Annotated in this window: 52 protein-coding genes (1 of these 52 running past the window's edge); 26 read left to right on the forward strand and 26 right to left on the reverse strand. The window is 62.4% G+C overall.

Going from position 1 to position 57671, the window contains the following annotated elements:
* Positions 1 to 719 precede the first annotated feature (719 nt).
* On the forward strand, positions 720 to 2555 hold the full coding sequence (recQ, locus tag BAUR9175_RS10755) for a DNA helicase RecQ (protein WP_101583707.1): 1836 nt from the start codon (positions 720 to 722) through the stop codon (positions 2553 to 2555).
* Here recQ and BAUR9175_RS10760 read toward each other — a convergent pair.
* Together BAUR9175_RS10760 and BAUR9175_RS10765 are read right to left on the reverse strand one after the other, a co-directional pair.
* Positions 2510 to 2890 carry a VOC family protein gene (locus tag BAUR9175_RS10760; protein ID WP_035279362.1) on the reverse strand — a complete coding sequence of 127 codons (381 nt, stop codon included), beginning with the start codon at positions 2888 to 2890 and terminating at the stop codon, positions 2510 to 2512. The two genes, recQ and BAUR9175_RS10760, sit on opposite strands and share 46 nt — an antisense overlap.
* An 86-nt stretch (positions 2891 to 2976) precedes the next feature.
* The gene (locus BAUR9175_RS10765; RefSeq protein ID WP_009884520.1) at positions 2977 to 3558 is read right to left on the reverse strand and encodes an OsmC family protein; all 582 of its coding nucleotides are present in this window, start codon (positions 3556 to 3558) and stop codon (positions 2977 to 2979) included.
* A gap of 261 nt (positions 3559 to 3819) precedes the next feature.
* Between BAUR9175_RS10765 and BAUR9175_RS10770 the strand changes: the two genes are divergently transcribed.
* Complete coding sequence (locus tag BAUR9175_RS10770; RefSeq protein WP_101583708.1) at positions 3820 to 4524, forward strand: CPBP family intramembrane glutamic endopeptidase; 705 nt, start codon at positions 3820 to 3822, stop codon at positions 4522 to 4524.
* Between the two features lie 57 nt (positions 4525 to 4581).
* On the opposite strand, the gene BAUR9175_RS10775 is transcribed toward BAUR9175_RS10770, so the two are convergent.
* Positions 4582 to 5064 carry an Lrp/AsnC family transcriptional regulator gene (locus BAUR9175_RS10775; protein ID WP_233430327.1) on the reverse strand — a complete coding sequence of 161 codons (483 nt, stop codon included), beginning with the start codon at positions 5062 to 5064 and terminating at the stop codon, positions 4582 to 4584.
* A 110-nt stretch (positions 5065 to 5174) separates the two neighbouring features.
* Here BAUR9175_RS10775 and kynU point away from each other — a divergent pair, with 110 nt between their 5' ends.
* On the forward strand, positions 5175 to 6440 hold the full coding sequence (kynU, locus tag BAUR9175_RS10780; protein WP_009884517.1) for a kynureninase: 1266 nt from the start codon (positions 5175 to 5177) through the stop codon (positions 6438 to 6440).
* A gap of 37 nt (positions 6441 to 6477) precedes the next feature.
* On the opposite strand, the gene BAUR9175_RS10785 is transcribed toward kynU, so the two are convergent.
* Both BAUR9175_RS10785 and BAUR9175_RS19685 read right to left on the reverse strand, forming a co-directional pair.
* On the reverse strand, positions 6478 to 7752 hold the full coding sequence (locus BAUR9175_RS10785) for an MFS transporter (RefSeq protein ID WP_096178305.1): 1275 nt from the start codon (positions 7750 to 7752) through the stop codon (positions 6478 to 6480).
* A complete protein-coding gene (locus BAUR9175_RS19685) occupies positions 7749 to 7883 on the reverse strand; it encodes a hypothetical protein (RefSeq protein WP_257944315.1) in 135 nt (44 codons plus the stop codon). The genes BAUR9175_RS10785 and BAUR9175_RS19685 overlap by 4 nt, the downstream gene beginning before the upstream one ends.
* 22 nt (positions 7884 to 7905) lie before the next feature.
* Between BAUR9175_RS19685 and BAUR9175_RS10790 the strand changes: the two genes are divergently transcribed.
* Positions 7906 to 8490, forward strand: coding sequence for a cysteine hydrolase family protein (locus BAUR9175_RS10790; protein WP_180959229.1), 585 nt, complete (start codon positions 7906 to 7908; stop codon positions 8488 to 8490).
* 19 nt (positions 8491 to 8509) lie between these two features.
* The gene (locus BAUR9175_RS10795; protein ID WP_069601111.1) at positions 8510 to 8932 is read left to right on the forward strand and encodes an OsmC family protein; all 423 of its coding nucleotides are present in this window, start codon (positions 8510 to 8512) and stop codon (positions 8930 to 8932) included.
* Between the two features lie 19 nt (positions 8933 to 8951).
* Here the strand turns inward: BAUR9175_RS10795 and BAUR9175_RS10800 are convergent, their stop codons facing one another.
* The 3 genes from BAUR9175_RS10800 to BAUR9175_RS10810 form a co-directional block, all read right to left on the reverse strand.
* On the reverse strand, positions 8952 to 9815 hold the full coding sequence (locus tag BAUR9175_RS10800; RefSeq protein ID WP_009884512.1) for a PPK2 family polyphosphate kinase: 864 nt from the start codon (positions 9813 to 9815) through the stop codon (positions 8952 to 8954).
* Between the two features lie 89 nt (positions 9816 to 9904).
* Positions 9905 to 10588 (reverse strand): trimeric intracellular cation channel family protein, encoded by a 684-nt coding sequence (locus tag BAUR9175_RS10805; RefSeq protein WP_101583711.1) that lies wholly within the window; start codon positions 10586 to 10588, stop codon positions 9905 to 9907.
* A gap of 143 nt (positions 10589 to 10731) precedes the next feature.
* Entirely contained in the window at positions 10732 to 11232 is a 501-nt protein-coding gene (locus tag BAUR9175_RS10810) for an OsmC family protein (protein ID WP_096162734.1), read from the reverse strand.
* Positions 11233 to 11357: 125 nt separating this feature from the next.
* Between BAUR9175_RS10810 and BAUR9175_RS10815 the strand changes: the two genes are divergently transcribed.
* The 4 genes from BAUR9175_RS10815 to BAUR9175_RS10830 all read left to right on the forward strand — a co-directional run bounded on the left by BAUR9175_RS10815 (position 11358) and on the right by BAUR9175_RS10830 (position 15384).
* On the forward strand, positions 11358 to 12905 hold the full coding sequence (locus BAUR9175_RS10815; RefSeq protein WP_101583713.1) for a molybdopterin-dependent oxidoreductase: 1548 nt from the start codon (positions 11358 to 11360) through the stop codon (positions 12903 to 12905).
* A 142-nt stretch (positions 12906 to 13047) separates the two neighbouring features.
* Positions 13048 to 13725 (forward strand): fasciclin domain-containing protein, encoded by a 678-nt coding sequence (locus BAUR9175_RS10820; protein ID WP_096162729.1) that lies wholly within the window; start codon positions 13048 to 13050, stop codon positions 13723 to 13725.
* Positions 13726 to 13855: 130 nt separating this feature from the next.
* Positions 13856 to 14485, forward strand: coding sequence for a sigma-70 family RNA polymerase sigma factor (locus tag BAUR9175_RS10825; protein WP_096162727.1), 630 nt, complete (start codon positions 13856 to 13858; stop codon positions 14483 to 14485).
* Positions 14482 to 15384, forward strand: coding sequence for an anti-sigma factor (locus BAUR9175_RS10830; RefSeq protein ID WP_096162725.1), 903 nt, complete (start codon positions 14482 to 14484; stop codon positions 15382 to 15384). The genes BAUR9175_RS10825 and BAUR9175_RS10830 overlap by 4 nt, the downstream gene beginning before the upstream one ends.
* 69 nt (positions 15385 to 15453) lie before the next feature.
* On the opposite strand, the gene BAUR9175_RS10835 is transcribed toward BAUR9175_RS10830, so the two are convergent.
* From BAUR9175_RS10835 to BAUR9175_RS10865, 7 genes are all read right to left on the reverse strand, one after another.
* Entirely contained in the window at positions 15454 to 16845 is a 1392-nt protein-coding gene (locus BAUR9175_RS10835) for an amidase (protein WP_101583714.1), read from the reverse strand.
* A gap of 32 nt (positions 16846 to 16877) precedes the next feature.
* Positions 16878 to 17531, reverse strand: coding sequence for an SRPBCC family protein (locus tag BAUR9175_RS10840; protein ID WP_096162722.1), 654 nt, complete (start codon positions 17529 to 17531; stop codon positions 16878 to 16880).
* Positions 17532 to 17543: 12 nt separating this feature from the next.
* Positions 17544 to 19988, reverse strand: coding sequence for an aerobic carbon-monoxide dehydrogenase large subunit (gene cutA, locus BAUR9175_RS10845; protein WP_101583716.1), 2445 nt, complete (start codon positions 19986 to 19988; stop codon positions 17544 to 17546).
* Positions 19985 to 20539 (reverse strand): (2Fe-2S)-binding protein, encoded by a 555-nt coding sequence (locus tag BAUR9175_RS10850; RefSeq protein WP_096162718.1) that lies wholly within the window; start codon positions 20537 to 20539, stop codon positions 19985 to 19987. The genes cutA and BAUR9175_RS10850 overlap by 4 nt, the downstream gene beginning before the upstream one ends.
* Complete coding sequence (locus BAUR9175_RS10855; protein WP_096162717.1) at positions 20536 to 21531, reverse strand: FAD binding domain-containing protein; 996 nt, start codon at positions 21529 to 21531, stop codon at positions 20536 to 20538. Before BAUR9175_RS10855 ends, BAUR9175_RS10850 begins: the two co-directional genes overlap by 4 nt.
* 8 nt (positions 21532 to 21539) lie before the next feature.
* A complete protein-coding gene (locus BAUR9175_RS10860) occupies positions 21540 to 23003 on the reverse strand; it encodes a uracil-xanthine permease family protein (protein WP_205677149.1) in 1464 nt (487 codons plus the stop codon).
* A gap of 170 nt (positions 23004 to 23173) precedes the next feature.
* A complete protein-coding gene (locus BAUR9175_RS10865) occupies positions 23174 to 24892 on the reverse strand; it encodes a PucR family transcriptional regulator (RefSeq protein WP_101583717.1) in 1719 nt (572 codons plus the stop codon).
* A gap of 146 nt (positions 24893 to 25038) precedes the next feature.
* Between BAUR9175_RS10865 and BAUR9175_RS10870 the strand changes: the two genes are divergently transcribed.
* Together BAUR9175_RS10870 and BAUR9175_RS10875 are read left to right on the forward strand one after the other, a co-directional pair.
* Positions 25039 to 25899 (forward strand): oxamate carbamoyltransferase subunit AllH family protein, encoded by an 861-nt coding sequence (locus BAUR9175_RS10870; RefSeq protein ID WP_164514420.1) that lies wholly within the window; start codon positions 25039 to 25041, stop codon positions 25897 to 25899.
* Positions 25883 to 28924, forward strand: coding sequence for a bifunctional FdrA/YlbE family protein (locus BAUR9175_RS10875; protein ID WP_096178271.1), 3042 nt, complete (start codon positions 25883 to 25885; stop codon positions 28922 to 28924). Before BAUR9175_RS10870 ends, BAUR9175_RS10875 begins: the two co-directional genes overlap by 17 nt.
* A 51-nt stretch (positions 28925 to 28975) precedes the next feature.
* Here BAUR9175_RS10875 and BAUR9175_RS10880 read toward each other — a convergent pair whose 3' ends face one another.
* From BAUR9175_RS10880 to BAUR9175_RS10915, 8 genes are all read right to left on the reverse strand, one after another.
* On the reverse strand, positions 28976 to 30190 hold the full coding sequence (locus BAUR9175_RS10880; protein WP_096162709.1) for an XdhC family protein: 1215 nt from the start codon (positions 30188 to 30190) through the stop codon (positions 28976 to 28978).
* Complete coding sequence (locus BAUR9175_RS10885; protein WP_096178268.1) at positions 30183 to 31373, reverse strand: VWA domain-containing protein; 1191 nt, start codon at positions 31371 to 31373, stop codon at positions 30183 to 30185. Before BAUR9175_RS10885 ends, BAUR9175_RS10880 begins: the two co-directional genes overlap by 8 nt.
* Positions 31370 to 32284, reverse strand: a complete 915-nt coding sequence (locus BAUR9175_RS10890) for an AAA family ATPase (protein WP_101583719.1) — start codon at positions 32282 to 32284, stop codon at positions 31370 to 31372. The genes BAUR9175_RS10885 and BAUR9175_RS10890 overlap by 4 nt, the downstream gene beginning before the upstream one ends.
* The gene (locus BAUR9175_RS10895; RefSeq protein WP_101583721.1) at positions 32277 to 32957 is read right to left on the reverse strand and encodes a nucleotidyltransferase family protein; all 681 of its coding nucleotides are present in this window, start codon (positions 32955 to 32957) and stop codon (positions 32277 to 32279) included. Before BAUR9175_RS10895 ends, BAUR9175_RS10890 begins: the two co-directional genes overlap by 8 nt.
* An 11-nt stretch (positions 32958 to 32968) precedes the next feature.
* Positions 32969 to 33952: a carbamate kinase gene (locus tag BAUR9175_RS10900; RefSeq protein ID WP_101583723.1), complete on the reverse strand. Its 984-nt coding sequence runs from the start codon at positions 33950 to 33952 to the stop codon at positions 32969 to 32971.
* Positions 33949 to 35988 (reverse strand): hydantoinase B/oxoprolinase family protein, encoded by a 2040-nt coding sequence (locus tag BAUR9175_RS10905; RefSeq protein WP_240518487.1) that lies wholly within the window; start codon positions 35986 to 35988, stop codon positions 33949 to 33951. Before BAUR9175_RS10905 ends, BAUR9175_RS10900 begins: the two co-directional genes overlap by 4 nt.
* Positions 35985 to 38129: a hydantoinase/oxoprolinase family protein gene (locus BAUR9175_RS10910; protein ID WP_096178259.1), complete on the reverse strand. Its 2145-nt coding sequence runs from the start codon at positions 38127 to 38129 to the stop codon at positions 35985 to 35987. Before BAUR9175_RS10910 ends, BAUR9175_RS10905 begins: the two co-directional genes overlap by 4 nt.
* A gap of 101 nt (positions 38130 to 38230) precedes the next feature.
* A complete protein-coding gene (locus BAUR9175_RS10915) occupies positions 38231 to 39109 on the reverse strand; it encodes an SDR family oxidoreductase (protein ID WP_101583725.1) in 879 nt (292 codons plus the stop codon).
* Between the two features lie 197 nt (positions 39110 to 39306).
* On the opposite strand from BAUR9175_RS10915, the gene BAUR9175_RS10920 reads away from it, so the two are divergent.
* The 10 genes from BAUR9175_RS10920 (at position 39307) to BAUR9175_RS10960 (ending at position 48392) form a co-directional block, all read left to right on the forward strand.
* Positions 39307 to 40656, forward strand: coding sequence for a sensor histidine kinase (locus BAUR9175_RS10920; protein WP_101583727.1), 1350 nt, complete (start codon positions 39307 to 39309; stop codon positions 40654 to 40656).
* Complete coding sequence (locus tag BAUR9175_RS10925; RefSeq protein WP_096146112.1) at positions 40653 to 41303, forward strand: response regulator; 651 nt, start codon at positions 40653 to 40655, stop codon at positions 41301 to 41303. Before BAUR9175_RS10920 ends, BAUR9175_RS10925 begins: the two co-directional genes overlap by 4 nt.
* A gap of 123 nt (positions 41304 to 41426) precedes the next feature.
* On the forward strand, positions 41427 to 42314 hold the full coding sequence (locus BAUR9175_RS10930) for an ABC transporter ATP-binding protein (protein WP_101583729.1): 888 nt from the start codon (positions 41427 to 41429) through the stop codon (positions 42312 to 42314).
* A complete protein-coding gene (locus BAUR9175_RS10935; RefSeq protein WP_101583731.1) occupies positions 42311 to 43480 on the forward strand; it encodes an ABC transporter permease in 1170 nt (389 codons plus the stop codon). Before BAUR9175_RS10930 ends, BAUR9175_RS10935 begins: the two co-directional genes overlap by 4 nt.
* A 284-nt stretch (positions 43481 to 43764) precedes the next feature.
* The gene (locus BAUR9175_RS10940; protein ID WP_180959231.1) at positions 43765 to 44409 is read left to right on the forward strand and encodes a signal peptidase I; all 645 of its coding nucleotides are present in this window, start codon (positions 43765 to 43767) and stop codon (positions 44407 to 44409) included.
* A gap of 146 nt (positions 44410 to 44555) precedes the next feature.
* Entirely contained in the window at positions 44556 to 45143 is a 588-nt protein-coding gene (locus BAUR9175_RS10945) for an alternate-type signal peptide domain-containing protein (protein ID WP_180959232.1), read from the forward strand.
* A gap of 91 nt (positions 45144 to 45234) precedes the next feature.
* Complete coding sequence (locus BAUR9175_RS10950) at positions 45235 to 45885, forward strand: SipW-dependent-type signal peptide-containing protein (protein WP_101583736.1); 651 nt, start codon at positions 45235 to 45237, stop codon at positions 45883 to 45885.
* Positions 45882 to 46859: a hypothetical protein gene (locus BAUR9175_RS19175; RefSeq protein ID WP_141322679.1), complete on the forward strand. Its 978-nt coding sequence runs from the start codon at positions 45882 to 45884 to the stop codon at positions 46857 to 46859. The genes BAUR9175_RS10950 and BAUR9175_RS19175 overlap by 4 nt, the downstream gene beginning before the upstream one ends.
* Positions 46856 to 47764 carry a hypothetical protein gene (locus BAUR9175_RS10955; protein WP_101583738.1) on the forward strand — a complete coding sequence of 303 codons (909 nt, stop codon included), beginning with the start codon at positions 46856 to 46858 and terminating at the stop codon, positions 47762 to 47764. The genes BAUR9175_RS19175 and BAUR9175_RS10955 overlap by 4 nt, the downstream gene beginning before the upstream one ends.
* Before the next feature lie 46 nt (positions 47765 to 47810).
* The gene (locus BAUR9175_RS10960) at positions 47811 to 48392 is read left to right on the forward strand and encodes a GNAT family N-acetyltransferase (RefSeq protein ID WP_101583740.1); all 582 of its coding nucleotides are present in this window, start codon (positions 47811 to 47813) and stop codon (positions 48390 to 48392) included.
* A gap of 3 nt (positions 48393 to 48395) precedes the next feature.
* Here BAUR9175_RS10960 and BAUR9175_RS10965 read toward each other — a convergent pair whose 3' ends face one another.
* Entirely contained in the window at positions 48396 to 49130 is a 735-nt protein-coding gene (locus tag BAUR9175_RS10965) for an ABC transporter permease (protein WP_069601127.1), read from the reverse strand.
* A complete protein-coding gene (locus tag BAUR9175_RS10970; RefSeq protein ID WP_101583741.1) occupies positions 49127 to 49924 on the reverse strand; it encodes an ABC transporter ATP-binding protein in 798 nt (265 codons plus the stop codon). Before BAUR9175_RS10970 ends, BAUR9175_RS10965 begins: the two co-directional genes overlap by 4 nt.
* Before the next feature lie 174 nt (positions 49925 to 50098).
* Between BAUR9175_RS10970 and BAUR9175_RS10975 the strand changes: the two genes are divergently transcribed.
* The 3 genes from BAUR9175_RS10975 (at position 50099) to BAUR9175_RS10985 (ending at position 53033) form a co-directional block, all read left to right on the forward strand.
* A complete protein-coding gene (locus BAUR9175_RS10975; protein WP_101583743.1) occupies positions 50099 to 51367 on the forward strand; it encodes a pyridoxal phosphate-dependent aminotransferase in 1269 nt (422 codons plus the stop codon).
* Between the two features lie 215 nt (positions 51368 to 51582).
* The gene (locus BAUR9175_RS10980) at positions 51583 to 52491 is read left to right on the forward strand and encodes a sulfite exporter TauE/SafE family protein (RefSeq protein ID WP_101583744.1); all 909 of its coding nucleotides are present in this window, start codon (positions 51583 to 51585) and stop codon (positions 52489 to 52491) included.
* A gap of 83 nt (positions 52492 to 52574) precedes the next feature.
* The gene (locus BAUR9175_RS10985; RefSeq protein ID WP_069601130.1) at positions 52575 to 53033 is read left to right on the forward strand and encodes an RrF2 family transcriptional regulator; all 459 of its coding nucleotides are present in this window, start codon (positions 52575 to 52577) and stop codon (positions 53031 to 53033) included.
* A gap of 41 nt (positions 53034 to 53074) precedes the next feature.
* On the opposite strand, the gene BAUR9175_RS10990 is transcribed toward BAUR9175_RS10985, so the two are convergent.
* Positions 53075 to 54094, reverse strand: a complete 1020-nt coding sequence (locus BAUR9175_RS10990) for a LysR family transcriptional regulator (RefSeq protein WP_101583746.1) — start codon at positions 54092 to 54094, stop codon at positions 53075 to 53077.
* Between the two features lie 91 nt (positions 54095 to 54185).
* On the opposite strand from BAUR9175_RS10990, the gene BAUR9175_RS10995 reads away from it, so the two are divergent.
* Together BAUR9175_RS10995 and BAUR9175_RS11000 are read left to right on the forward strand one after the other, a co-directional pair.
* Positions 54186 to 55733 carry an aminotransferase class I/II-fold pyridoxal phosphate-dependent enzyme gene (locus tag BAUR9175_RS10995; RefSeq protein ID WP_226829854.1) on the forward strand — a complete coding sequence of 516 codons (1548 nt, stop codon included), beginning with the start codon at positions 54186 to 54188 and terminating at the stop codon, positions 55731 to 55733.
* A gap of 238 nt (positions 55734 to 55971) precedes the next feature.
* Positions 55972 to 57671: the 5' portion of an RNA polymerase sigma factor gene (locus BAUR9175_RS11000; protein ID WP_101583747.1), read on the forward strand. It continues 145 nt past the right edge of the window; 1700 of the gene's 1845 nt are visible here — the first part of the coding sequence; the start codon lies at positions 55972 to 55974; the stop codon falls past the right edge of the window.

Here is a 57671-nt window from a genome sequence, read left to right on the forward strand (position 1 = left end):
CAAGACAGCCAACCAACGATCACGGGGTGACCGAGGCTGACCAATTAATCATGTCCACACATGCTGGCGTGACCACCCGGCGAGGGGAGGCCACAAATGTGTGAACATGTGATTGTCTTACCAGAAATACTTAATGTTTCTGGCATCACTATTTGTTCAAACAAACACGCTATTGGATTCTCAAACCACAAACACTCACCCATCACCACAACCCAATTATTGGGGCGTGTTCACTGGGGGTGTCAGTTTCAATTGTTGGCTGCCACCAGCTTTTCCGTGTGGACCAGAACCAAACTGTGTTTGTGCTGGTCACACCCGGTGAAAACTGTTCTCGAAGAGTTCGTTTTCTGCGGGGCAACGAGATACAACTCTAGACCAGGCCAGCCTCTGCGTGCAACTCGAAACCGGAAATCTGATCGTGACGCCCACCACACCCCTTGGATTGGCCGAAATTCCCCCGCCCGGACCCCTCTATTCCGCAGGGCTCCGGCCCTTGGATCCGCAGGCCGGTCTCGTTGCTAGACGTTGAACCCTCCGAGCCATAGGAGTTGCCCAGTATCCGGTGGCTCTGCCGGTGCGACCCTCTCGTTGTGGGACTGCCTCAGTGTGCCGCTGCGTCCCTCTTATTGCAGACCTCTCTGCACCGGCTCATGGCGCAACACTGTGCACTGGGCTAGGTAGGTTCGGCCAAGTCAGGGCCGTCCACTAGCCTTGGTCTCATGACTTCGGCTCCCACAACCTCTCCGCTCGACGTCCTCCATGATGTCTTCGGCTATGACGAATTCCGGGGCCAGCAGCAAGCGGTCGTCGATCAGATCGTCGGTGGTGGAGACGCGGTCGTCCTCATGCCCACCGGTGGAGGAAAGTCCCTCTGCTATCAGATTCCAAGTCTCGTCAGGCCCGGGACAGGCGTCGTCATCTCACCACTCATCGCGCTCATGGCCGATCAGGTCGCCGCACTGGAGAATCTGGGTGTCAGGGCGGCATACCTCAACTCGACACTCGACTTCGAGGAGGCGCAGAACGTCGAACGCGCACTCCTGGCCGGCGAGCTGGATCTGCTCTACCTGGCACCGGAGCGCCTAGTCCTGCCGCGCACAATGTCTCTGCTCGAACGAGCCCAGGTCGCACTGTTCGCGATCGATGAGGCTCACTGCGTATCTCAGTGGGGCCATGATTTCCGCAGCGACTACCTCGGCCTGGGAGTGCTGGCCGAACGCTTCCCCGATGTGCCGCGCATTGCGTTGACTGCCACGGCCACACCTGCCACCCACGCAGAGCTCACTGATCGTCTTCACCTCGGCGAGGCCCAGCATTTCGTCGCCAGCTTCGACCGGCCCAACATCACCTACCGCATCGAACCGAAGCAATCCGGTCGCTCCCAGCTCATCAGCTTCATCACCACAGAACACCCCGGCGACTCCGGCATCGTCTACTGCCTGTCCCGCCGCGGTGTCGAACAGCTCGCCGACGCTCTCGTGGCCCGGGGGATCAACGCTCTGCCCTATCACGCGGGCCTGCCCTCTGAAGTGCGTGCCGAGCACCAGGCACGGTTCCTCCGCGAGGACGGTCTGGTCATGGTCGCGACGATCGCCTTCGGCATGGGCATCGACAAACCCGATGTCCGCTTCGTCGCCCACCTCGACCTGCCGCGCAGTGTGGAGGGCTACTACCAGGAGACCGGCCGTGCCGGACGTGACGGACTGCCCGCTGACGCGTGGATGATCTACGGCCTCGGCGATGTCGTCTCCCAACGTCGCCTCATCGAATCCGGAGACGGCGATCGAACCTACCAACGCCGAGCGATGTCGCACCTTGATTCGATGCTGGCTCTGTGCGAAACCGTCGACTGCCGACGCGTGCAGCTCCTGCGCTACTTCGATGAGGAATCCGAACCCTGCGGCAACTGCGACACCTGCATCACTCCCCCGGTGACCTGGGACGCAACAGTGGCCGTGCAGAAACTGCTGTCGGCAGTCATCCGCCTCGACCGAGAACGCGGCCAGAAATTCGGCTCTGGACAGGTCATCGATGTGCTGCGCGGCAACGACAATGAGCGGTCCCGCTCCGCCGACCATGAGAGCCTCAGTGTTTGGGGCGTCGGCAGCGATCTCAGTGAAACCCAATGGAAGACCGTGGTTCGCCAGGTTCTTGCCCGCGGTCTGCTCGAATCGCATGGCGACTACGGTGTCCTCGTCGTCGGCGAGGCCGCCGGACCCGTCCTGCGCAGCGAGGTCGAGATCTCACTGCGCGTGGATCCCGTGAAGAAATCCGGATCGAAGAAGGCAGCGGCCAAGCGCCGAGGTGGCCCCGAGGTCGAACTCGGCACCGCAGACACAGCCCTGTTCGAGGCTCTGCGTGCTTGGCGTGCCGAGCAGGCGAAGGAACAAGGGGTCCCCGCCTATGTCGTGTTCCCCGATGCCACCTTGTACGGAATCGTCGAGGCCAAACCGAGCACCATCGGCGAGCTGGGCCAGGTCAGTGGCGTGGGTCTGAAGAAGCTCGACCGCTATGGTCCCGGCGTCCTCGAGGTCCTTGAGTCCAGCGCCGCCTGAACTTGACCCACTGATCGTGGGCCCAGTCGCGGCTCTTTGTTCTCCGATCCGCCGGCGTCGAGAATCTTCGCTCGTGTGGCGTCAACGTCATCACGGGAATCCCGACTCAGAGCGGTGAGCACCTGTGCGGTCGAATGCGGATCGGCGATCGGCTTGTCGGTAAACGTCCCCAGGTACTCCCGCGTCAGAATCATGAAGAAGATGCCTTCGTCCCATTTGAGACAGGCGGCGTTCTCATCGGTGAACTCGGGAACAACCTCGGCGCCTAGATTGGCGTAGAACTCTTTTGATCGATTGAGATCGGTGGTCGGGTAGTTGACGAAGATCTGGGTCATGACTGCTCCCTCGCAGCTGGTGTCCAGCAATGGGCTCAATATCCTCGTCTTCGCTCACCGGCATGTCAATAGACCGACGAGACTCATCAGTTCGTCTTCGTCACGGTGACGTCGATGGGCGTCTGATTCGTGAAGATGTCGAAGACCGGGCAGTGAGCATCGACGGTCTTCTGCAGCTCCTGGTAGGCCTCGTCACTGTCTGGGCCCGTGATGTTCACGGTGACACGGACCGCGGAAAGCCCCGGGCGTACCGAATCGTCGGCACCGAAGAGTCCCCGAACGTCGAGGTCGCCCTCTGCGCTGACGTCGAGGTTCTCGATCGTCAGTCCCAGGTTGTGAGCATAGAGACGGTAGACGACGATCTGGCAGGAGATCAGGGCACCGAGCGCGTATTCCACGGGGTTCGGTGCAACATCGTCGCCGGCCAAAGGGGCCGGCTCGTCGACCGTGAAGGTGTGCTTGCCGGCAGTGATGACCGAAGAAACCGAGCCCTGGGCACTGCCCTTGGCAGAGAAGACCAGCTGCGCGTTCTTCACCGAGGCGACGATCCGGTCGTTCCATGCCTGCCCCGCCGAGGAGAGGCGTGCGGCGCGATCCTCGGCACTGATGGCAATGGTCGAACCAGCGTCGGTGGTGGATCCTGTGGTGGTTTCAGCTGTGGCGGTCATGAGCGTCTCCTCGGTGTGGGTGGTAATCGTCTGAGTGATCCCCAGACTAGGAACACAGGCCTCCCACGAGCGGGCTGCTCGTCAGATTCCGACGCGCTCCGTCACACTCACGAAATGCGCCGACGCATACCGACATAACCCAGTTGCCTGCTCGGCGAGGCTGACGCTCGTCAAAAGCTCGTTCCCGTGTCCCATCGGGGGAACCGAATCTCATACTTCTGACGGACAACACGCCTGATCAACGACTCATAGTGTTGAGGCATGAGCGAAGCCCCATCTCGAAGTCGACTCTCGACGACGACCCTTCTCATCGCGGCAGGAGCCGTCCTCGGCATCGCTGCTCTCGTCTTCGGAACTGCCGTCGTCATCGGGCTCACCGTTCCAGGTGTCCGGGCACATTTCGATAGCCTCATCGTCGCTGTGCTGCTCGTGCAGAGCGCAGGGACTCTATGGGCGCTGACGTTCATCCTGCGCCACCGCGGTCACCGACTCTCGGACATCGGCTTCGCCCGCCCCTCTCTGCGCCTCTTCCATCTGCTGTGGCAGATTCCCACAGCGGTGATCGTGGTGATCCTCACGCAGGCCCTCGTCTTCGCAATCACCGGCTCGGACCCTGTCAGCGAGTCGTCGACCGATTCGCTGGCAGGAAACGCCGGCGCTGCCGGTGCGATCGTGATGTTCGCGGCCGTCGCAGTCATCACCCCGTCCTGGGAAGAGCTGTTCTTCCGCGGCCTGATCTTCGGCTACGTTCGTGGCCGCCTAGGCACAACATGCGCGGTTGTCATCAGCGCCGTCATCTTCGCGCTGTGTCATGGCGTGCCGATTCTCCTGCCCTACATGCTTGCGCTCGGCCTCTGCCTAGCACTGCTGCGGGTGTTCCACGGCAATCTGTGGGGTTCACTGGGTCTGCACATCACGATCAATTCGACGGCGTCGCTGGTTCTGCTGCAAGCCGTCTTCGCGTGAGGAAGCTCAGGCGGGCCGTCTTCGCCTGAGTTCCTTTCGGCATGGCCGTCCTCTCACTCACGGGCGGTGATGTCCGAACACCAGACTGGTCTGCGTGTGGGCGATCATCGGATCCGAGAGGTGCTCGTCGATGAAGTCGTTGAGTCCCGTCGGATGGGCGGCGGCGATGTGCACGAGCAGGTCCCGCTCCCCCGACACCTGGAAGACATCAAGGGTCTCAGGTGCCCGGAGCAGCCCCGCGATGACATCGCTCATCTTTGACCTCCCCACCGGTGACATCCGCACGGAGATCATGCCGAACACGTGCAGGCCGAGCGCTTCGAAATCGATGTCGGCATGAAATCCCTTGATGATGCCGCGCGATCTCAGTGCACTGACTCTGCCCGAGCAGGTCGACGGGGCAAGCCCCACCCGACCGGCGAGGTCCTTGTTGGAGATCCGAGCATCGGAACCGAGCTCACGCAGGATCGCCAGGTCCACCTCGGCGAGGTGGACATTGTTCGATTCAGCATGATGATCGACGATCAATTCCGAATTCACCACAGAAATCACTTCCAATTCTCGCCATCTGTTCGGATTGCCTCGATGATATCCGTGATCTGAGTAGTCTGTGAGGTGAACCGGATCAACCGACCCAATGAAGGTGAGTCATGACGACCCTCGAGCGATCAGCCTGCGAACTCCTCGACCGCGACGATCCTCTGCGCAAGCTCAGAGACGAGTTCATCCTCCCCTCCGACACGATCTACCTCGACGGGAACTCGCTGGGTGCCCGAACAAAGGGCGCGGCCGAACGTGCCCAGGAGGTCATCGAGGACGAATGGGGCACCGGCCTCATCCGCTCCTGGAACACTGCCGGTTGGTTCGATCTGCCAGCGAAGCTGGGCGATAAGGTCGCCGGCGTCGTCGGTGGTGGGACCGGCAGCACCGTCGTCACGGACACCACCTCGATCAACCTGTTCAAAGCCGCATCGGCCGCACTGAAGATGCAGGCTGCCGATGCGCCGGGGCGTCGCGTCATCCTCACTCAACGGGAGAATTTCCCTTCCGACATCTACATGCTGCAGGGCCTGGCCGAGCAGCTCGACGACGGCTACGAGGTGCGTCTCGTTGATGACGCCGAAGTGACCGCCGGGTTCCCGAACACGATGACCGACGAGGTGGCCCTCGTCGTCCTCACCCACGTGAACTATCGCACGGGTCGCCTCTTCGACATGGCCACCACCACCTCGGCGATCCATGCTGGTGGAGCGATGGTGATCTGGGATCTGTGCCATTCGGCGGGAGCCCTGGAGATCGACCTGGCCGGATCGGGCGCAGATATGGCGATCGGCTGCACCTACAAATTCCTCAACGGCGGGCCGGGTTCACCCGCATTCATCTGGGTCTCCGAGGCACTGCAGAACCGTTTCACCCAACCGCTCTCGGGCTGGTGGGGGCATGCGAAACCCTTCGAGATGTCACCGGACTACGCTCCGGCCGAGGGCATTCGCCGGTATCTGACCGGCACGCAGGGCGTCATCTCGATGGCGGTGGCCGAATTGGGCCTCGACATCGCCGACAGCGTCAATATGGCAGCCGTGCGACATAAGTCCCTGCAGCTGTCCGACCTCTTCATCGAGCTCGTCGAATCTCGCCTGGCCGATCATCCCGTCCAGGTTGTCACCCCGCGTGAGCACGCTCATCGCGGGTCACAGGTCTCGATCACCCACCCTGAGGGATTTGCGGTGATGAGTGCCCTTATCGAGCGTGGAATCATCGGCGACTATCGGGAGCCGGAAGTTCTGCGCTTCGGCCTGACTCCGCTCTACATCGGCTTCACCGACGTCTGGGACACCGTCGAGGCGCTGCGCGAGATCCTCGACAACCGGCTCTGGGACGCTCCCCAGCACAAGGTCCGCGGCGCCGTCACCTGAACGGTCACACCTGGTCAGGCCGTCACCTGAGGCAAGCTCACCCGACCCGTCGCCCACGTCCTGCCAGCACGTAGGCGCCGATCCCGATCGCGCCGATGGCCAGAACCGAGCCGCCGATCGTCACGGCCTGCGGGATCGTGGCGATGGTGCCGAGGACGCCGACGGTGACTCCGGAGAAGGTCTGCATGCCGGGGCCGAACATCGAGTAGGAACCGATGACTCGGCCACGGATCTCGGTCGGAGCTTCAAGCTGGATAATCGCCATCTCGGTCGATTCCGCGGTGATCTTGCAGACTCCGGCGAGGACGAGCACGATCAGCGCCAGCCACAGATGTGAGGTGAAGGCGAAGACGATCGAGCTCGCTCCGAGTCCGGCGGCGCCGACCGCGGCTGCTGCCGGGGTCGGTCGCACCCAGCCTGTGGCCTCGAGGAAGAACCCGCCGAGCACTCCTCCGGCCCCGAGGGCGAAGAGCAGCAGCCCGTACGTGAAGTCACTGTCGCCACCTGGTCCGGTCAGCAGTCCGCCGAAGACCGGCATCGCTGTCTGCAGCACTGCTCCGATGGTGATCGAGGCGAGCGCGGCCAAGAGCAGCATGCTGATGATCGACCGGTTGTGGCGCACGTCGACGAGCACCCGCAGCGACTGCACCAGGGTCGTGCGCGTCTTGTTCGGACTCCCGCTCCTGGTGTGGCCGGTGAAGGGTGTGCGCATGAGGAAGATCGTCAGCGGCAGATAGAAGATGATGTTGATGAAGATGCCCCAGGTCGGTCCGAACGACAGCAGGAGCACCGAGCCGACGACGGGCCCGAAGAGGATCCCGAGACTGCGGAAGGTCGCGTTGATGCGCACCGCGCTGGGCAGTTCGGAACGTCCGGCGAAGTCGTAGAGCATCATCTGCTCGGCAGGGCCCCACAGGCAGCCGGCCAGTCCGTGGATGACGAGCAGGACGCAGGCCTGCCACAGCTGCAGCAAGTCGGTGAGGAAGAGGATGCCCCAGCACAGGGACACGAACATGAACAGGCCCTGCCCGATCTGGATCAGCCGCCTGCAGTCGAAGCGCTCCGCTAGAGAGCCTGCGTAGACGGAGAGCAGGAGGAACGGAAGCCAGTGGCTGATGAGTTGGAACCCGACGAGGGCCGGGGACTCGAACTTCTGCCACAGCACCCAGTAGGTGATGACGTGTTCGATGTTGTCACCCATCATCGCCAGCCCGGACCCGACCAGGTAAGGCGCGGTCTTCCAGCTGCGCAGCACCCCGAAGCGGCGCGGATGCGCCGAGCTGTCGGCTGAATCGTCTCGGATCTCACTCACTCGGCCCATTCTGGCACCGTCGCAGCCGAGTCGAACCCGATGTACCGAAGCGTGGAACCCGATGTCGCCGAGGTGGCGCTGGCCGTGGCATGGACGTGACCCTTGATCTCGCCCGACAATGGGGTCACCATTGAACTGATCGAGGAGGATCAGATGTCAACGAGCACATCCACGCACCAGCCACCGCTCGCCTCACAGCGAGAGAAGACCGCCCTCATCGTCATCGACGTCCAGAACGGCGTCTTCGCCGAGAGCTGGCATGCAGACGAGGTGATCGGAACGATCTCCGATCTCGTTCAACGCGCCCGCGACACCGGTGCCGAAGTCATCTGGGTCAGACACTCTTCAGGAGAACTGCCACCGGAATCGCCGCAATGGCAGATCGTCGACGCGCTCACGCCCGCCGAAGGCGAGGCCATCGTGGAGAAGACCCACGGCAACACCTTCGAGGACACCGACTTCGAGGAGGTTCTCGCGTCCAAGGACGTCGGCCACCTCGTCGTCACCGGTGCCCAATCCGATGCCTGCGTAAGGTCCACGATCCACGGCGGGTTCGCCCGCGGCTACGATGTCACGCTCGTCTCCGATGCGCACACGACCGAAGATCTCAGCGACTGGGGCGCGCCACCACCGGAGCAGGTGGTCTCCCACACGAATCTCTACTGGGGCTTCGAATCGGGACCTGGTCGAACCGCCCGGGTCCAGGAATCGGCCGAGGTCGACTTCAATGCGCCGTGATTCCTGAGATGATGTGCCCATGAGTGAAGACAAGCGCAGCATCGAACTGACCAGGATCGCTGAGAACCATTACCGCGCCACGGCACCGAGCGGTGCGAGCATCGAATTCGGTCGCGGTGAGGGCCTGATGACACCCGTGGAGCTGCTGCTCGCGGCCGTCGCCGGGTGCTCCTCGATCGATGTCGACACCGTGACCAGCAGGCACACCGAGCCGACGCGCTTCGACGTCTCGGCCCAGGCCGACAAGATCGACGAAGACGGCGCGTCCCGCGTGGACAATGTCCATCTCGACTTCAACCTCGACTTCCCCGATGACGAGGACGGCCGCAAGGCCGATGCCCGCGTCGAGAAGCTCGTCGGCCTCTCCCATGACAAGTACTGCACTGTCTCGCGCACGGTCGAGCACCCGACGAACGTCAACTTCAGCATCCACCGCGCCTGACCCTCTCCGAGGTAGTGGCTCAGCTCTCGGCCAGCCGCTCCCGTTCGACGTCGATGTCGAAATCGGCCGCCGGCCATTGCGGGTCGATGTCCCGCAGCACATTGAGCAGGAGCCGCTGAACCGCGATCCGGGCGTACCATTTGCGGTCGGCGGGGACGACGTACCACGGGGCCACCTCGGTGGAGGTGCGTTCGAACACTGTCTGGTAGGCCCGCATGTAATCGGGCCACATGAGTCGCTCGTCGACGTCACCCGGGTTGTACTTCCAGTACTTGTCGGGGCGATCCAAGCGCTCCATGAGTCGGTCCTTCTGCTCATCGGGGGAGATGTTGAGCATGACCTTGATGATGCGCACACCCGCCTCGGCGAGTCCTGCTTCGAAGTCGTTGATGGCGGTGTAGCGGCGCTCGATCTCTTCGTCATCGGCAAGCTCACGGACCTTGCCGATGAGCACATCCTCGTAGTGGGAGCGATCGAAGACGCCGATCATGCCGGGCCCGGGCACGCGTGGTCGGATGCGCCACAGGAAGTCGTGGGAGAGCTCCTCCTTCGTCGGGGCCTTGAACGCGGCGAGTTCAACTCCCTGGGGGTCGACGGAGCCGACGACGTGGCGCACGATTCCGCCCTTGCCAGCGGTGTCCATCGCTTGGAGGATGAGGAGGACGGCCGGGCCCGACTCCTCGTCATGATGGGCGGCGAAGAGTCGCTCCTGGAGATCATCGAGTTCGGGAATGCAGGCTTTGAGGTCCTTGCGTCCGGATTTCTTGTTGCCCTCGTATCCGGGGGTCGAATGCGGGTCGACTTCGTCGAGCCGAAATCCTTTGCCTGCCCGCAGCAATGGCTGCGGATCGCTGCTCCAACTCTGCGTTGTCTTCTCGCTCATGGCTTCATCTTTGCAGGCAGGAGGGTCAGCGTCTATATCTTTGGTGATCTCCGGCGATTGCCGTGGTGATCTCACCGGGTTCTGCGTGATCAGTCGGGCTTGCGAAACACCGAAGGAAGTCTCTTCATCTTCCGCTCGGTCTCCCGATACGACCACTGCCGCATCGGCTGCGGCACTCTCCACTGCAGCTTCCAGGCAAGCATGCGGAAGACGAATGCGAGGCCGGCGATGATCAGCGACACCATGTTGTTGAGGATTCCCGTCGCGTCGGCGAGGAGCGCGCCACCGGCCCCGAAGAGAGCCGGGAGGAGATAGAGATCGGTGCCGGTGAAGATCGCCGGGTTCTCACTGGCCACTGCATCGCGCATTAGGCCGCCGCCGCAGGCCGTGAGCGCACCCATGAGCAGAGCCGCCGGGTAGGTCGCTCCCGCCCCGAGGGCGATCGTCGTCCCGGTGACACTGAAGATCGCAAGCCCGATCGCGTCAAACGTGACGATCAGACTTCGGGCTCTCGAGACGTGCTTGCCGATGAGGTAGATGAGCAGTGTGGCGATGAGCGGTGGGGCCAGATAGATCGGCTGGCCCAGCGCATTCGGGACTCGGTCGAGGAGGACGTCGCGGATCATGCCTCCGCCGATGCCCGTCATCGTCCCGAGAACCAGGCCTCCGGTGATGTCGAAGCCGCGCCTGGCAGCCAGGAGGACTCCCGAGACGGCGAAGACGAAGGTGCCGGTGAGGTCGAGTGCGAGAAAGACTGCTTCCTGAATGTCCACGCCCTGCTCCCCTTCCGACTCATCAACGGTGCGCCCCACACACCGGTCGGTGCGCGGTCAGCATTGCCGACGCCGGATCTCAGCTCTCGACGCCTGGTCACCACTGTAGTATCCCCTCGCCGAGGCGGCAGTGAGCCGGGAGGTCAGCTGAGCTGGAAGTTGTCCGGGTTCTTGTAGTCCTCGATCTCGACACTCGGGCTGCCCTGTCCCTTGAGCAGCTTCGAGATCGGGCACCTGGCGTGGGCTCGTCCGGCATACTTCTCTGCGTCGGCGGCGGATACGCCGTCGATGGAGATATAGGCCCGGGGCACGAAGTGGAATCCGGCGTTGGACTCTCCGTGCAGGTCGACCTCGACCCTGACTCGGGACAGGGCTTCGACTTGGTTGACCGCGAGCACGACTTTGAGGGTCTCGCCGAGGCAGGTGCTCCATGCCATGGCGAGGAACTGTTCGGGGTTGCTGCCCTGATCGGTATGTGAGGTGGGTGCTGTCGCCAGCGTCATTCCGTCTTCGACTCGAACCTCGCCCGAGGTCCCGCCGAGGTTCTCGACCTTTGCTGTGTAGATGGGTGCACTTGCGCTTCTTGGTTCGTCCGAGTCTCCGCTTGGCGCCTGCGGCTCGGCGTATCCTGGGTTCTCAGTCATTGCACCATGCTACGTCAGCTTGACGGCAAGTTCACTGGTAATTTCGTGAGTGAGATGCGACCCGTGAGCGAATCGTTACTCCCGGCCGACCCATCTGAATCGCGTCGTGCTCCGAATCTTCGTACATGAGAAGACCACTTCATACTGCCCTCGCCGGGGTCGTCGCCACGCTTGTCCTGTTCGGTGCCGCCGACCTCCTCGCCCGGGCCTTCGGTCCGCCGGCCGCACCTCTGCTGGCATTGGGACAGACGATCATTCCGCTTGCTCCGGCCGGCCTCATCAAGCCTGTCATCGACTTACTCGGGCACAACGACAAGCTGTTCCTGATCCTCACCACCGGCCTCGGCGCTCTGGTGCTCGGAGGGCTCATCGGATGGCTCGCGTCTCGACATCTCCGTGCAGCGACTGCGTTGTTGGGGTTGGCGGGCCTCATTCCCATCGTCGTCATCCTCATCCGTCCCGAAGCCGAGGCCCCCGACGTCATCCCGACCGTCATCGGACTCGTGCTGGGTCTGGCAGTCTTCCGTCTTCTCATCAGCCTCGCGACCCGGCCAGACGTGGAGAATGAGCCGGAGTCCGAATCAGAATCCGAATCTGCGGCTCCTTCTCGGCGTCGCTTCTTCGTCATCACCGGTGTCTTCGGTGCTGCGGGAGCCGCCGCCGTAGCCGCCGGGCAGACTGTGGCTTCCTTGGCACTGGATGCCGGGGCTGCGGTGGCGAAGTTGGTGCTGCCGAAACCGGCGAAGACTGCTCCCCCGATTCCCGCCTCGGCGCATCCGGACGTCAAGGGCCTGGCACCCTTCGTCACGGACCCGAAGGACTTCTATCGCATCGATACGGCGTTGGCACCTCCGGTCATCGATCCGGAGGAATGGTCGCTGAGGATCCACGGGATGGTTGAGACCGAAGTCGTCATCACCATGGATGAGCTCCTGCAGCTTCCTCTCAACGAGCACCACATCACGCTCACCTGCGTATCCAATCCCGTCGGCGGTGACCTGGTCGGCAATGCCACCTGGCTGGGCTACCCCGTCCGTGAGCTCTTAGCCCGAGCGAAACCCCTCAAAGACGCAGACATGGTCCTCTCGCATTCCATTGACGGCTTTTCCGCCTCCACCCCGATCGAGGCCCTGCTCGATGACCGCGATTCTCTGCTGGCCGTCGGCATGAACGGCCAGCCGCTGCCGCCCGAGCACGGGTTCCCCGCCAGGTTGGTCGTGCCGGGTCTCTACGGTTTCGTCTCGGCCACCAAGTGGGTCACCGAACTCGAAGTCACCCGTTTCGATGAGAAGACGGCCTACTGGACCGACCGCGGCTGGGACGCCAAGGCACCCATCCTCGTCGCCTCCCGCATCGACGTGCCCAAACCTCTGGAAAAAGTCGCGGCGGGTGACCTCGCCGTAGCGGGCACGGCCTGGGCGCAGCGAAGCGGCGTCAAGAGGGTCGACGTGAAGCTCGACGATGGGGAATGGACGCAGGCCGACCTCGGCGACGAGGTCAACATCGACACCTGGCGTCAATGGAAGACCGGATTCAGCGACGTCAAGGCAGGATCGCACACCGTCACCGTCCGAGCCATCGATCAGGACGGGAATATACAGACCCCCGAACGCAGAAAGTCCATCCCCAATTCCGCGACCGGGCACCACCACATCCAGTTCCGCGTCGAATAATTCTCAAGAAAATCCGATAATCACCCATCCAGAACCTCATGGGCTGCGAATACCAGGTACACAGCGAGCAATGAAGACGACTTCAGAGCTGTGCGCTGATAGGCACCACCGTTGATGCACCACCTTCACAAGGAGAAGAACGATGAAAACACTGCTTCGCAATCGCACCGCAACCGTCCTGGCAGCCGGCGCCATCTCACTCATGGCTTTGAGTGGCTGCTCGAGCATGGGTTCGGACTCCGAATCCGGTGGCGAAGAGACCCAGGCAGAGGAATCGGGTGGGGGCTCACAGGCTCCGGAAGAATCAGCAGACTCCGGCATGGCTGACTCGAACCTCGTCGGCCCGGGCTGCGCTGCCTACGCCGAGGCCAACCCTGATGGCGGCGGATCCGTCGAAGGAATGGCCCAGGACCCGGTCGCCACCGCCGCATCGAACAACCCGATGCTCAAGACGCTGACCAAGGCCGTCTCCGGCAAACTCAACCCCGACGTCGACCTCGTCGACACGCTCAACGGCGACGAGTTCACCGTCATCGCTCCGATCGACGATGCCTTCGCCGACGTTCCCAAGGACGACCTGGATGCGCTGGCCAAGGATTCGGACATGCTGACGAAGGTGCTGACCTACCACGTCATCCCCGGACAGCTGTCTCCCGATGAGATCGCCGGCGAACACGAAACCGTCGAAGGTTCGAAGGTGAAGATCTCCGGTGAAGGCGAGGACATGAAGTTCGACGATGCCGGTCTGGTCTGCGGCGGAGTCCAGACCTCCAACGCAACCGTGTACATGGTGGATGCCGTGATGATGCCCTCGAAGTGACATTCGAGCTTCACAGAGCTGTGGCCAAGGGCCGATTTCGACGTCTCGGATCGGCCCTTGGCCACAATTCTTTTCCCTCAGAACCTGGACAGTGACCGATTATCAGTTCAGGGAATGACATGATTGCGCAATGAGTCCAGACGATCCCACGGCACCAGGCCATGGACCACCGGGTGGCGGCATCCCCGCGCCGGCCGGTGGGACAGCCACAGCAGCCGATCCCAGCGGTGACCTGCTGCTGCGGATCGCCGACGGTGATCGCGCCGCTTTTGAAGAACTCTTCGTCGCCCAGTCCCGCATCCTCATGGCGGTGATCCTGCGGATCGTGAGAAGTCAGTCCCTCGCCGAGGAGGTGCTTCAGGAATGCTTCACCGAAGTCTGGACGCGGTGCGCCGGGTTCGACCCAGCACGCGGAACCGGCAGGGCATGGCTGATCACCTTGTGTCGCAGAAGGGCCATCGACTGCGTCCGCAGCGTCCAGGCCCAGCAGGATCGCGATCTGGCCGACGGACTGCGGTCCTCGGCGGGGATGGGAGAACAGGTCGAGCAGACCGTCATCGACAAATCGGAATCGGATCGCACGGTGACGGCGCTGAAGATACTTCCCGAGGAGCAGGCACAACCCATCGTCATGGCCTTCTATCAGGGCATGACCCACGCTCAGATATCTGAGCGTCTCAAGGTGCCCCTCGGTACCATCAAGTCACGGATCAGAGACGGAATGAAGAAGCTGCGAGAAGAGTTGGAGGCAAGCCGATGAGCACCGATCGTGACTATCTGGCTGCCGGGCTGGCCCTGGGCGGACTCAGCGAAGCAGAACTCGCCGAGGCACAGGCGCTTGCCGACGCTGACGCCGATTTCCGGTCCGAAGTCGCCGCGTATTCCGACACCATGGCGCTCATGGCCGAATCCGATGCGGAGCTGACCGATGATTCGTCAGCTGGGCCCTCTACAGCAGGGTCTTCAACGGGCACTCCCGAACACATCAGTACAGCCACCCGGGACGCAATTCTCGCGATCCCCGGCGCCCACGCGCAGGTCCAGGACACACCCGCTGAGTCACATCAAGTACAGGAGACACCGCACTCGGAGCAGTCCGCAACGGCTGCTCCGACACAGCCCGCTCCAGCACAGTCTGAATCGACACGGTCCGAATCAACACCACCGGCCGATCTGGCCGAGCACCGCCGCAAGCGCCGCCCCTGGGTGGCCTGGACAGCGGCAGCGGCCGCAATCATCGCAGTCGCAGTCCTAGGGGCCAATGCCTGGCAGCTGCAGCAGGAGCAGAGCGAGCTTGAGGAGAAGTTGGCCTCGACTCAACAGCAGCTCGACGACTCCGCTCGTCTCATGGAAGCCGGAGATCTGCGGACGAGCAATGCTGATCTGCCCGAGGGCGGTTCGGTCACTGTGTTCTCATCTGAGAAGGAGCAGCTCATTCGGTTCACCCCTCGTGACGTCGCCGCTGCTCCGGCAGGGAAGTCTATGCAGATGTGGGTGATCGGTGACAAAGGTCCCGAGAGCGTGGGGCTCATGACTGGTCAGCCGGTGACGATTGCCGATGAGCCATTCACCTCGGGCAGTCTGTTCGGCATCACGGTGGAGCCGGAGGGCGGTTCGAAGCAGCCGACGACCGATCCGATCGTCGCCATCGATCTGTAGGCACGTCCGATTCAGATCTCGGGTCAGGCGTCTCCGTAGGTCGAGCAGCGCGGGTCACGCTGCTCGATATCACAGCGGCGGATGGGTCTGAGCGTGATTCGTCACCCTTTCGAAGGCCTGTGCTACCTTGAGCACACGTGCATCGGCACCAACAGGGCCGATGAACTGCAGGCCCACTGGCAGCCCCGTTGCGGAGAAGCCCGCCGGGACACTGATCGCTGGACATCCCGTTGCTGAGATCAGGCTCGTCGCGTGGACCCATGCCATGTAGTCGCTGATCGGCTTGCCGTTGAGAGCGTCTGGATAGTCTAGTTCGGCGTCGAAGGGCTTCACCTGACTCGTAGTCGTCACCAGCACATCGTGACGCGAGAAATAGTCCTGCATGGCTACCCACAGGCGGGCGCGAGCAGCATCAAGTGCGAAGAGATCCTCGGCCCCCAGGTCTAGACCAGCTTGGATGTTTCCACGAAGAGTGCTCTTCATCTGATCGGCGTGGTCGACGATGAGATGCCCATAGTTCTTGGCAAACTCGTAGGCCCTGGCCAAACGAAACACCTCAGCAGCATCATCGAGTGCTGGGGCCTCGTGACTCAGCTGCGCGCCCAATCCGGTCAGTACAGTTTCAGAATTGCCGACAACTTCGGCGACTTCGCCTTCAACTTCAACCTGGCCATTGAGATCCGGAGCGAATCCGATCCTCCACCCCGACAAGTCCGTGGTCGTATCAAGGTCCGAGAACTGCCCCAGGTCCAGCCGTGAGGTCGGCCCCCAGGTGTCCGGACCGCTGCACAAGTCCATCAGCAAGGCGACATCAGCGACATTGCGCGCCATGAATCCCGGTTGGCTCAGCCACTCCCATGGGTTGCCTGGCACCACATGGGGAATCCACCCATTTGATGGACGCAGGCCCACGATATTGTTGAAGGCGGCAGGCAGACGCAATGACCCACCCGTATCCGAGCCGTCTCCCGCTGCCTGCACTCCGCATGCGATCGTTGCGGCGGCTCCCCCTGACGAGCCGGATGCGGATCGAGTGAGATCGTACGGATTTCGTGTCGTTCCGAATACAGGGTTGACGGTGTGAGCTCCCGCCGCAAACTCAGGCACGTTGCTTTTGCCTGTGCTGATCACACCTGCTGACTTCAGCCTGGCCACAATGAGGTCGTCGCGGTTCGGGACGTTATCGGCAAAGATCGGTGAGCCGTATGTCGTCCGCATCCCTGCAGTCTCATGCGTGTCTTTATGAGTCATAGGTATGCCCGACAGAAGTGGGAGGTCCGTGCCACGTGCCCTCAGCTCGTCGACTTTATTCGCCGAGGCGAGCGCACGGTCAGCATCCACCGTGACCACCGCGTTGACAAGGGGATTGATCTCGTCAATGCGGCGCAGGTGAGCCTCGACGAGTTCGCGAGAACTCAGTTGTCCAGTCGCGAGCGCACCGGCAAGTTCTGCAAGTGCCATCCAATGGATGTCCGCTTCTGCACTGATTGACACTAACGGCGCCCGGCCAACAAGCCGACGCAGACACCCAGCAGAGCGGCTCCTGCCCCGACTGCAGCACCAGCAAAGAATTCGCTGCCGCGCACAGATGTTCCGAATCCCGCTCCGGCCGGTTCAGCCGCCGGCAGTGGTGCAGAGCCCGCTACCGCAGGAACTGCAAGCACCTCAGGGACCGAGCCTGCGAGCGCCGCAGCAGGTTCTTCGACCCCTTCGTGGATGGCCCGGTCGATGTCTTTGAAGAATTTTGTGGCGATACGCTTTGCCACGCCGGACAGCATTCGCTGGCCGACCCCACCGATGGCTCCACCCAGAACAGCGTCGGCGTCCCAGGTGACCTCGGTACCTCCGGCTTCACCAGGGGCCAGGGCCACGGTGATATCGGCACCGATGGTTCCCGGTCCGCCAGAACCTTTGGCGGTGAGGACGAACGAGGCCGGGGGCTGCTCTTGTGAAAACGCCACCGAACCTTTGTACGTGCCTTTGATCGCTGCCACTCCCATGGTCAGAACCACGTTATAGGTCTGGTCGTCTACCGGAGTGAAGCCTTCGACTCCCGGAATGGTGGCAGCGAGAATCCGCGGGTCGTGGAACGCCGCATAGGCGGTGTCAGGATCGGCCGTCATCTGAGCTACGGAAGTGATGCGCATGAGTTGCAGTCCTTACTGGTGTCCGGCAATGGATGGGGGTGCAGAAACGGCAGAGTCGAGGCCTCGGGATTTCAGTCCGGGGACTTCACCGGCCTCGTGCTTGTTCCGAAGCTCCCACAGTGTCGAAGGGTCGAGTGGCATGGCACGGATTGGAAAGCCTTCAGCATCTTCGATGGCAGACGCGATAGTCGTAGCCGTCGGAATTGTTCCGGCCTCTCCTGCACCTTTGATGCCCAGGGGGTTGAGTGGGCTAGGGGTCTCCAGATGATCGGTCTCAACGTGGGGAATCTCGGATGCGAAGGGCATGAGGAAGTCCATGAAGGAAGCGTTGAGCAGCTGTCCGTCCGTGTCATAGGCCATCCGTTCGTAGAGCGCCCCTCCCACACCTTGGGCGACACCGCCGTGGACCTGTCCTTCGACGACCATCGGGTTGATCATGGGCCCGCAGTCGTGGACGACGCAGTAGCGACGGATCGTGATGTCGGCAGTCTCCGGATCGGTTTCGACGATCGCGGCATGCATGCCGTTGGCCACGGTGGAGCGCAGCGGCGAGAAGAACTCCTGCTCTTCCAGTCCCGGCTGCTCGCCCGGTTTCACCGAGGGCTCCTCAGCTGTGGACTCCTTGGCGAACTGAGTCGCGGCTTTGGCGCTTTCGTCGAACGCGTAACGCAGGGGATTCGACAGAACAGACACCGCGGCCAAGGGCATGGCGGCACTGGGGTCGCCTTTGACAGAGATGATCCCGTCGACGATCTCAAGGTCCTCAGGGTCGGCCTCGAGGGACTCGCCGACAATCTTCAATGCCTTGGCTTTGACCTTCTGAGCCGTCAGGTGCAGGGCGTTGCCTGCCATCACGGCCCCTCGCGATCCCCAAGTCCCGACCGAGTACGGAAGTTTTCGAGTGTCACCTGTCGCTACATGGACTGTGTCGATGGGGACGCCGAGTGCATCGGCGACGATCTGCGCGAAGACAGTCGCATGAGCCTGCCCGTGGGTCGTCAGCCCAGTCCAGACATTCACCCGGCCAGAGGATTCGACCTCGATATGGCCGCCTTCGTAAGGACCGGCACCGGTGCTCTCCACATAGCATCCGATCCCCAAGCCGACCTTGCGACCTTCGGCTCTGGCCTGGTCCCGACAGGCTTCGAACTCGTCCCAGCCGACGAGGGCTTTGAGCTTGTCGAGTGAGGTCACGAAGTCGCCCGAGTCCAGGCAGCCTTCCGCACCATCCTGCATGGTGACTCCCATGGGATGGGGGAATTCGCGGACGAAGTTGTTCAGACGCACCTGTGTGCGATCCATGCCGAGTTCGTCGGCGATGGCGTCGACAGTGCGTTCCATCATGAACACTGCATGGGCGCGACCGGCGCCTCGATAGGGCGTGACCATGACGGTGTTGGTGTACAGAGACCAGTATTCAACTCGGTAGTTGGCGATGTTGTAGGGACCCATGACATGCGTCGAAGTGTTGAGAGGCACGATGACGCCGTATGGAATGTAGGCGCCGTTGTCGTGCCAGAATTTCACATCCAAACTGAGTATCCGACCGTCATCGTCGAATCCGACCTTCACATTCTGAGTTTGTGCTCTCTCGTGCGCTGAGGAGATGAAGTGCTCGCGCCGGTCTTCGGTCCATTTCACCGTCGTTCCAAGCGCTCTCGCGGCGCAGGCCACGGCCAGTTCCTCTGGCCAGGGGTGGTTGATTTTGACGCCGAAGGCACCACCGACATCGGGAGTAATGACTTCGACCCGGGTCAGCGGGATCTCCAGCCGTGCTGCTAACGCGGCACGCAACCCGGTGCTGGTTTGGGTTGAGGAATGGACCTGGAGGCTTTCATCCTCCCGGTTCCAGGCCGCGATGACGCCTTTGCCTTCCATCGGCATGCAGGCGCTGCGCTCGAACTCCAGGTCGAGGTCGAGCGTATGTGGGGCCCGGTCCAATCCAGCATCAACGTCCCCAACTTCTTGGACGTAATGGGCGGCCACGTTGTCGTCCATTCCGGCGTGGACGACCCGCTGCCCCTCGCGAGATTGTTCGACGCCGACGATCGGGTCAAGAAACTCGTAGTCGATCTCTATCCGTCCGGCCGCGTCCTCGGCGATGTAGCGGTCGCGGGCGATGACCATGACGATCGGCTCACCGACGAAGTTCACGTGGTCTGGGGCCAGAGCGAAACCGGTATGAGGTGCCACGATCGATGGGTGCGGGATCAGCATGGGCAGGCGGTCTGCTGCCTGACCGGGCAGATCTTCGTGGGTCCAGACCGCGATGACACCTTCAACATCGATGGCGCCTGTGACGTCGATATCGACGATGTCAGCGTGGGCGTGAGGGCTCCGCACGAAGGCCGCGGCCACACTGCCGTTGGCCAGATCATCAAGATAGCGACCATTGCCGGTGACGAGACGCGGGTCCTCCCGACGCTTGATCTTTTGGCCGAACATACGTGTGGTCATTGAGACACCTCGGTATCTTCTCTGTCGCAGCAGTTCTGGCCACAGCCGCCCCGCAGTTCGGCAGTGCGTTGAACTGCCTTGACGATGTTCTGGTAGCCGGTGCACCGGCAGAGGTTGCCGGAAATCGCCTCCCGAGCCTCTTCTTCGCTCGGGTGCGGGTTTTCGTTCACGAAGGCGTCGATGGTGGTGATGAACCCCGGAGTGCAGAAGCCGCATTGCAGCCCGTGGGAATCGATGAAGGCCTGCTGCACGTCGGCCGGGTTCTCCGGATCGTCTCCGATTCCTTCAACGGTCGTGACCTCATGACTCTGTGCGCTGGCGGCAAAGATCAGACAGGACCGGATCGGATCGCCGTCGAGCTGTACTGTGCAGGCACCGCAGACCCCGTGTTCGCAGCCGACATGGGTACCCGTCAGCTCCAGATCCTGGCGCAGAACGTCGGAGAGAAGCTTGCGATCCGGCACATCGAGGACATGGTCTTTGCCGTTGACACTCAGCCGGATGGTCGATCTCGGTTCGGCTGCTGCCTCAGCCGCGCTCGTCTGGGTCATCGTGATTCCTTCTCCTTGCATGTTGCTGCTCGCTGTCCACCGCTGAGGGCTGACGCACCACGAGTGCTGTTCTGCCTGCTCAATCGCTTGAGCAGGCGTCCGGCGATGACTCCTGTGAGATGCCGGCGATAGTCGGCGGTGGCGTGGATGTCCCCATCCGGATCAATGAAATCCTTGATCGCCGAGGCGACTGCGTCGACGATCGTGTCCACGCGATCCACTGGGGTGCCGGAGACGATGTGATCGAGTTCGATGATGTCCGGGGTGTCCGTGACTGACACGAATCCCGCCTTCAACCCGGTGATCGTGGCAATCTTGCCCGCAGCCCCGGAGCCAGGCGGGTCAGCAGCGTCAACAGAGGCAGCAGCGTCGGTATTGTCGGTGGACATGATCAGTCCAACCCCGGCCAGCCCGTAGTCGCCGCTGCGGCGCGCCAGTTCGTCGAACCCGGCCCTCTGACCTGGCTGGAGAGCCGGGAAGATCGCCTCGGTGATGAGCTCCTCGGGTTCCAGGCTGGTCTCCAGCGGACCGACATTGAGTTCGTCTGCGGTGAGCGTGCGGGTGCCCTTCAGGCTCCTGACTTTCACGCAGCCGCCAGTCAGCGCGAGTATCATCGGCATCTCACCATTGGGGTCGGCGTGAGCGATGGAGCCGACTGTGGTCCCCCGGTTCCTGATCGCCGGGTGAGCGACGTGTCTGAGTGCTTCACCGAGGATGGGATTCGCAGAGGCGACGTCCGGATCACGCTCGAGTCGTCGGTGGCTCACGAGCGCACCGACTGTAATCTCCTGTCCTTCGACCGTGAGCCCGTCAAGCCCGTCGACAGCTGTGATGTCGATGAGGTTCTCCGGAGCTGCCAGTCGCATATTGAGGACCGGGACCAAACTCTGTCCCCCGGCGATGATCTTTCCATCCGATGCATGCGCCGCGAGCAGTTCCAGGGTGTTCTCAATAGTCTTCGGACGGTGAATCCTCAGGGGAGAAGGCTTCATTGTCTATGTCACTCATCTTTCGTTCTGCGGAGCTTGCGATCCTGTTCGAGGTCTGCGGTGACCCGGGCTCTCTGCCCTTCGCCTCCGATGTTGAGTCCAGCGCCATCGGCCGGATCATCCAGCAGTTCTTTCGGCGCCAGCCAACGCGCAACATGGTACATGACCAGCATCGATATCGTCCCCAGCGCGATTCCGGAGAGGATGAAGTCGTCAGTGAACTTCAAGCTGACGTCACCGATGGCGATGATCAGTCCCGCTGCGACCGGGACGATATTGAGCGGGTTGGCGAAGTTGACCCGATTCTCGATCCAGATCTTCGCGCCCAGCATGCCGATCATTCCGTAGAGGACGACCGTGATGCCACCGAGGACTCCGCCCGGCACCGAAGAGATGAGTGCACCGAACTTCGGTGAGAAGCCGAAGCAGATCGCAACAAGTGCAGCAACCCAGTAGGCCGCGGTGGAGTAGACACGCGTTGCCGCCATCACCCCGATGTTCTCTGCATAGGTTGTCGTCGGTGAGCCTCCGACCGAGGTGGCGACGACAGTGGCGACGCCGTCACCGAGGACCGCGCGGCCCATGTATTTGTCGAGCTTGTCACCGGTCATCTCTTCGACTGCCTTGACGTGTCCGGCATTCTCGGCGACGAGGGCGATGATGCCGGGCAGCATGACGACGATCGCTGCCGCGTTGAAGACTGGAAGGTGAACTCCGACGACACCTGCAGCAGTGTCCGTCATGGGCGGGAATCCGATCCACGCGGCTGACTCGATGGCGGAGAAGTCCACGCGGAAGTGTGTGGTCACTTCTCCGGCAGCGGCACTGAATGAGGTGATCTGACCGAAAATCTTGTCGAAGAGCCAAGAGACTCCGTAGCCGAGGATGAGGCCCAGGAACACTGCGATTCGACCAAGGAACCCTCTCGCCCAGACGGAGAGGAAGACAATGAAGACCATGACGATGACCGCAACCCACTGGTCCTGGGGCCAGTAGGTATTTGCAACGACCGGGGCCAGGTTGAAGCCGATGAGCATGACCACTCCGCCGGTGACGACGGGTGGGAGGACCTTAGTCAGCGCTGACGCTCCGATGTAGTGGATGAACACACCGACGAGAGCGAGGATGACGCCCGAGACCATGATCGCACCGGTCACCTCGGCGGGGGTGCCGCCTTGAGCGGTGACAGCGGTGACACCTCCGACGAATGCGGCCGAGGTGCCGACGTAGCTGGGCACCTTGCCCTTGACGATGAGGAGGAAGATGATGGTGCCGAATCCCGACATCATGACCGCCAGCTGCGGGTTGAGCCCCATGATGACGGGGAACACGAAGGTGGCCCCGAACATGGCTACCACGTGCTGAGCGCCAAGGCCGATCGTTCGGCCCCAGGTCAGACGCTCGCTGGGTTTGACGAACTCACCTGGAGCGACAGTCTTGCCGTCCCCGTGCAACGTCCATGAAAACATCGACATGTGTTTCTCCCCATCGTTGAGAAAGGCCCGGTGCAGACATTTCGACACGTGTGTTCTTGCAGCCGCCGGTCACGAAACATCTCGACTAACACCACGACTCTATTGGGATGCTGAGGTACACATCACGTCAGATCCTGCCAAATATACCCAGTCGTCGTCGGCAGTCTTTGCTAAGGAAGCTTGACGATCTGCAACGCCAAAGACACCGAGAGACGGAGGTTGGGGTCCTCGGTGAACGGCCCAACCATGTGTTCGAGCTTGGTGATCCGATATCTCAGCGTGTTGTAGTGGAAGAACAGCGACCGTGCCGTTTCTGCCACGTTGAGATTGTGATCGAGCAGAGCCTGCAAAGTGGTGCGCAGTCCTGCGTATTCTTCTTTGTCGTCCCCAGCCAGCGGGCCGAGGACCTCGCGGGCAAAACTGCGCAGCTCTTCCTTCTTCGTCACCTGAAGGAGCAACCGGTAAACGCCTAAGGAGTCGTAATGGCTGAGGCCCTGACCACGTTCGAGCTGGCGTCCGACCTCGAGTGCGCGCATCGCCTCCTGATAGGCCGCTGCCAGGCCGGACACGTCTGCTGCTGGCCGTGAGATGCCGACCGAGAACTGCCTCCTGCCGCCCCCTCCATATCCGCGCACATCCGTAATGAAGGACCTGAGTCGTGCCGTGATCTTGTCCGCGCTCTCTGCCGAGAGCAGCAGGATGACCTGATCTCCCGAACCGACGACCGCAGCGGCGGGATCGTCCTGTGACACGACTTTCGTCCAGGCGTCGGCGAAGAGGGACTGCATCGTCCGCTTGTTCTCAGCATCTGTCTGGTCCGCTTCCGAATCCACCTCGGCGACTGCGACGTTGATGGGTCGGGCCAGGTCCCAGCCCAACGAATCTGCGTGGGAGAGCACTCGGTCTGTGGACGCAATATGGCCTCGGAGCACCTCAAGGACGAAGTCTGTGCGGTACTTGCTCTCGACCGCAGTGATCGCCTTCTCCCGGGTGATGACAAGCGCCGCCGCGGCGGCGGCTTGTTCAATGAGTCGGAACTCGGGAGCTGTGAGCCTTCCCTCGCCGAAGGCAACGATGCGGCCCAGAGTCTTGTCTCCGCCTTCGATGGTGCAATTGCCCCACACGTAAGTCCGATCCGCGCGGGTCTGTCCGCTGCGTTCCAGGCCCGCGGGTTCGTCCTCGACACGGAAACGGCCAGACTTGTCGAAGCAGACCAAGCTCGTCAGATCCTCACTGACCCCCGCTTCGGCTTCGGCGACCATCGAATGAGTCCGCAGACAACGCACTCTGCCGTCCAAGGTGGTGACCGCTGCAGCCACACCGATCCGTTCCGCCACCATCTGACAGACGTCTTCGAGGTCACCGTCGTTGATGACGACGTCGACAAGCTCTCGCATCGTCTGTTCCGTCTTCCGGATGAGTTCGGCTCGGCGATCAAGGTTGTTCGAGAGCACTTCGTGCATAATCTCGTCGAAGCCCACTCCGTCGCCGAGGTGAATGATGGGCAGGCCGAGCCGATTGGCTTCCGCGATTGCGGAGGCCGGGATCGTGGGAAGATATCGTCCCAGCTTGATGCAGATGGCGGAGACCCCGCTGGCGTCTAGCGTCGTCAGGAGCTGGGCAATCTCCTCGGGTCGATCGCGCAGCGGATAGGCGGTGGTCAGGAGCAGTTCGCGCGGTTTCACCCAGGGGATGATGTCCGGAACTTCCATCACATTGGTCAGTTCAACTTGGCGATCAAGCCCCTGTGCACCCGCGACGACCGTGCCGTTTCGCATACTCGGCAGATCCATGACGTCACGGACGGACAGACAGGCTGAAATGGCGTCGCCATCATGGGCTAGCAAGTTTTGATGCATATCCACGCTATTCTTGGCATCATTTGACATGCAGTGACGATAGCAGGTCACGATAATCTGTCGAAATGAGGTCCACGTCACGTACTCTGCCGGCAGCGGTTTCCCCGATGCCGTTCCTGGACCCGAACAGCGCTGCCGTCTTAAGACCAAACCTCCCGAACGCAAGCGTTGTGACCGTGAACGCAAAGGTTCTCGGACTCTTTCCAACTGGCTTCTACATTGGTGTCGATGCCTACCCGTGGGGTCAACAGATCCTTCCCGTGTTGGGCCCGGATGCCCTGCAGCTGCCGACGGGAATTCAGGTGCCCCAGCTGACTGCGGCCCACCTCGGCGAGCTTCGTACTGAGATGCCGGCAACCATCACTCTTTCAACTGCAGCTGCCCACCCGAGCGTGGAACGGGTCGAAACCGCGAACCTGTGCTGCGTCATCGTTCGGACATGGCGTCCCAGTCGGGTCGAGCCCCTTGACCTGCTAGGTCCTCAACGATATTCGCGAGATGTGGTCGAATCGATCCGAGAACGCCTGATTCCGGGCCGCAACGATCTGGCTTCTCGGTCATTCAATCTCGTTCGTGCGCTGGAGTCCGGGATCGTTCAGGACGTGGACTCTTGCGTCCACGCTCTCCTCGGCTACGGCCCCGGAAGCACACCCTCCGGCGATGACGCACTGTGTGGGATCGCATTGGCGCTGCGTCGGACATCCCAGTCGGTGTCTCGCTCGCGCCAACAGTCCCTGTTGACACAAAGACTGTCCAACATCGCCTTCGAAGCGCGAACCACGGCCCTGTCTGCCTCACTTCTGCGTGCCGCCGTCGAGGGCTACTGCATCCCGGAGATCGAACATGCCATCACCGACATCGCCTGCCTTGGTGACGGCGAAGATGACTCTCTCAACTGGGTGCTCGCGAACATCAGCCGGATCGGTCATCACTCCGGACACGATCTCCTGACAGGAGCCCTCGCGGTACTCACACCAACAGAAGAACTCACTCTCGTTTCACCACTGGAAGGAACCACCCATGCCGACGACTCTTGATATCAGGTCAGGCCTCTACTACGACTCCGTCGCTCTCATGCAGGTTTCTGCGCAGGTCAAAGCCACCGAAGGCGTAGACACCGCGCTCATCGGCATGGGCACCGAGCTCAATGTCGGTCTCATGCGCGAGGCCGGTTTCGACATTCCCGATTCTGCCGCACCCAATGACCTGATCATCGCAATCAGCGCCAGCGACGATGCTGCGCTCACGTCAGGCCTCGCCGCCGTCGACGAGGCCTTTACCCGCATTGCCGAAACCGCCACACGCTCACTGGGGGCAACCGGAGCGGAGCAGCCCCCGCTGACTGTCGAGTCAGCGGTCGAGCGCACCGGCTCCAACCTGGTCGTGGTCTCCGTTCCCGGCGACTACGCAGGCATCGAAACCATTGCTGCTCTGGATTCGGGGAACTCGGTGCTGCTCTTCAGCGACAACGTCGATGTCGACACAGAGGTCGCCCTCAAACGCAGGGCCACCGAAGCGGACCTCATCGTCATGGGCCCCGACTGTGGGACGGCCATCGTCGCCGGGGCCGGGCTCGGTTTCGCCAACGAGATAAAGCCGGGCCGGATCGGCATCGTCGCCGCTTCGGGCACTGGTGCGCAGCAGGTCTCGACCCTGCTCGATGCTGCAGGGGCGGGTATCTCCCAGTTGATTGGCACTGGCGGACGCGATCTGACACACGATGTCGGTGGACTCAGCGCCAAACAGGCACTCAGGGCTCTTGCTGGCGATGAAGACACCGATCATGTCGTCGTCGTGTCGAAACCCGCCGACGCCGCGGTGGTCGCAGAAATAGAAGTACTGGCAGCTGATCTGGGCATCGGTGTCAGTTGGGCCGTGCTCGGCCCCGACAGCACCGATCTGACAGCAAGCGTCGAAGCTGCTCTGGACAGCTGCGGCTTCGACGTTCCCACATGGCCGACGTGGGGAACGACCGGCACCACGGAAGACCTGAAGCAGGGACCTCTTGTGGGGCTCTTCTGCGGTGGCACCATGGCCGATGAAGCCATGCTCATCGCGGCAGAGACTCTGGGCCCGATCACCTCGAACATCCCCATCGGCGGGGCAGACAAGATCTCTGGTCCCGAACTGCCTATGTCCGCACACACGGTCATCGATTTCGGTGATGATGGAATGACTCAGGGACGTGCCCACCCGATGATCGACCCCAGCCTGCGCCTTGAGGCCATCGCCGAGGCGGGTGGCAGCGCCGGAGTTCTCCTCCTCGATCTGGTCCTCGGTCATGGAGCCCATGCGGCTCCAGCGGAAGGTCTCGCCGAAGCCATCTCCGCAGCTCGCTCGACTGCAACGCAGGCTGGTCGGGAGTTGCCCGTCATCGTCAGTCTCATCGGCACACAGGCTGATCCGCAGGACTTCTCTGCCACGGTGGCCTCGCTCGTCGAGGCCGGCGCCGAAGTCTACGTCTCCAACGCTCAGGCGACTCGACGCGCGGTCTCCTTCATCGCCCCGCTCAACCAGCCACAGCGCGACAGCACTTCCGGAGATGACGCACAGTCGGGGCTGAACAACTCGGGGACAGAAGGACTCCCCGCCCGGCCGGGACCTTCCTCCCACGAGGCAGCGGCTCAAACGGACGTTGCAGCGAACTCTGCGTCAGCGACGAACTCTGCCTCGGCGACGAAACTGCGCGGGCTGCTCTCAGCCGAACCGAAAGTCGTCAGTGTAGGTCTGTCACTCTTCGCCGACGCGCTGCGTGCACAGGCCATTCCTGTCGTCGAAGTACCGTGGCAACCGCCCTTGGGTGACACGAACAGACTGTTCTCCGTGATGAGCGACCCTCGTCGCCTGGCAGCCAACGCCCAAGCATTGGAGGCCATGCTCAATGCCGGCGCCCAGCTCGTCGGCTTGCGACCGGCCCGTGAGTGCCTGGGCCTTGCCGACAACGAGTTCCTGCATTCGGGGCCACCCCTCGAGTTTGAACGTGCCTCGGGTCCTATGCGGGGAGCGTTGGCCGGTGCTGTGGTCTTCGAAGGACTGACCGACACGCTCGAAGATGCTGAAGCCGGGCTCGCCGACGGGCGCTTCCGCATGGCACCATGCCATTCGAAGGATGCTGTCGGGCCCATGGCCGGAGTGATCAGCCCGTCGATGTGGATGTTCGAACTCGTCGACCCCGTGTACGGCAACCGTGCCTACTGCTCCCTCAACGAGGGGTTGGGCAAGGTGCTGCGGTACGGCGCGAACAACGACGAGGTGCTTGACCGCCTCCGTTGGATGCGCGACATCTTGGGCCCCGTGCTCGCACAGGCGGTCGCCGCACACGGACCCATCGACACGAAATACTACGTCTCGCAGATGTTGGCATCCGGCGATGAGGGGCATAACCGCAACCGCACTGCGACGCTGCTGTTCCTCCGAGATCTGATGCCGGATCTGCTGGCTCTGGATTTCGCCTCCGCTGACCTCGCTGAGGTATGTCGATTCCTGGGCGCCAATGACTACTTCGCACTCAACTTGGTGATGCCGACCTGCAAACTGGCCATGGCAGCGGCGAAAGGTATTCCCGGTTCCTCACTGGTCGTGACCATGGCCCGCAACGGCACCGATTTCGGCATCCAACTCTCAGGCACCGGCGACGAATGGTTCACCGGACCGGCCCAGGTCGCTGAGGGACTGTACCTGGGTGACTACGGTCCAGAAGACGCCAATCCCGATATCGGAGACTCTGCAATCACCGAGACCGCCGGTATCGGAGGACTGGCCATGGCCGCGGCTCCGGCAGTGGTGCGCCTCGTCGGCGGCGATGTGGCCTTCGCTGTGGAGACGACACGGAGAATGTACGAGATCACCGCTGGTGAGCACCCGATCCATCAGATTCCGATCCTGGAATTCCGCGGTGTGCCCAGCGGAATCGACCTGGTCAAGGTGCTGCGGACGACCGTGCTTCCGCAGATCAATACGGGCATGGCCGGTCGCATAGCCGGTGTCGGCCAGGTAGGCGCCGGACTGGTCAACCCTCCGATGGACTGCTTCACCAATGGACTCGAGTCGCTGGGACAGTAGCTCCCTCGGCTTCGGCAGCCGGACCCAGCAAGTATTCACTGGGTCCGGCGTCTAAGAGTGAATGGGTCCGGTTGTATTCCGCAGTGAACGACCGCTCCCCCGGGCGAACTCAAGCAGCACCTCGGCGAAGATGGACACTGCAGTGGCCTCCGGTGAACGCGCCCCGAGATCGAGGCCGATGGGACCATGGATCCGGTCGATCTCTGCTGTGCTCGCGCCCGCCTGTGCCATGGCCTCGACGCGCAGTGTGTGGGTGCGGCGACTTCCCAGTGCACCGATGTATCCGGCCTTGGACCTTGCCGCTTCGAGGAGCACCGGAACGTCGAACTTCAGATCGTGGGTGAGCACTGCGATGACCGTGGAACTATCGATTCGCCCCGCCCGAACCTCATCGTCCAGGTATCGATGTGGCCAGGAGACGATGACTTCGTGGGCATCCGGGAACCTCTCCGGCGTAGCAAAGATCGGACGCGCATCGCAGACCGTCACCTGGTAGCCGAGGAATTTCCCGAGCTGAGACAAGGCCGCCGCGTAGTCGATCGCTCCAAAGATGATGAGACGGGAGGGTGGCACCGAGGTGGTGACAAAGATCCGCGTTCCAGCGCCGAGGCGCTTTCCAGTTGAGTCGTATTCGCGCACTCCCGTCCGACCCTGGGCGATCATCGCCCCAGCATCGGTGGTGACATGCTCATCGAGTCGCGGGTGCCCGAGAGTTCCACTCGTGCGCCACTCCGCTTCAGTCCCACCCGTCGCACTGCGTCGGCCAGCAGCCGCGGGCACACCAGCTGCACTTCCTGCGGGTTCGATGAACAATATGCGCCCAGTGGGGTCATCAGTGTCGCCGAGGTCCCCCGCTGAAGTCTCACGGATCACCGGCAGCTCCAGGGCGAGCGCAGCCGGTCGAGATTCCTCAAGCGCACGCAGATATCCAGCCAGCGGCACCGTCGTCGTCTCATCCACGATGGGAATCACCAGCGCCTCGATCTGCCCGCCGCAGGCAAGGCCCACGGCGTATGCCTCATCGTCGCTGGTGCCGTAGTGCGCCAGCCTGGCCTGACCTGTGGCCAGGACCTCAAGAGCGAGTTCATGGACGGCAGATTCGACACATCCACCGGACAGGCTGCCAACAGTCTGACCGTCGGAGGCCACAGCCATCATCGCCCCGGCCGGACGAGGTGCCGACGACCAGGTTTCGACGACGACGGCCACTGAGAACCGGCGGCCCGACTGCAGCCAATCCAACAGTGTCTGTTCCAACTCAGCCATTGGTCATCGTCTCTTTCGCTCCGTATTCGTTGAAGTTCGCCGTTTCCCGATGTCGACTCGCTGCATCCCGGTTCGCCCTCGTCGTATCCCGTCCCAGGCTGGACGCAATATTCTGGGCCACTGCCTGCCACCCATCAACGGTGGTCGCGGGAAGCATCACCTGCGCAAATTCCTCAGCGATCCGCATGCCGCGCACCTCCGGGGTGAAGCCGGCACGACCTGCACGAGGATTCACCCAGATGAATCGGTAGCTCAGCCTGCCCAGCCGTGCGCACGCGGTGCGCAGTTCGGTGCAGTCCCCCTGTTCCCAGCCATCACTGATGAGGACGAGCACAGATCCGCGGATCGCCTCTCGATGTCCCCCGTTGAGCAGGCTGAGCAGTCCTTCGCCGAGGCGGGTGCCGCCTGCAAGATCCGGAATCGTCGCCTGCGCCGCCCGCAGTTCACGTTCAGCCAACGGTGCAGAGAAGTGCTGGTCGACTCGGGTCAGTCTCGTTCCCACGGTGAAGCTTCGTGCCTTGAGTCTTGGCGTGGCCCGAGCCAGGAATCGGATGAGTGCGGGCAGCCATTGCTTCATTGAGGCGGAGACGTCGACGATGATTGTGACGTCTCGATCGCGTTCCCGGCGGGTTGATCGCGGCAGACTAGAGAGTTCTTCTTGTCGGATCAGGGTCTTCAGTATCTGGTTCGCATCGATTCTCCCGATACTGCTCCGCCTCGTTGTGTACGCACTGCGACGTGGGGTTCGAAAGGACAGGCCGTCGATCAGACGCACTGCCTCCGCCGCATGTTCGCCGTTCCCAAGGTCAGTGGTGCGCAGGAGCTCGATCCGGCTGGCAGCCGCTTGGAGTGCCATAGTCTGATCGTCGACCTGGCCCCATTCATCAGAGGCACTCGACTCGTCACTGAGCTCCGGTGTCGGAACGCTCACCTCGTGAGGAGTCTGAGCCAGTCGTCGCCCGGTGAGACCGAAGTGCTGGTTGAAGAGGGCGTCGTGGATCGGAATATGTTTCTGCTCGGTGCAGATCAATGACCGTGAGGCAGCACGAACCTGAGTTGGGTCCAGCGGATCGATGAGGGCAAGTGCGCTGGTCAGAGTCCGAATCCTGTCTGCACCGGCAGGCAGTCCATACCGGCGCAGGCATGAGCCGAAGTGCATCAGCTCGGTGGGCAGGTCGCTCATATCTGGTCGACCAGACTGTTCGGATTCAGACAGGTGAGGTCATCGGCGTCTTTCAGGACTGCGGAAATCGTCGACCTCACGGCCGCCTCGTCGAGCTCACTGATTCCCAGCGCATCGAGGGCCCGGATCCAGTCGATGGTCTCCGAAGTTCCCGGAGGTTTGACCAAGGTCTGCGCCCGCAGACGATTTGCGGCGCGCACCACGGCGGCCCGCAGTGCTTGGGAGGAGTCTGGGACATGGTGGGCAAGTATTCTCTCCTCCGTCTGGGCATCGGGTTGTGAGAACCAGTGGTAGACGCAGCGGCGTTTGAGCGCGTCGTGAAGTTCACGTGTGCGGTTGGAGGTGAGGATCACCAAGGGCGGGGTCGGCGTGTGAATGGTGCCCAGCTCGGGAACGGTCACAGACCAATCCGAGAGGACTTCGAGCAGGAGTGCATCGAATTCGTCGCCGGCACGGTCGATCTCATCAATCAGCAGCACAGGGCGCCGAGGTTGAGCAGCGATCCCGTCGTTCCGTGAACTTTCGATCGCCTGGAGAATAGGTCGACTGAGTAGGAATGGCAGGCTGTGGAGTTCATCGTCGAGGCGGGTTGCATCGAGTCGTTCGGCCGATGCTTTCGCCGCTGCTTCGATGGTACGGACGTGGAGAATCTGTTTGGCGAAGTCCCAGTCATAGAGCGCATGGGTCGAGTCGAGTCCCTCGTGGCACTGCAGACGAATCAGTTCGGTGCCATGGACTTCGGCCAGAGCCTTGGCCAGGCTGGTCTTGCCCACGCCGGGCGCACCTTCACACAGGAGGGGCTTATCGAGTGCGCCCGCGAGGAAACTGGCTGTGGCGAGGGATTCGTCGGCCATGTACCCCGCATCTCCCAGGGCATTCGCCAGATCAAGAGCGCCGGTGAAGTCAGGCATGATCACTCATTCCGGTCGTGGGCACAATCAGCCCGTGGGCTTGCGCTTCAGCCGCAGTATCGACATCACTGTTTCCAGAGACGCCCAGTGGCAGCAGATCCCCGCATTCGATCCCGAGTACCTGGCTCGACAGCTCCCTGAACAGGTCTTTCGCCCCTGTCTCGTCGTGACAGGCCGCGATCGCTCGCGGGATCAGTTCCCTGCCGATTATCACTGGGTGCCCGGGTGTTGCGTTCCAGGTGCAGCGGGCCAAAACCTCGGTACCGGAGTGCTCAAGCAGGCGGCGGTAGGCCTCGGCTGGAGTGTCTGGCAGGTCGACCAGGGTGACGATCGCCGCTTCGGTATCGGCGGCGACCGCCCGCAGGCCCACCTGCAGTGATGACCCCATGCCTGTTGCAAAGTCAGGATTCTCGACCACTCGGGCGCTCTCTGGAATCAGCGGCCTGGCTCGGTCGGCAGAAGCCCCGAGGACCACGATGATCTCAACCGGATCCTCCGATCCCCGCGCTGCAGCCTTAGTCGTCTGTGTGGCTTGAGCCATCGTCAGCACATGGTGTTCGAGCAGTGATGTTCCCATAGGCAGTCGCAGCAGTGCCTTGGGCGCGCCCATTCGACTGCCGCATCCTGCCGCCAACACGATCATGCTGACCTTGCGCTTCATTGCCTTCACCATGGATATCGATTCTAGGCGTGATCCGTCCGAGCCGGATCTCGATCAGCCCTGGTCAGCACACTGTCACCAGGTGTGACTACAGTTCCCGACTTACCTGATACTGCCGCGGGAAGATTGTCGAGAGCAGCGATGACGCCCATCGGTCCACCATTGTCGACATAGTTGAGAACAGCATCGACTTTTGGTCCCATCGAGCCTGAGGCGAAGGTGCCCGTATCTGTGAGCGCCCGCAGCTCCGTGTTCGTGACATTCGTAATGTCACGAGCCGCAGGCGTGCCAAATCCCGCGACAGCGCAGGGCACATCGGTGGCGATGATGAGACGATCGGCTTTCACCGACAGCGCCAGCTGCGCCGCGCTGAGGTCCTTGTCGATGACCGCGGAGACTCCGTTGAACCCCTGGCCATCGGCAATGACGGGGATTCCTCCGCCCCCTGCCGCGATGACAACCGACCCAGAATCCGCCAAGAACTCGATCGTAGGAGTTTCGAGGATCCGCACCGGGCGAGGCGATGCCACAACCCGACGCCACCCACGAGCACCGAAGTCCTTCCACGTCTGTCCCAGTTCTTCCATGGAGGCCGCGTAGTCCCTCGGCTGATAGGAGCCGATCGGTTTGACCGGATCTGTGAAGGCAGGATCGTCTGGGTCGACGACGGTACGGGTGACCAGCGCAACAACGCTCTTGGAAATACCTCGAGAGTTGAGCTCCTTCTCGATTCTGCTCACAATCGTGAAGCCGATGGTGCCTTGGGTCTGCGCCCCGCACCAGTCGAGACTGACCGGGGGCAGCTCCGAAACGGCGAGCTCATTCTTACGCATGATGTTGCCCACCTGCGGCCCATTCCCATGGGCGACAACGAGTTCGTGTCCCGCTTCGATGAGATCGGCGAGATGGACGGCCGCCCGCCCGATGGCACGCCGCTGATTCTCCGGCGACGCGTCACCATCGGCGGAAGTCATCGCGTTGCCACCGAGGGCGACGAGGACTCTCACAGCCAGTCCACCTCGGGTGCCCTGGCACCGTCACCGGCCAACTCGGCATAGCCGGGTCCCCGGTCGAAGAACGGCTCGTTGACTCCGCGTTCGGTGAGCAGACGTGCACGCAGCGATTCCGAAGCCGCCTCGTCGACGGTGGCGTTCTCGATACCGTCCGGACCCTCGGTGACAATGACGCCATAGGACTCTTCGGCCCCGGCAATGCTCACTTTGCCCCACTGGACATCCCGGACAACCTCGGCGAAGGGACGCTGCAGCGGGTCTCCCCACCCGCCGCCACCGGTCGTGCGGATCCGCACGACCTCGCCAGCGCTGATCGGCTCGTCATCGGCCAGAGCATCGATTTCGCGTTCATTCACACCACCCGGGTCGATGGTGACCTGGAAGGGCTTACCGGCCTTCCCACCTTTGACTCCCCAGCAGGCAAGGATCGACCGGTCGGCGATCGACATGAAGTGACCGTCGCGCAGCATTCGGATGTGTTTCTCATAGCCGAGTCCGCCACGGTATCGACCGGCCCCGCCGGAGTCGACGGACAGGCCGAGGCGTTCGACGCGGAATGGGAACCGAGATTCTGTGAACTCCGTCGGCAGGTTCCGGGAATCGGGGACCACGTGGATCGTGTCTTCACCGTCGGAGTAGTAGCGTCCGCCGGAGCCGCCACCGAGGACCTCGCGCATGAGGTAGTCGTTGCCGTCGCGGTCCTTGCCGTAGACGCCCGTGTAGCGGATGGTCTCCTGGTCGGCTGGCATCTGCCCGTCGACTGCCTTCGCCACCACACCTGCCAGCACGCCGAGGAGGCGCAGGATGACGAAGGTGCGTGCGTTCGTGGGGCCGGGGAATTCGGGAGTGAGCAGAGTCCCTTTCTCCGGGAACCGCATCTCGATGAGGGGAACGATCCCCTCGTTGACGTCGAGTTCGGCCATGCGTTCTGGGCTGTCGGCGAGGTTGCGCAGAATCGGTGCCAGCCACTTCTTGAGGAAGTTACCGCCCACATAGTCACCGCAGTGGTTGATCGGGCCTGCGGCTTGAGCCGCGGTGCCGGTGAAGTCGATGATGAGACGTGGGCCGTCATCAGGACCACCTGTCGATGTCTTCGTCAGGGTGATCCGCTGCGTGTGCAGCATCGGGTCGGAGACTCCGTCGTGTTCGGCGTAGTCTTCCCACACGTACTGGCCGTCGGGGATCTTCGACAGAATCTCGCGGCGGTAGATCTCCGTGGAATTGTCGAGGATCGTGTCGAAGGCGGCCTCGACGGTGTCGACTCCGTAGCGGGTGAACAGCTCGGTCAGGCGCCTGGCACCCATGAGGCAGGCGGAGCACTCCGCGTCCAGGTCGGCCGACAGCGAGTCGGGCATACGGGAGTTGCGCGTCATGATCGCCAGCGCCGACTTGTTCGGCGTCCCTGCGTCCCAGAGCTTGATCGGAGGGATCATCAGACCCTCTTCGAAGACGCTGGTCGCTCCCGATGGCATCGATCCGGGGCAGGCTCCACCGATGTCATCGTGATGACCGAATGCTTGGACGAAGCAGACGACCTCACCGTTGGCGAAGACCGGTACCGTCACGCACATATCTGGAAGGTGGCCGATACCGCCCTCGGAGGCGTAGACGTCGTTGTGGAAGAAGACATCCCCTTCCTGCATCTCTTCGATGGGGAAGTCGCGGACGATGGGATGGACGAGTGCCGAATATGAGCGGCCCGTGAGTTTGCGCAGCTGCCGGTCATGGATTCCCGCGCGGAAGTCGTGAGCGTCGCGGATCATGGGTGAGCGTGAGGTTCGAGCGATCGCGGTCTCGACCTCCATTTCGACGCTGGCCAGGGTGCCTTCGACGATTTCGACGATGATCGGGTCGACTGTCGAGGCCTCCTGCTTCGAGGTCAGGCGGTTGCCGTGTTCGTAGGCCGTCGGCAGACCTGCAGGGTTGATCGGGTCGGCGTTGATGTAGTCGGTCAGTGCCTGCCCGGTCAGTGGGGTGAGGCTGAGCATCGACCCGGAGTCGGGTGCGGCGGTCTGGTCAGTGATCGTCATTTGCCTGCCTCCTGGCGGTTGCTGCGTGTGGTGATGATGTTGCCGCTGGCATCGATGCGGGCGGTGAAACCCGGGTGCAGTGGGAATGTGGAACCGAACTCTTCGATGATGGCCGGCCCTTCCAAGGTGTCTCCTGCCAGGAGGCTTTCGCGCCAGTACACGGCGGTGTCGACGAATCCGTCCTCGGCGTCGAAGCACACCGGCCGCACAGCGGTCTGCGCACGTTCAGATTTATCCGGTGCCCCCTCGGCTGATGCGATGTGGCGAAGCTCTGGGCGGGTGATAGGACCGATGCCTGAGACTCGAACATTGACCCATTCCACGTGCTGGTCCGACGCATCAGCGAAGTCATAGCCGTATAGCTGCCTGTGCTCGGCGTGGAATGCACGTGTCACCTCGTCGGCCCATTCTCGGGTGATCGTCCCCGAAGGAGCCGGCACGCGGACCTCGAAGGCCTGCCCGAAGTAGCGGAGGTCGACGGAGCGGTCGAACTGGTGACGTTCCGGTGCAAAGCCTTCATTGACCAGAGCTTCTGTGGCTCGAGCCTGGAGACGGTCGAAGAGTCCGGCGACTTCAGCGATGTCCAGTCCGTCGTCTCGAGCGACGTTGGTCTGGACATAGTCGTTCTTGACGTCGACAGTCAGCAGTCCGAAGGCAGAGACGTTACCCGGGTTGAGCGGAACGACGACGCCGGCGAGATCGAGGATGTCGACGAGTGTGCAGGCCAGCAGCGAGCCGGAGCCGCCGAAAGTGGTCAGCATGAAGTCACGGACATCGAGGCCACGCTGGACCGAGATCTGGCGCAGCGCGTTGGCCTGGTTCCAAGCGGAGATCTCGAGGATTCCGGTCGCGGCTTTCTCCGTGCTCAGGCCAAGCTTTGCGGCGATTTCGCTGATGCCACGGCCGGCGGCATCCGCGTCGAGCGGGATTTCCCCGCCGAGGAGGTGGGGCGGGATCCGTCCGAGGAAGACGTGGGCATCGGTGATGGTCGGTTCCACACCACCATTGCCGTAGCAGATCGGCCCTGGGTCGGCTCCTGCCGACTGAGGACCGACCTTGAGCTGCCCTTCAGCCGTGGTCCAGGCGATCGAGCCGCCGCCCGCGCCGACGGTGACGACGTCGATCATGGGGATTTTCGACGGGTAGACACCTACCGAGCCTTCGGTCGTCAGAGCGGGCTCTCCATCGACGACAACGGTGACGTCGGTCGAGGTACCGCCGCCGTCGCAGGTCAGGACCTTGTCGAAGCCGGCTTCCCGGGCGATGAGTCCGGCACCCAGTGCGCCGGCGGCAGGGCCGGAGAGCACTGTGGTGATGGGCTGGTTGACGACCTCGTCGGCGGAGAGGACGCCGCCGTTGGACTTCATGATGTAGAACGGCAGCTTGGAATCTTTGTCGGTTCCGGTATAGGCATCGAGGCGTTCATGGATGTTCTTGACGTATGAGGAGACTTTGGGTTTGACTGCGGCGTCAACCAAGGTCGTCATGGATCGCTCGTATTCGCGGTATTCACGCAGCACTTCGGAACTGAGCGACACGATCACGTCGGGGTGCTCTTCGAGGAGGATTTCGCGCATCCTCTGCTCGTGAGCGGGGTTCGCGTAGGCGTGGAGGAAGTTGACGCCCAGTGTGCCGACGCCCTGGTCCCGGAACCAGCGAGCGACTTTGCGTGCCTCGTCTTCGTCGAAGGGGCGCACTTCGTTTCCCTCGAAGTCCATGCGGCCGGTCACCGTCTTCACCAGGTCGGCGGGCACGATGCGATCGGGCTTGACCCAGAAATAGGAGTTTCCGTAACCGTCAGGAACGGCCTGACGGGCGATCTCGAGCACGAATTCGTACCCCTCGGTGGTGATGAAGCCGAGACGATCGAGCTTGCCTTCGAGCAGCTGGTTGGTAGCGACGGTGGTTCCGTGGCTGACCGCGCTGATATCGGAAGCCGTGATCGTCGCGGAGTCCTGATCGGTGCCCAACATCTCGAGTACCTTGTCGATGCCGTTGATGAAGCCATCAGCGGGATTCGACGGTGTCGAGGGAGTCTTCGTTGTGGTCAGCTCACCGGTGGCTTCGTTGAAAGCCACCACATCTGTGAACGTGCCGCCGGTGTCGATACCGATACGGATTCGTGGGCTTTGAGTCGACATCAATGTCCTTCCCAGGTCTACTGACCCCAGGTCTGCTGAGCGTTTGAGTCCATTTTTGCCGGTGACTCACATCACTCCACCGGCAAAAGATGCCAAACAACTCACGAGCCGTTGGTAAATGTCTCCAATTGCGACAGCTCCGTTCGCAGCACCTCTTGGACAGATCGCGTCGGGCGGCTCAGGATGGCCTGCGCTGGAAGCGCTCCGCACGACAGCCCGTGGTTGTCGTAGTAGGAGAACATTGCCTCCAACCATTCGATCTCGCGCAGGTCAAAGCTCGTGTCAGACGTCGAGTCAGCGACAGAATTCCTGTGGGCAAGCGACCAGCGCTTCGGAGTTGAAACCTCGAGTTCAACCGTTCGACCCAGCACCTGCTCGGCCGCAGCGGCAACGTCGCGAACAGTCAGAAGTTCGGGCCCACCGAGTTCATAGGTCGCCCCGATATGAGCCTCATCAAGCAGCACTTCAGCAGCGACCTCGCCGACATCGGCGAGACTGATCAGTCCGAATCGGGTGTCGACGTTGTATGGCACAGCAATGTGCGGTTTCTGTTCTCGCAGGCCCGGCAGGAGGTTATCGATATATGCGCACGGTTGGAGAATCGACCACTGCAGTCCGCTCCGCCGCACCAGGTCTTCCGCTGCAGCCTTGGCCACGTGGTGTGGCATATCGGGAGCATGGGGTGCTGCCACCGAATGGTAGACGACCCGTTCCACTCCCGCCTCGCGGCAAGCCCCGAGCAGTACAGAGATGAAGTCCAGCTCATTCGGATGGAGGTTCGGCGCCATGAGATAGGCAGCTCGACATCCCTTCAGCACCGCACCAAGATCCGCCATTTCGCCTCGACCGACAGGAACGGCGGGCACTCCCCGGGCAGCTAGTGCCGATACGATCGCTCGACCGGTCTTCCCCCGCGCACCCACCACAGCCACAGTCACTCCCGCCGCTGCATCCGTGGACACCTTCGTCTCCTTGTTCATACCCACGCCTTATCCTCATCCTCATCGACCGATCCGTCCCGGTATGGATCCGAACCTACCCAGGGCAGGCAGACGTCGATACGGCGAATCCTGCCAAATTCTCACGCCTCCGCCTCCACCCTCAGCCGGAGACTGCACCAACCAGATCCCCACTTCGGCGGATACCGTGCCGCCGATCCCCTGGCTAAGCTGGAAGGATGGCAGAGAACTCCGAATCGCTGAAGCCCACCAAGGGCGACGTGTATCTGGTGCTTGCCCTGGCGGCCGCTTCGGTGGTCTTCGCGATTCTGTACAACACGACGTCCTACTGGCCGTTCAAGGGACCTTTGTGGCTGATCTGCCTGATGTCGGTTGTCGTCACTTTGCCGCTCATCTGGCGTCGGCGTTTTCCCAGTCAGATGGCCTGGATCCAGACCACGATCTTCGTCACTGCACAGGTTCTCGAGGTCATGGAACCCGGGGGCACCCAGATCATCATCTTCATGGGGGTCTACGCCGTAGGCGCCTGGCAGAGCAATCGCAAAGCGGCATTCATCTCACGCCTCCTCCTCTGCGTCGGAATCTTCGTTTACCTGATCGTGTCAACGGCCCTCCAGTTCAAGGAGATGGGCGACATGACGGTGCTTCAGTTCGCAGCCGCCTCCGGGGTCTCGTTCCTCATCAACATCGCGTTCTTCGGCGGGGCCTGGCTCTTCGGCAACCGAGCCTGGAAGCAGCGTCGGCTGCTCGAGGAGCTGCGCTCTGCCAATGAGGAGGTCCGCTCACAGGAGAGGCAGCTGACCAGTCAGGCGCTCGACCTCGAGCGGGTGCGCATCGCTCGCGAGCTCCACGATGGCATCGCCCACCACATCACCGGAGTCGGCATCCACGCCGCGGCCGCCCGCCGCAGCCTCGAGAAGAACCCCGACAAGGCTCGGGAGTCGCTGAAGACCATCGAATCCTCCACTCGCGAAACCGTCGAGGAACTGCGCGCCCTCGTCTACACCCTGCGCGACACGGACGACGCGAACACCGCGGAGGGGAACACGAAGGGCAACCCCAGCCTCGGCGACGTTCCCGAACTCATCGACGTTGCCAGCAGATCCGGGCAGCAGATCGAGGTTCACACGATCGGGCAGCCGCGACCGCTGACGCCGATCACGGAGATGTCGGTCTACCGGGTGATTCAGGAATCCCTGACCAACTGCCGTCGTTATGCGGGTTCGCACGCCGAGGTTGATGTGCGTCTGCGATACGGCACCGCCAACCTCGAAATCGAGATCAGCGACTCCCGCGCGCTCGGTGCGCATCACGACGAACCGCACCCCGAAACCGAGGCTCCCACGAAGCAGTCGGGACTGGGCCTGGGCATCATCGGCATGCGCGAACGGATGAGCGCCCTGGGCGGCAGTCTGGAAGCCGGCCCGAAGTCCCGCGGCGGTTGGCTCGTGCGAGCACAGATTCCCTACCCGCGGAATGTCGCGGACGCCGAGGAGCCTGCCCCGAAGACCAAGGAGCCAGCCCCGGACACCTCCACCATGATCCCCACAGCAAAGGCCGAACAGTGATCAGAGTCCTCCTCGTCGATGACCAGGCGATGGTCCGCACCGGTTTCCGCACGATCCTCGAAAGCGAGGACGGTATCATCGTCGTCGGCGAGGCTGAGAACGGTCAGGTCGCGATCGACCGCGCACTCGACCTCGCACCGGACGTGATCTGCATGGACGTCCAGATGCCGGTCATGGACGGGCTCGAATCCACCGCGGAGATCGTACGCCGCGGCGCGGCCGGAGCAGTCCTCATGCTCACCACCTTCGACCGGGACGATTTCCTGTTCCAGGCATTGGCCGCCGGTGCCAGCGGGTTCCTGCTCAAGACCGCCGAGGCGGAACAGCTCATCGACGCAGTCACCGCACTGGCGGCCGGCGATGGGCTCCTCTCCCCCGAGGTGACCCGACGCGTCATCGAACGCTCCGTGCGCTCCCCCGAAGCCACCACCTCGGCGGCTCCCGAATTGGAACTCCTCACCGACCGAGAACTCGAGGTCCTCCACCTCGTAGCCAAGGGGCTGAGCAACTCGGAGATCGCAGGCACGCTCTTCGTCGGCGAGGCCACCGTCAAGACGCATGTCTCCAACCTGCTGACCAAGCTCGACATCCGCGACCGTATTCACGTCGTCATCTTCGCCTACGAGAACGGGATCGTCGGGAGGTGAAAGGTCTCATTCCCAGTGTCAGACTTCTTCCCAGGGTCAGAATTCGACCTCCCCCACACTGCCGATGCCGAAATAGCCCGAACGACGGATTCGCATCGCCGAGGCACCGCATAGGTTTGAGTCATGATCACCTTGGACTCAATTTCTCGCAGTTTCGGCGACAAACAGGTTCTTCACGACCTGTCCTTCTCCATCGGCTCGGGGCGGATGACCGGGTTCGTCGGTTCCAACGGCTCCGGCAAGACGACGACCATGCGCATCATCCTCGGCGTGCTCGCCGCGGACTCCGGGAGCATCACCGTCGACGGCGAGACCATCACTCCCGCGCACCGCAGCGCGATAGGCTACATGCCCGAGGAGCGCGGCCTCTACCCGAAGATGCCGATCATCGATCAGCTCATCTACCTCGCCCGCTTCCACGGCCTCAGCCGCCATTCCGCCCGTCGACGTGGCCTCGAACTCCTCGAGCAGCTCGACCTCAACGGCAAACCCAGCGACAACCTCGAGGCCGTCAGCCTGGGCAACCAGCAGAAGGTCCAGATCGCTGCCGCGCTCATCCACCGCCCGCGCGCCCTCGTGCTCGACGAGCCTTTCTCCGGACTCGACCCGGTCGCCGTCGAACGCACCCTCGAGGTACTCAAGGACTTCGCCGACACCGGTGCACCCGTCCTCTTCTCCAGTCACCAGCTCGACCTGGTCGAGCGTCTCGTCGACGACCTCGTCATCATCGACGGCGGCCGGCTCGTCGCCAACGGCACCGCCGATGAGCTGCGCAGTCAGCGCAGCACCCCTGAGTGGATACTGCAGACCGATACGGACATGGGCTGGGTGCGCGAGATCCCCGACATCACCGTCGTCGAGTTCGACGGCAACTGGGTGCGCTTCGCCGCACCGAATCCGGACATCGCCGAGGCGGTCCTGCACCAGGCCATCACCGTGTCCTCCGTGAAGTCCTTCGCCCCGCACACCGTCGCCCTCAACCGTCTCTTCCAGGAGGTCACGCAGGCATGAGCATCCAACAGGATTCGAACTCGCTCGACACCAACGTCTCCAAGAAGTCCGGGCTGGCGACGACAGCGCAGACACCGCGCGCCAGCTTCACCACCGCCATCGGCCTCGTCATCGAACGCGAGATCATGGTCCGCATCAAGTCGAAGGCGTTCATGGTCTCGACCTTGCTGAGCATCGTCCTCTTCGGTGCACTCGTCGCGGTGTCAGGGTCGCTGCCCTCACTGTTCTCCTCCACGGACAAAGTGGCGGTCACCTCGGCGGGGGCACAGGCTGTCGAAGGAATCGACGGGATCGAACTCGTCTCCGTGGACAGCGTCGATGAGGCGAAGGAACTTGTGAAGTCGGAAGACGTCACGGCTGCTGTCGTCGATGACCCGGCGTCCCCGGTCGGTGTCACCGTCATCGCCGAACGCTCCGCACCCGAGTCGCTGACCGGCGAGCTCAGCCAGGTCCCGACTGTCGAACTCCTCGACCCCGACGCCCCGGATCCGGGCCTGACCTACATGATCGGACTGGGCCTCGGCCTTGTGTTCTTCATGTCGGCGGTGACCTTCGGAACGACCATCGCCTCCTCTGTGGTGGAGGAGAAGCAGTCCCGGATCGTCGAGATCCTGCTGGCCTCCACCTCGGCGAAGGTGCTGATGTTCGGCAAGGTTCTTGCGTGTTCCCTCCTCGCCTTCGCACAGATCGGACTGACCGCGCTCTCCGTCCTCATCGGCGCCGCCATCAGCGGAAACGATCTGGTCCTCGGCAAGGTCACGGAGCCGATCGCCTGGTTCATTCCACTCTTCATCGTCGGCTTCGTCATGATTGCTTCCCTCTATGCAGCGGCCGCATCGATGGTCTCTCGGACGGAAGATCTGGGCTCGACGTCCAGCCCGATCATGATGCTCATCTTCCTGCCCTATATGGCGGTCATCCTCTTCTCGTCCAACGAGGCCGTGATGGCTGTGATGTCCTACATACCGTTCTCCGCAGCGGTCGCGGTCCCGATGCGCGTCTTCCTCGGCACGATCGAATGGTGGGAGCCGTTGGTATCGCTGCTCATCCTGGCAGTCACCACGATTCTGGCTCTGCTGCTGGCGACCCGGATCTTCGAACGCTCCATCCTGCAGTCGGGTCCGAAGGTGTCGTGGAAGCAGGCGCTGAGCAGGTCGAAAGGCTGAGCTTCTCCAGCAGTTGTGCGTGACTGCAGCCAACCGAAGTCGCAGACGATGCAGGCAGCGCCGGGACCCCGCCTCAGGTAGTGGATAAATACCGTTGGAGGCATTGTCACCTGCGCTGATCCGCTATTTTGATTACTCAACTTTGAGTTCATGACGTCAGATCAAGAAGATACAGGCGCACCTGATGACGCCATTTGTCACTACATTCGCGAACGATTCCTTTCGACACCTGGCAGACTAGATGGCAACTGTGGTGAAACATTTAACGTGGAGGGCTGACAGCAGTGGCGGAAGCACCATCCGAGCGCAGTCGCAAAGAGCACCCCCATGCCGAAGCGAAGGCATCGCGCAGCACGTGGCGAAGATCTCTGAGCGTCGGATTGCAGTCTCTCGCATGGATCGTCGCTGGCATCTTCGCTCTGATCATCGTTCTTACGGTTCTCGTCCCCAGAATCATCGGCGCGGAACCTTACACGGTCGTTTCCGGGTCGATGGAGCCCACCATCCCCACTGGCTCGGTCGTCGTCTCCAAAAAGGTCAGTCCTGGCACAGTTGCATTCCGCGATGTCGTCACGTATCAGCTGAAATCCGGGGAACCGCTGACCGTCACTCACCGAGTCGTCGGTGTCGACAACATCGACGGGCAGACAAGGTTCAAGACGCAGGGAGACGCGAACACCTCCCCCGACCCTGAGCCGGTGCGACCGGAGCAGATCCGGGGAGTGGTGTCCTATCACGTGCCTCTGGTCGGATACCTGGGACAGCTCGTTCCGATGGGGGCACGCGAGGGAATTGCCACCGTCCTGGGAATTGGACTCATCGCATATGCGTTAATTGTGCTGATCAGCAGTGCTTTAGGTCGAAAGAAGAACTCTGCTGACACAAGGGATTCTGACGAAACGGTCCAGTCGAAGCGCGGTCGACATTAATTCCAATGTGTTCAAAACTACATTGCTGGCCCGCTTGATATTAGTTACCATTTTAGTAGTAGCTGTGGACAACGCCTGTCCTTAGAAGTGTGGGCCGCTCACAGCGACTATCACTCCTTTTCGCACTCTCACCCTCAGGACTGACATTGAAGAAATCCACAAAGGCACTCATCGCAGGCGGCATCGGCGTCGCACTCCTCGTCGGCGGTGCAGGCACCGTCGCATTCTGGACCGACGAAGCGGACGGAGGCGACGGAGTGATCACTGCAGGCACCCTCGACCTCGGCACGCCGGCCGGCGGTGGCTGGGAGATCAGCCACGCTGGTGACGGCTCCGGCACTGCCACTGCCCCTGTCGCATTCAACCCCGAGTCCGACCAGATCGTCCCCGGCGACATCCTCACCTATGCCCAGAACATCCCCGTCACCCTCGAAGGTGAAAACATCGCGGCCCAGTTCGACGGCGCTATCGATGTCACCGCCAACGGAGCAGACGCCGACACCGCTCTCGCGGCGGCACTCGAAAAAGAGGATCTCGCCGCTACCGACATCTCGGGAGCGACGGGCGACCTTTCCTTCGACAACGGCAAGTTGACCGGCGAAGGAACCGGAAACGTCGAGGTCACCACGACGGTCAAGTTCCCGTGGGGCACCGAGGGCCAGTACAACCCGGCGAAGCTCGGATCGCTCAATTTCGCGGTCGACTACAAGCTCACTCAGGTTCCAGGCAACTGATCCTGCCGTCACCGAGGTGGGCGCGAGTACCGATACGCCCCACCTCGGTGATTTGTACCTTTTCATCATTTAGCTTTCGAGGAGATTGCGCATGTCCGCACGCCGTGCCGTGTTTGCTGCCGCTGCAGCCGCGACTGCGGGCGCTCTGCTCCTCGGCGGCAATGCGACATATGCAGCATGGTCGGACTCCGCGAAGTCTGAAAAGACAACAATCACTGCTGGGACATTAGCAGCAGAAATCACGCAGTCCGACCCAGCGTCTGTGGCGATGGGCGAGGGCGCAAGTGCGGGCATCTTCCCGGGTGATAACAGCAAGGGAATCATCCCGGGCGCACAAGGACAACGCTGGACGTACACAGTGACAAACTCTTCCAAGTCAGCAGTCACTGCGAACGTCGCGCTCAAAATCAACGGGTCAGTATCCAATGCCACCGACTACGCGGCGATCCGGCCGTATCTCAAGGCGACAACCAAGGTGGGCGCCACAACGACTGAAATCCCGAGCAGCGCATTCACGGCATCCGGCTTCCAGCACACCGTCAAACTCGGTGACAAATTGGCTCCAGGTAAGAAAGCGACCATCGAACTCACACTCTCGATGCCTGCAACCGTCACGAATTCGCAGGGTCAAAAGGTTGATGTCGCTGTCGAGCTGATCAAGCATCGCAGCGCGACTACTGATGCTCAGAAGATCTTCACCATGGAGAATTCCGCAAGCCTTTCGCAGGTTGGCCAACCGTGAAACATCAGAACTCCGCCGGTCGCACAAAGCGCATCTGGATAGTCGTCGCTGTACTCTCTGCACTCGTATTGTTGTTCCCGATCGGTTTCACGACTGCGTATCTCACGGACAAAGTCACTGCGAGCAAGACCTCCGGCGGTACGGGGCGATGGTGCTCGGTGCCTAACCCGAAACAGCATCCAAACGTCTACCGCCTCAAGGAATTCCCTCGCTATTCAGACGCCAAGGAGGGCACCGAGAACCCCTTCTCCGCCAACCCTGGATTCATCATCGTGCCTGTCGTCAACACGAATGGAGAGTTTGCACCCACCGATGGAAGCGGTGCAGGTACAGCCGGATCTCGCGACCTCAGTGTGCGGCTATGGTCATGCGACGCGACGAGTCAGTCAACGAATTCATCCATCAAAGTGACCGGATGGCGAGCAACAGGTAGTGCAACTCCGTACTGGCTGTCAGAGAAAAGTGCTGGATTCGCCGGACAACGGCTCGACCCCACACGTGGATTTGGCCTGGAATTGGCAAAACTCCACGTTCGTGGAACATCTCGGCTCACCGGCTGGCTCCAACATCTGACCGGTAGCGACCGACAACTCTATACATGGATTTTGTCGTCCAATCGCACCAAAACCGACCTCTCTGCCGACCCTGACTGCCTTACGCACTTATGCGTTATCAATATCAAAGAGGTTCCGAGCTTTCAACAGGCGTTCAAGAACGACACCGGTGGAGCAGGTGCTCCTTCGAATTCTGTCGAATACTCGGGTCAGAGTTATTGGAATGACTCCGGCGACTTGTCTCCGAACAATCCTCGCAATGTCCGGATGACGAGCTACTCAGGAGCCCGGCGGCCCCCATTCGCCCAAGGCCAACGACCGACGTCGACCGATGGCAGGCAAGTCCAGTGGGTCGTCATGGAGTGGTGGGGCTCGACTGCCCCGAGCGATGACATGGTCGCCGAGGTTGTACTCCGATGAGGCCTCTCGCGACACGACCGGGCATCACCTCAGTCTTCGCGCTGATACTCGCCCTATTTGTCCTGGTTGCCGCTTCCCCCGTCTCAGCTTCTCCGCAAGGCCAGCTCACCGTCACCCTCCCCGACGGCACTGCCCCTAAGAGCATGTTTGCCGAGACCACTCTCGTTCCAGGTGGCACGACTGAGGAGAAGCTCATCGTCTCCCAGAACACGGGCGAGCCTGTCAGGACAGGTATCCGTTTAGAACAGCTGTCCACAAACGATCCGCTCGTGGACGAGTCTGAACTCGTCCTGGATGGATTGGGTGAATCAGTCACAGTTCCACTGGGTCAAGTTCTCAAGTCAGGGGCCCCGGTTTGGCTCGGCGATCTGCCCTCAGATGACAAAGCCACGGTGACAATCGGCGTTCATCTTCCGGAATCTGCGACCAACGACACCCAACGCGAACGATCGCGCTTTCGCATCATTGTGACTGCGCAGGAGGAGCCGGGCGCTTCCCCGCCCCCTACGTCATCTCCCACTCCCACAGCTTCTCCCACAGATCCCAGCGATGCTTCCAGCGACGAAGATGCTGGGACCGACGACTCGTCCACGGCCGACGCCACTTCGGGCGCCGACGATTCGGCAAACGACAACGCTGACACCTCAGCCGGTTCCGAGCGATCTGCAGAATCAGACAGCTCCGACAAAGGAGATGGCTCCGGAGGCTCCAAAAACTCTCAAGGTTCCGATCAGGTCGAGGGCTCCGCAGATGCGGGAGACTCCGACGACCCCGGTGGAGACCTCCCGCGCACTGGCGCGAGCGTGTTTGCCGCACTTCTCGTGGCAGCAGCGCTTCTGCTTGCCGGAGTCTTTGCCGTCCAGGCCAGCCGGAGACGTACCCGTTCCAACCGCGAGTTCGGCTGAAGTCTTCCCCCTTGTGCGCGGCATCCAGTCGTGATTGCGTTGTCATATGACCCTTCCAGAGTTGACTCTGCCGCTGACCACCGATCGACTCATCCTGCGCGCGTATCGGGAGTCCGACGCCGAGGCGCTGCTTCCGATCTACTCCCGTGAGGATGTGGCGCGGTTCCTCCTCTGCGATCCTTGGACCGCCGAGGAGTCACGGACGGAAATTTCCAAGCGCATTCCGAAGACCGGTTTGGATACCGAGTCACGTGCGCTCTCGCTGGTCATTGAGACCAAGGATGGACTCGACGATATCGAAGGGTCAGTCATCATCGGCGACCTCGGCATCTGGCTCAACGGCGAATCAGCAGACAAGGCCGAGATCGGCTGGGTGCTCAATCCGGCTGCCGGTGGTCATGGCTTCGCTTCGGAAGCGGCCACGGCCATGCTCAACGTCGCATTCGATCACTACGGTCTCCATCGGGTCATCGCTCAGATGGATGCCCGGAACACCGCCTCGGCGAAGCTGGCCACACGCATCGGCATGCACCAGGAGGCTCATCTGCGCCAAGATTGGTGGACTAAGGGCGAGTGGTCAGACACCCTCATCTTCGGGATGCTGAGCAGCGACCGTCAGGTGGCCTGAGCTCTATGGCGTCCTGCGGCGCAGCGTCAGGGAACCGACGATGACGGCGCCGACGATCCAACAGCCGATGAAGAGGATGCGCACCCAGATATAGGCCGTGTCTTCACTGCCGGTCGACACCGCAGTCAGAGCGTCGATCGCATGTGACAGTGGCAGCCAGTCACCGATCACCTCGAGCACGTCCGGCAGCTGATCGCGGGGAAGGAAGATGCCGCCCAGCAGAATCTGCGGGAACACGAGCAGCGGCATGAACTGCACGACCTGGAACTCGGTGCGCGCGAATGCGCTGGCGAGCAGCCCGAGCGCCGTACCGAGCAGTGCATCCGCAATGGCGACGACGAAGAGCAGCACGATCGACTCTTCGATCTCCAGTCCGCACACCACCGTGGCGAAGCCCACCGCGATCGCCGTCTGCACCACCGCCAGCAGACCGAAGGCCACGGTATATCCGAGGATGAAGTCGCCGCGGCCCAAGGGCATCGACAGCAGACGTTCGAGGGTGCCGCTGCGCCGCTCTCTCAGTGTGCTGATGCTCGTGACGAGGAACATCACGATGAAGGGGAACAGCGCGAGCATCGCTGGGCCGATCCTGTCGAAGACATCCGTCTCGTCGAAGATCCAGGCCACAAGGCCGATGAGCAGGCTGGGCACGACGAGCAGCAGTGCGATCGTGCGCGGGTCGTTGCGGATCTGGAGCAGCACACGCCCTGCCGTGGCCAAGGTGCGCGAAGGAGTCATCTCTTCGTCCCCTTCGCGCCTCGCCTGCCCTGCGACGGCGGGCTCGTCGCCAACAGTCTCTTCGAGACAGAATCCCTCTTAGCAGTGTCGGCCTCGATGATGCGCAGAAATGCTTCCTCCGCCGAGGCGGCCCGCGTGTTCTCGAGCAGCTCGCTCGGAGTCGTATCGGCGATCACCGCGCCCTCACGCATCAGCAGCAGCCGGTCACACCGAGTGGCCTCATCCATGACGTGACTCGAGACGAGCAGCGTCGCCCCATCGTCTGCGATGCGGCGAAAGATGGCCCAGAGCTCGGAACGCAGGACCGGATCGAGCCCGACCGTGGGCTCATCGAGGACCAACAGCTCCGGCGACCCGAGCATCGCCGCCGCCAGCGACACACGATTGGCCTGCCCGCCGGAGAGCGTGCGGGCAAGCTGATCGGCCTGGCCTCTCAGATCGGTGCGCTCGATGACGCGCTCGACATCGGACTTCGCCACGCCCTGCACCCGGGCGAAGTAGGCCAGGTTCGCGCGCACCGAGAGGTCATCGTAGATGCTGGCCAACTGCGTCATATATCCGACTTTGTGGCGCAGAGGTGCCGAGCCTGCGGGCTCGCCGAGCACTTTGACGGTTCCGCCGCTGACGATCTGGACACCGACGATGGCGCGCATGAGCGTCGTCTTGCCGCTGCCGCTGGGCCCGAGCAGTCCGACGATGGCACCGCGCGGCAGGGTCAGGTCGAGACTGTCGATCACGGTCGTTCGCCCGCGTCGAATCGTCAGCCCTCGAGCCTCGATCGCGTTGCTCGTCATATGAAGAATAAGACTCCCGATATTGGCCCACGTCAAGTGACCCGTGATACCAAAGGTCTGGGAAACAATCCGAAAACCGAGGCAAAGGTTCACGAAACGGGCCTCTGTTTGGTCAGAACCACCTCGGCGAGGGTCATAGCGTGGGAATAGCAAACGTCTCAGCGAAAGGTACACATGTACAGGCAGTCGTCGAAATTGGCCAATGTCCTCTATGACATTCGGGGACCCGTCCTCGAAGAGGCCGAGGCGATGGAGGCCAAGGGCCACACCATCCTCAAGCTCAACATCGGCAACCCTGCACCTTTCGGATTCGAAGCCCCCGAGGCGATCGTCCACGACATGGTCAAACAGCTGCCCGTGGCTCAGGGGTACTCGGATTCCCGTGGAATCCTCTCCGGTCGCCGCGCCGTCGTCCAGTACTACGAGACCAGAGGCATCCACAATCTGGACACCCCCGAGGTGTTCCTGGGCAACGGAGTCAGCGAACTCATCACCCTGTCCCTGCAGGCCCTGTGCAATCCCGGCGACGAGATCCTCGTCCCCAGCCCCGACTATCCCCTGTGGACGGCATCGGTCGCCCTGGCCGGCGGCACCCCCAAGCACTACCTGTGCGACGAAGCCACCGCCTGGCAGCCCGACCTCGAGGATCTCGAATCGAAGATCACCGAGAACACCCGCGGCATCGTCGTCATCAATCCGAACAACCCGACGGGTGCGGTCTACTCACGCGAGACTCTGAAGAAGATCGTCGACATCGCACGCCGCCACGACCTCATCATCTTCGCCGACGAGATCTACGAGAAGATCACCTACGACGACGTCGAGATGGTCAATATGGCTACCCTGACCGGTGACGATGTCCTGTGCCTGACCTACTCGGGACTGTCGAAGGCCTACCGGATCGCCGGCTACCGCGCCGGCTGGCTGGCCATCACCGGACCGCTGTCCGAGGCCAAGAGCTACCTCGAGGGCATCAAACTCCTGGCCAATATGCGCATGTGCGCCAACGTTCCCGCCCAGCACGCAATCCAGGCGGCACTCGGCGGCAAGCAGTCGATCGGGGACCTGGTCCTTCCGCAGGGTCGCCTCGGTGCGCAGATGAACCTCGCGCATGAGGGGCTGAACTCCATCGACGGTGTCTCCGCGCACCGAGCCAGCGGTGCCCTCTACATGTTCGCGAAGCTCGATGTCGACAAATTCAACATCACCGATGACGAACAGTTCGCCCTCGACCTGTTGCGCGAACAGAAGATCCTCGTCTCCCACGGCACCGCCTTCAACTGGTCGAGTCCCGATCATTTCCGACTCGTCACCCTGCCCTCGGTTGAGGTCCTGGATGAGTCGATCAACCGCCTCGGCGAATTCCTCTCCGGATACAAACAGAAGGCGAACAGCACGTGCGAACTGCCGACCGTCAAGGAGATGTCACCAGCAGCGGGGTAAAGCTCAACAATCAGCTTAGGCTCAACGGTCGGCAACTGCTCCTTGAAATCGGACTCAGATTCGAGGAGAAGTTGCCGACCGTTCGCATTCACATGACTCAGAGAGTCCAGAAACGTCACAGAAATTCATAGTCTAGTAATCGGATCGACTTAGTGGGTATTGTTGGCAGCGAACGAATTGCTCAACAATCTTCAGCTTGCTGAAAGGTCACCACTATGCGCCAGCTCATCGTCCTCGGATTCGTCGGGCTTCTTGCCCAGCTCATCGACGGCTCCCTCGGCATGGCCTATGGAGTGACGTCGACGACCCTGCTGCTCGCGGCCGGGATCGCGCCGGCCACAGCATCGGCGGCGGTGCACTTCTCTGAGATCGGCACGTCTTTGGTCTCCGGCATCTCCCACCACAAGTTCGGCAACGTCGACTGGAAGACGGTCTCGATCCTCGCGATCCCCGGCTTCGTCGGTGCCTTCGCCGGAGCCACCTTCCTCACCAGCCTCAACGGTGATGCGGCCACACCGTGGATCTCGGGCATCCTGCTGGCCCTCGGAATCTATGTGATCTGGCGCTTCCTCGCCCTCGGCGGTCGACGCCCCGAGTTCAAGGGCCGGCCCGGAGTGAAGCTGCTCGTTCCCATGGGACTTGTCGGCGGTGCCCTGGACTCCATCGGCGGAGGCGGTTGGGGCCCGGTCGGGACCACCACTCTCCTGTCATCGGGGCGACTGGAACCACGCAAGGTCGTCGGGTCGATCGACACCAGCGAATTCGTCGTCGCGGTCGGCGGCTCGCTCGGGTTCCTCTTCGCGCTGGGCTCTTCAGGAATCGAATGGTCGATCGCCGGGGCGCTTCTGGTCGGCGGTGTCATCGCCGCACCCATCGCCGCCTGGCTGGTCAAGATCCTGCCCGCCCGGGTGCTGGCGATCGCCGCCGGCGGCATCATCATCCTCACCAACGCACGCACGATCGCCCTGGCCCTCGGAGCATCGTCGACCACGGTCACCATCACCCTCATCGCCCTCGCAGCAGCCTGGATCGCACTCATCGTGCATGCGGTTCGCCTTGAGCGCCGCACCCGTCAGACCGAACCCCTCGCCGAGGTGGGCGCCGAAGTCACCACCGGAAGCTGAGCACCGCAGACGGCCGGTTCCCCGGCTCAAGCCGGGGTGCCGGTTCGCAGGGGTGCCGGTGAGCCCGCTGTTACTATGACGGCATGCGGGTCACCACGAAATCCGACTATGCCCTGCGGGCCCTGATCGAGATCGCCAACGTCAGCGACGGCGGCCCCATCAGCGCCGATGAGCTCGGAAAGCGACAGAACATCCCCAAGGGATTTCTCCAGGCCATCCTCGCCGACCTGCGCCGAGTCGAGATCGTGGCCTCGGTCCGCGGCAAGTCCGGCGGCTGGACACTGACGAAGCCCGCGAGCGCAACCACCATCGCCGATGTCATCCGCGCCGTCGACGGACCGCTGGTCTCCATCTACGGCCAGCGACCTGAGGCCGTCGAGTACGACGATGCCGCCGAATCCCTCCAACAGGTGTGGATCGCGGCCCGCTTCGCCCTCCGCGATGTCCTCGAGCAGGTGACCATCGAGGCTCTGGCCTCGAAGACATTGCCCGCCGAGGTGACCGAGAAGGTCGCAATCGAAGACGCTTGGAACCCGCACTGAGCAGTCACCACCAGCGCATCACCGTCGTTGCATCCGTTGCGTCACCGCCATTGCGCGGTGACGGTTCCCACGTCAGCGACCACCTCGGCGACGGCGGCATGATGGGCGGCGATGATCGGGTCGTGCCGTGAGACCTTCGCGGTCGACTCCCCCGACCGTGCGCGGGATACGAGGAGGACGTCGCGGCGGCAGGCGTCCATCGGCATCGGGATGACTTCGACCGTCGGGTCCTCGGGGACCGAGGAATCAGGGATCACTGCGACCGCCAACCCGGCCGCGATCATCCGGATGATCGCGGCGTAGTCATCCATCCGCATGCCCACCCGCGGCTCAAAGCCGGCGGCCACACAGAACGACCGAACTACCTCGTCGATGGCATCTCCGGGATCGATGCTGAACGCCCAGGTCTGGGACACCAAGGCCGTGAGATCGGGCATCCCGTGAGCATCGAAGGAGACCGGACCGACGGACTTCGGCACGCACAAGAAGAGCTGCTCCGAATACAGGTGCTTGGCCTTCAGTGTCGACGGGATCCACGTCTTGTCGATGTCGGTGGAGACGAGCAGCGCCAGGTCGAGGTCTCCGGATTCCAGCCTGGCGACGAGCTTCGCATGCTCATCCATGGTCACATCGAGTGCCGCGGCCGTCATATCAGCAGGTGCGGGAAGAACAGTGGCCATCTCGTCAGGGGTCTGCCAGCGCGCACGCTTCTGCAGCTGGTTGTGCAGCTTTGGGATCACCCGGGCACCGACCGTGGGAACGGCCCCGATGCGAACCGGAACCGCCTGATCTTCACGCCACAGAGCCACCTCGGCGCCGAGGCGGTCGCACAGTCCCAGGATCTCCACAGCACGGGAGACGACAAGGCCGCCGACCACTGTCGGCTGCGATCCCCGCGGGCTCTTCTCGATCAAGGTCGAGCCCAGTGCCCTCTCCAGATTGCGCAGGTGATGGTTGACGGTGGGTTGGCTCCACCCCAGCGTGGTCGCCGCGGCGGCAACCGAACCGGACTCGGCGATCGCGCGCAGGGCTGAGAGTCCACGGGTATCCAGAGTTTCCATGATCCTCCGACCACAAGCTCAATAGTGTGTATTCATCAGTTTAGGAAACTTGGTATTCTCCCGGCAAGGGGTCACTCCCTAACCTGGATTCATGACCGTGCATCAAGACTCCCCCATGACCTCCGCCTCAGATCATTCGGCATTCCCGGGAACTGCGAAGACCTACGCGCCCTATGCCGATGCGCTGCAGGCGGCGGCCAAGCGTGACTCGCTGTTCCTGTCCACCCCCGGACACGGCGGCACCACCACGGGAATCTCCGCAGGTCAGGCCGAGTTCTTCGGCGAGCACACCCTCTCCCTGGACATCCCCCCGCTCTTCGACGGCATCGACCTCGGCGTCGACACCCCGAAGGACGAAGCCCTGCAGCTGGCCGCCGAGGCCTGGGGCGCGCGGCGCACCTGGTTCCTCACCAACGGCTCCTCGCAGGGCAACCGCATGGCAGCGCTGGCGATCGGCACCCTGGGCACGGGCGTCGTCACCCAGCGCAGCGCCCATTCGAGCTTCATCGACGGCATCGTGTTGGCTGGCCTCAACCCCGGCTTCGTCTCCCCCAACGTCGACGAGGTCAACGGCATCGCCCATGGAGTCACCCCGGATTCGCTGCGCCATGCCATCGCCGCTCACCCTGAGAAGGTCTCTGCCGTCTACCTGGTGACCCCCAGCTACTTCGGTGCAGTCGCCGACGTCAGCGCTCTGGCCGAGGTCGCCCACGAAGCCGGTGCCGCCCTCATCATCGATGCCGCATGGGGCGCCCACTTCGGCTTCCACCCCGACCTGCCGGAGTCCCCCGTGACCCTGGGCGCCGATATCGTCATCATGAGTACACACAAGCTCGCCGGCTCATTCACCCAGTCGGCCCTGCTCCACCTCGGCGACACCGAATTCGCGAACAGGCTCGAACCGGCCCTGGCCCGTGCCTTCATGATGACGGCCTCGACCAGCGAGAACGCCCACCTCATGGCATCGATCGACATTGCCCGCCGCGACCTTGTGAACTCCCAGGATGCGATTGCCGATTCGCTGGACAACATCCGCCAGATCCGTGCCCGGATCGAGGGCTCCGAGCACTATCATCTGCTGTCCGGAGACTTCATGAACCATGCCGACGTCGTCGACATCGACCCCTTCCGCCTGCCCATCGACATCACCTCGACGGGACTCGACGGCCATGCCGTGCGCAAGCGCCTGACCGAGGAGTTCGACATCTTCGCCGAGATGGCGACGGCCACGACGATCGTCGCCCTCATCGGCATCGGCAAGTCCCCCGACCTCGGCCGACTCTTCGACGCACTCGACCAGATCCGTGCCGAGAACTCCGGGACGCCCGGTGCAGGTACGGCCGAGTCTGCGACGAGAGCCTCGGGCATCCCCGCGCTGCCGAACGCCGGAGAGTTGGTTGCCCTGCCGCGCGATGCCTACTTCGCAGAATCCGAACTCGTCCCCGCCGCCGAGGCGATCGGACGGACCAGCGTCAGCTCGCTGGCCGCGTACCCACCCGGAATCCCGAATGTCCTCCCCGGTGAGAGGATCACTGCAGAGACCGTCGAGTTCCTACAGGCCGTCGCTGCCAGCCCATCGGGACACGTCCGCGGCGGCGTCGATGCGACCCTGAGCACGTTCCGCGTCCTCAAGGACTGACTGCTGCCGTCGGGCCTGACGGCTGTCGCCGTGCCCGACGGGCTTCGACCGGGCCTGGCAGACTGGTTGATTGTTCAAATAACGATACTGAATGCACAAAGCCTTCTTGTCGGCTACAGTCGCCGCTGAGGATAGATCTCTCACAGAATGCCCTTCCCCTGTCCTCACTGCTGTGTCTGAGGCAGTCTGCAATGACGAGCCGCAGACCGACTGACGCTGCCGATTGATTCAGGACCGGATGGACGTGGACGTACACCAGCCAGGGGAAGAACTCGCCGATTTCACGGAGAACGAGCTCCTCTCACTCATCGACCTCGGAACCGCCGGCGCCTATTCCGAGATCTACCGACGCTACCGCGATGACGCCGTGGCCAGAGCAACATCGTCCCTGCCTCCTGCGCAGGCTCGACAGGTCGCCGATGATGCATTCCTCAATGTGCTCAGGTCCCTGCTCAACGGATCCGCCGACACAGCCGAGGGACTCCAGCCCATGGTGGATGTCGAGATCGATTCAGCAGTGGGCTCCCCCGTCGATTCGGAGGTCGACTCCGCAAGCGACGAAAACCTCGCGAGCTCGACGCCACCGCGTGGTCAGGAGTCACACGACGATGCTCCAGCTGAGGCTGAGGCTGAGACTGAGGCTGAGGCTCCAGTGCCTGCATTGCTCTCGCAGGCACTGTCGAACCTGCCCGACAACTGGCAGCGGATCCTGTGGCTGCACGAGGTCGAACGGCTCTCACCCGAGGCTGTGGCCGAACAACTGAATATCAGCGCACCCGCCGTCGAGCGGCTGTCCGCTCGTGCACGCCGAAAACTGCAGGACGAGTGGCAGAAAGTCCGCCCTGTGGACAGCGAGACAACCGCCGACCACCGTGGCGCGCTCATCCCCGCACTGCTGACCTCGCCTATCGTCATCGAGCGCCTCTCCGACACCCTGGCACAGACAGTTCCCGAACCAGCACCTGTGGTCCCAGAGTCAGCTCTCGCAGGTCCAGATTCGGCTCCCGCGAACTCCGAACCCACAGCCGCCGACAAGTCGACCGCCGACACATCTGCCGACGAACTGCCCAAAGCTGAAGCTGCCGCCGGTGCGAGCCTCGCCGTCGCAGCCGGCGCAGGCGCCGCTTCTGGCTCTGGCTCTGGCTCTGGCTCTGGCTCTGGCTCTGGCTCTGGCTCTGAAGCAGCATCAGCCCCGGAACCTGAGGCGTCAACAGACACCGAGGTCGACTCCGATTCAGAAGCTGGGGCTGCTGCAGAGGCTGTCGCCGATACTGAGGTTGGGGCCGACACCGACTCCGGAGCAGCCGAAGATTCCGACTCTGCCGAAGCAGTAGGCGCTTCCACTGCAACACTGGGCGCTGCAACTGTTCAGAGTCCGTCCCAGACACCTGCCGCAGCGCGTTTCAGCATGCCGAAACCCGTTCTCATTCCCGTGGTCGCCGCATGCATCGGCCTCCTCGGGACACTTGTCGGCGTGGCCCTGGTGCCACAGCACGACGAGCACACCGGGCTCCGCTCTGGCAGTGCGAGCACTGAGGTCTCACCCGCCGACTCCTCGTCGGAGCACGACGACAAGAGCAGCAGCTCCGGTTCTCCCAGCGGCACGAGCTCGGACAAGCACGATCGCAAATCGGGCTCAGAGACATCGTCGTCTACTGACTCCGACCGGGACCGGAACGAAAAGTCACGCCGAGACCCGGGGCACGAAGACGACCGCTCAGACGGCGGCCCATCAGCCAAGAGCATTCCCGGCGGCGACGACGGCGGCAGAGACAGCGGCAACGACGATCGCCCAGCAGATGAACCGGGCGACTCAGGTCCATCGGAATCCGACAGTTCAGAGCCTGAATCGCCTTCAGAACCGACACCATCAACACCCGACGATCCTGAGACACCCCCGGAGCCATCGCCTTCGCCGCCGGAGGACCCTGCGCCTAC

This window comes from Brevibacterium aurantiacum, assembly GCF_900169065.1.
GTDB classification, from domain to species: domain Bacteria; phylum Actinomycetota; class Actinomycetes; order Actinomycetales; family Brevibacteriaceae; genus Brevibacterium; species Brevibacterium aurantiacum.

Coding starts and splice junctions, on each gene's coding strand:
- BAUR9175_RS10980 (WP_101583744.1), top strand. CDS start 51,583: ATGCGCCAGCTCATCGTCCTCGGATTCGTCGGGCTTCTTGCCCAGCTC.
- BAUR9175_RS10995 (WP_226829854.1), top strand. CDS start 54,186: ATGACCGTGCATCAAGACTCCCCCATGACCTCCGCCTCAGATCATTCG.
- BAUR9175_RS10920 (WP_101583727.1), top strand. CDS start 39,307: ATGGCAGAGAACTCCGAATCGCTGAAGCCCACCAAGGGCGACGTGTAT.
- BAUR9175_RS10760 (WP_035279362.1), bottom strand. CDS start 2,890: ATGACCCAGATCTTCGTCAACTACCCGACCACCGATCTCAATCGATCA.
- BAUR9175_RS10885 (WP_096178268.1), bottom strand. CDS start 31,373: ATGAGCGACCTGCCCACCGAGCTGATGCACTTCGGCTCATGCCTGCGC.
- BAUR9175_RS10890 (WP_101583719.1), bottom strand. CDS start 32,284: ATGCCTGACTTCACCGGCGCTCTTGATCTGGCGAATGCCCTGGGAGAT.
- BAUR9175_RS10965 (WP_069601127.1), bottom strand. CDS start 49,130: ATGACTCCTTCGCGCACCTTGGCCACGGCAGGGCGTGTGCTGCTCCAG.
- BAUR9175_RS10990 (WP_101583746.1), bottom strand. CDS start 54,094: ATGGAAACTCTGGATACCCGTGGACTCTCAGCCCTGCGCGCGATCGCC.
- BAUR9175_RS10935 (WP_101583731.1), top strand. CDS start 42,311: ATGAGCATCCAACAGGATTCGAACTCGCTCGACACCAACGTCTCCAAG.
- BAUR9175_RS10825 (WP_096162727.1), top strand. CDS start 13,856: ATGAGTCCAGACGATCCCACGGCACCAGGCCATGGACCACCGGGTGGC.
- BAUR9175_RS10840 (WP_096162722.1), bottom strand. CDS start 17,531: ATGCGCATCACTTCCGTAGCTCAGATGACGGCCGATCCTGACACCGCC.
- BAUR9175_RS10865 (WP_101583717.1), bottom strand. CDS start 24,892: ATGTCAAATGATGCCAAGAATAGCGTGGATATGCATCAAAACTTGCTA.
- BAUR9175_RS10820 (WP_096162729.1), top strand. CDS start 13,048: ATGAAAACACTGCTTCGCAATCGCACCGCAACCGTCCTGGCAGCCGGC.
- BAUR9175_RS10910 (WP_096178259.1), bottom strand. CDS start 38,129: ATGTCGACTCAAAGCCCACGAATCCGTATCGGTATCGACACCGGCGGC.
- BAUR9175_RS10815 (WP_101583713.1), top strand. CDS start 11,358: ATGAGAAGACCACTTCATACTGCCCTCGCCGGGGTCGTCGCCACGCTT.
- cutA (WP_101583716.1), bottom strand. CDS start 19,988: ATGACCACACGTATGTTCGGCCAAAAGATCAAGCGTCGGGAGGACCCG.
- kynU (WP_009884517.1), top strand. CDS start 5,175: ATGACGACCCTCGAGCGATCAGCCTGCGAACTCCTCGACCGCGACGAT.
- BAUR9175_RS10770 (WP_101583708.1), top strand. CDS start 3,820: ATGAGCGAAGCCCCATCTCGAAGTCGACTCTCGACGACGACCCTTCTC.
- BAUR9175_RS10975 (WP_101583743.1), top strand. CDS start 50,099: ATGTACAGGCAGTCGTCGAAATTGGCCAATGTCCTCTATGACATTCGG.
- BAUR9175_RS10960 (WP_101583740.1), top strand. CDS start 47,811: ATGACCCTTCCAGAGTTGACTCTGCCGCTGACCACCGATCGACTCATC.
- BAUR9175_RS10765 (WP_009884520.1), bottom strand. CDS start 3,558: ATGACCGCCACAGCTGAAACCACCACAGGATCCACCACCGACGCTGGT.
- BAUR9175_RS10950 (WP_101583736.1), top strand. CDS start 45,235: ATGTCCGCACGCCGTGCCGTGTTTGCTGCCGCTGCAGCCGCGACTGCG.
- BAUR9175_RS10895 (WP_101583721.1), bottom strand. CDS start 32,957: ATGGTGAAGGCAATGAAGCGCAAGGTCAGCATGATCGTGTTGGCGGCA.
- BAUR9175_RS10830 (WP_096162725.1), top strand. CDS start 14,482: ATGAGCACCGATCGTGACTATCTGGCTGCCGGGCTGGCCCTGGGCGGA.
- BAUR9175_RS10855 (WP_096162717.1), bottom strand. CDS start 21,531: ATGAAGCCTTCTCCCCTGAGGATTCACCGTCCGAAGACTATTGAGAAC.
- BAUR9175_RS10905 (WP_240518487.1), bottom strand. CDS start 35,988: ATGACGATCACTGACCAGACCGCCGCACCCGACTCCGGGTCGATGCTC.
- BAUR9175_RS10810 (WP_096162734.1), bottom strand. CDS start 11,232: ATGACTGAGAACCCAGGATACGCCGAGCCGCAGGCGCCAAGCGGAGAC.
- BAUR9175_RS10835 (WP_101583714.1), bottom strand. CDS start 16,845: ATGGCACTTGCAGAACTTGCCGGTGCGCTCGCGACTGGACAACTGAGT.
- BAUR9175_RS10860 (WP_205677149.1), bottom strand. CDS start 23,003: ATGTCGATGTTTTCATGGACGTTGCACGGGGACGGCAAGACTGTCGCT.
- BAUR9175_RS10930 (WP_101583729.1), top strand. CDS start 41,427: ATGATCACCTTGGACTCAATTTCTCGCAGTTTCGGCGACAAACAGGTT.
- BAUR9175_RS10800 (WP_009884512.1), bottom strand. CDS start 9,815: ATGAGCGAGAAGACAACGCAGAGTTGGAGCAGCGATCCGCAGCCATTG.
- BAUR9175_RS10795 (WP_069601111.1), top strand. CDS start 8,510: ATGAGTGAAGACAAGCGCAGCATCGAACTGACCAGGATCGCTGAGAAC.
- BAUR9175_RS10850 (WP_096162718.1), bottom strand. CDS start 20,539: ATGACCCAGACGAGCGCGGCTGAGGCAGCAGCCGAACCGAGATCGACC.
- BAUR9175_RS19685 (WP_257944315.1), bottom strand. CDS start 7,883: ATGGTGACCCCATTGTCGGGCGAGATCAAGGGTCACGTCCATGCCACG.
- BAUR9175_RS10790 (WP_180959229.1), top strand. CDS start 7,906: ATGTCAACGAGCACATCCACGCACCAGCCACCGCTCGCCTCACAGCGA.
- recQ (WP_101583707.1), top strand. CDS start 720: ATGACTTCGGCTCCCACAACCTCTCCGCTCGACGTCCTCCATGATGTC.
- BAUR9175_RS10915 (WP_101583725.1), bottom strand. CDS start 39,109: ATGAACAAGGAGACGAAGGTGTCCACGGATGCAGCGGCGGGAGTGACT.
- BAUR9175_RS10985 (WP_069601130.1), top strand. CDS start 52,575: ATGCGGGTCACCACGAAATCCGACTATGCCCTGCGGGCCCTGATCGAG.
- BAUR9175_RS10875 (WP_096178271.1), top strand. CDS start 25,883: ATGCCGACGACTCTTGATATCAGGTCAGGCCTCTACTACGACTCCGTC.
- BAUR9175_RS10955 (WP_101583738.1), top strand. CDS start 46,856: ATGAGGCCTCTCGCGACACGACCGGGCATCACCTCAGTCTTCGCGCTG.
- BAUR9175_RS10880 (WP_096162709.1), bottom strand. CDS start 30,190: ATGGCTGAGTTGGAACAGACACTGTTGGATTGGCTGCAGTCGGGCCGC.
- BAUR9175_RS10970 (WP_101583741.1), bottom strand. CDS start 49,924: ATGACGAGCAACGCGATCGAGGCTCGAGGGCTGACGATTCGACGCGGG.